The sequence below is a fragment of the Devosia submarina genome (genome assembly GCF_003056345.1).
Taxonomy (GTDB): domain Bacteria; phylum Pseudomonadota; class Alphaproteobacteria; order Rhizobiales; family Devosiaceae; genus Devosia; species Devosia submarina.
In genome coordinates this window covers 1-56,853 of record NZ_PYWB01000012.1, presented here as the reverse complement: position 1 = coordinate 56,853, position 56,853 = coordinate 1, and the positions used below count along the sequence as shown (strand labels likewise).

Here is a 56,853-nt window from a genome sequence, read left to right as displayed (position 1 = left end):
AGGGGTAGGACAGCTCCTTGTTACGCCCGTCCACCGAGTTGTTCGAGAGGCACGTTCCGGGGCTCTCCTCGACAATGCGGCGCAATGGCCAGGTCTTGCCGCCATCTTCCGAAACGCAAAGCGTCAGCGGCGCACGCGGCACGCCCCAGATGGGCGAGCATCCACCGGTCGCATCAGGACGATCATCGCCCGCTTCGATCTCGTCATAAAGCGATGCGCGGCGATCGGCCGAAAGTGCAGCCGAAACCGGATTGCACAGCATGGCCAGGCGCCCGTCACGCAGCCGGACAACGTTGATGGACGAATTATTGTTGGGCACATCGGTCGGCGCAGGCGCGGACCAAGTCAGGCCACCGTCAAGGCTTTCCGAGCGATGGACGAAATCGGACTGGCGCCGCCGGTAAAAGGCCACCATGTGCTCGCCATCAAGCGGCACAATGGTCATGTGCACCGACCCGATCGAGCCGGGCACTTCGTTCATGGACCAGCTTTGCCCTTCGTCGTGGCTGATGGCCACGGCGGCCGTATCATGGCTGCCGTTCCAGCGCTGGCCCGGGCGTGAAATGCAGCGGAACACCGGCATCATCCACGCGCCATCCTTGCGCCGCACAAAGCGCCCGCGGATAAAGCTGCCAAGCGGCAGGTCAAGGACGCGCGGTGCGCCGCCTAAAAGCTTGGCGCCGGCAATTTCCACCGGCCGCGCGCGCAGCAGGCACTCGTCCTGATTGCCCGCCGGCTGCGCGGTATGAAACAGCTGCCACTGCCCTTGCCCATTGCGCCACAGCACGGGGTTCTGCTCGGACCGATCCTGGTCGTTGCTGAGCTGGATGGCGTCGCTCCAATGCTCCGCGCCGGGAGCAAGGGTCGAGCCATAGATCGAGATATCGGACTTGCCCTCAAGCGTGCCGCCAAACCAGAGGCATGCGAGCGTGCCATCATCGAGCCGCTCGATAAAGGCGGCGTGGTTCTGCACCATCGGAGAGGGCAGGAAAGCCTCCAGGCACCCGTCCTGCACATCGGCAAGAACACCGTTCATCCGAGCTGCGATTTCATCTGGCGACATGCCCAACCCTCCAATTCGCTGCTGCAAACTTTACATCGAACCGGCTGTTGTCAAGCTAGTGAATTCGATTTTTGCCAACTTACAATCGCAATAAACCACTGAAAACACAAAAGTAGCAGTTAGTTAGCAGGATACAACTTTCAAGTTGTCCGGTTATCCGCTTTTTTGTTTGACAACAATCTGCCGTTTAAGAATAGTGCCTTGGCACGGGAAAGCCGCCTCGGCGCGCGCTCCCGGAGGAGAATTGCATGAGCGCAACGCAGCGCCGCTCCTGCCGCCGCACAGCTGCAATGGGAGGTTACCCTTGATCCTAAAGCCGATTCTGGTCGGCGCCTTGTTGGCGTCCACAACAATTGCCCCTGCCTTGGCGCAGGAAAACACTGACATCACCGTGGTGTTGAGCGAAGAGCTCGACCTGGTCGACCCCTGCATGGCCACCCGCTCCAATATTGGCCGCGTGGTTTTGCAGAACATCAGCGAAACGCTGACCGAGCTTGATGTACGCGGCGATGAAGGCCTCAAGCCACGCCTGGCCACCAGCTGGGAAGACAAGGGCGACGGCACCTGGCAGTTCAAGCTGCGCGAGGGCGTCAAGTTCTCCGATGGCAGCGATTTCGACGCCAACGACGTCAAGCACTCGTTTGACCGCGTCTTCTCCGATCAGATCACCTGCGAAAGCAAGCGCTACTTCGCCGACACCGCGCTGACCATCAACGTGGTCGATGGCTTCACCATCGACGTCAAGGCCGAGCCGGCCCAGCCCATCCTGCCGCTCCTGATGAGCCTCGTCACCATCGTGCCATCCGAAACACCGATGGAATTTGTGCGTGACCCGATCGGCACAGGGCCCTATTCCATGACCGAATGGACCGCCGGCCAGCAGATCGTCCTGACCCGCCGCGATGATTACTGGGGCGAGCAGCCCGAGGTGAGCAAGGCCACCTATTTGTTCCGCTCCGAGCCCGCCGTTCGCGCCGGCATGGTTGCTGCAGGCGAAGCCGACATTGCCCCGCAGATCACCCAGGAAGTTGCAGACAACAAGGCGACCGATTTCTCCTATCTCAATTCGGAAACGGTTTATCTGCGGATCGACAGCCAGGACGCACCGACCGACGACATCCGCGTTCGCCAGGCGCTGAATGCCGCCATCGAGCGCGAAGCCTTTATCGGCACCGTTCTGCCCGAAGGAACCGAACTGGCGGTCGCCATGGTCCCGCCGACGACGCTGGGCTGGAACGCCGACCTCACCCCGCACGCCTATGATCCCGACCGTGCTCGTGAACTCCTTGCCGAAGCCCAGGCTGATGGCGTCGACACGAGCCTGCCGATCGAGATCATTGCCCGCACCGAAAACTTCCCCAATGTGACGGAAGTGGCCGAAGCGATCACGCAGATGCTGACCGATGTGGGCTTCAATGCCACCCTGCGCATGGTGGAAGTGGCCGAGCACGAGCAGTACTATTCCAAGCCTTATCCGGAAAGCGAAGGCACCCGCCTCGTCCTGGCCCAGCACGACAATTCCCGCGGCGACCCGGCCTTCTCCATGTTCTTCAAATATGCCAGCGAAGGCACCCAGTCCGGCGTCAACGACCCAAAGGTTGACGATCTGATCGCCCGCGCCTCTGCTGCCACTGGTGACGAACGTGCGGCCCTCTGGTCGGAAGTGTTCGCCTACGTTCACGACGAGATTGTCGCCGACGTTCTGCTGTTCCACATGGTTGGCCTCAGCCGCGTCAGCGAACGCCTCGACTTCACGCCCACCATTGCCACCAACCAGCAGCTTCAGCTGAGCGAAATCAGCTTCAAATAAGCCGCTAACTCAAGCAAAACAGAAGGTGCCGGGACCACCCCGGCACCTTCCGCACTTCCCACCGGACCCGAGTGAATCCATGACCAAAATGATCGGACAACGCGCAATAGCGAGCCTTTTGTCCCTCCTGGGGCTCATGGTCCTGGTGTTCTTCCTGTCCCGCCTCACCGGCGACCCTGCGGTGTTATTCCTGCCGATCGACGCCACCGAGCAGATGAAGCAGGAATTCCGTGCCCTGCACGGCCTTGACCTGCCCCTGATCGAGCAGTTCGGCCGCTATCTCCTTGATCTTTTGCAGCTCGATTTCGGTGAATCGTTGCGCAAGGCTCGCCCCGCCATCGACGTGGTGCTTGAAGCCTATGCCTGGACCCTGCCGCTCGCGCTGATCACCATGAGCCTTGTAGTGGTCTTTGCCATCATCCTGGGCTCGCTAGCTGCCTTCAATGTCGGCGGCTTCTTTGATCGCCTGATTTCGGTTGTTTCCCTGGTCGGCGCTTCCGCCCCCGATTTCTGGATCGCCATTGTCGCCATCGTGGTCTTTGCCATTGGCCTGGGCTGGGTCCCGACCTCCGGCGTTGGCACGCCGCTCCACTGGGTCTTGCCCGTCGCCGTCCTCTTCATCCGCCCCTTCGGCCTTGTGGTGCAAATTGTACGCGGCTCCATGCTGTCGGCGCTTTCGGCCCCCTATGTCAAAACCGCCCGCGCCAAGGGCGTCAAGAACCTGCCGCTGATCTTCGTCCACACACTGCGCAATGGCATGCTGCCCGTCATCACCGTGATTGGCGACCAGGCCGCCGCCATGCTCAATGGCGCGGTGATCGTCGAGACGATTTTTGGCTTTCCCGGCATTGGCAAGCTGATGATCGACTCCATCTTGCAGCGCGACTTCAACGTGGTGCTCGCCGCCATCATGGTCACGGCCATTGCTATCTTTATCATGAACATCCTGATCGACCTGGCCTACGGCCTGCTCGATCCGCGGATCCGGCACTAGGAGCCGCCCATGGCCGACCTCTCGCTCGCCAAGCCTGCCCAGACCAGCGCCGCCAGTCGCGGCTCGTCCCTTCTTTCCATGCTCTGGCGCGACAAGCTTGCCTTCGTCTCTGCCCTTGTCTTGTTGCTCATCATCCTTTGTGCGCTGCTGGGTCCAACCCTGCTCGATGATCTTGCAACGCGGCAAAATCTGCGCGGCCGCAACTTCCCGCCCTTCAGCCTTGATCGTGGCTGGGCGTTTATTCTGGGCGGTGACTCGCTGGGCCGCCCCATGCTGGCGCGCCTGATCGTTGCCGCCAACAGCACCATCCTGATTGCTGCCGGCACCGTGCTTTCGGCAATGATTGTCGGGGCCGGGCTGGGCCTTGTTGCCGGCTACATGGGCAAGAACATTTCGCAGGCCATCATGCGCCTGGCCGACGTCATCATGTCCTTCCCCTCGCTCCTTCTGGCCGTGGTCGTCCTTTACGTACTCGGCCCCTCCATCCCCAACATGATCCTGGTTCTGGCGATCACCCGCATCCCTATCTACCTGCGTACCACCCGCGCCGAAGTGCTCGAAGTGCGCGAGCGCATGTTCGTCCAGGCTGCCATCGTCATGGGCGCGGGCCATTGGCGCATCATCCTCAAGCATATCCTGCCGGTGGTTGCGCCTACTCTGGTCACCATCGCAACCCTGGACTTTGCCTTTGTGATGCTCGCCGAATCCTCCCTGTCGTTCCTGGGCATCGGTGTGCAACCACCTGACATCACCTGGGGCCTGATGGTTAGCCAGGGCCGTCCTTATCTCAACACCGCCTGGTGGCTGGCGTTCTGGCCGGGCCTGATGATCGTCATCACTGCGCTTGCGCTGAACCTTCTTTCCAATTGGATGCGTGTCGCCCTTGATCCAGCCCAGCGCTGGCGCCTTGAAGCAAGAAAGACCAAAAATGTCTGAAGCGCTGCTGACGGTCAAAAACCTCTCGGTGGACTTTCACACCGCAGGCGGCACAGTTCACGCGGTGAAAAACGTCAACTGGTCAATCGCCCCGGGCGAGACGCTTGCCATTCTGGGCGAGAGTGGCTCGGGCAAGTCGGTTTCCGCCAATGCCGTCATGAACCTGCTCGATAGGCCGCCGGCCGAGATCGTTTCGGGGGAAATCCTTTTTGAAGGCCGCGACCTTCTCAAGATCAGCGACGAGGATCATCGCGCTCTTAACGGCAAGAAGATCGCCATGATCTTCCAGGATCCGCTTGGCCATCTGAACCCCGTCTATACCGTTGGCTGGCAGATCATGGAGATGATGACCGCCCATGGCCGTCCCGCAAGCGCGGCACGCGCCCGGGCTCTGGAGCTGATCACGCGCGTCGGCATCCCTGAGCCCGAAAAGGCCATGGGCAAATATCCGCACCAATTCTCCGGCGGGCAACGGCAGCGCCTGATGATCGCCATGGCGCTGATGCTCAAGCCCGACATCCTGATTGCGGACGAGCCGACCACCGCGCTTGATGTCACCATCCAGGCCGAAGTGCTCTCGCTCCTCAAGGAATTGCAGCGCGAAACCGGCATGGCGCTGGTCCTGATCACCCATGATCTTGGCGTCGTCGCCGAAATCGCCGACCGCGTCGTGGTCATGAACAGCGGCGAGATCGTTGAAGCGGGAACCGCACGCGACGTTTATCACAATCCCCGACACGCCTATACGCAAAAGCTGATCGCCGCTGCGCCCGGCAAGGGCGACATCAAGCTTTTGGATGATGCGGCGCCGCTTCTGCTTGAAGCCAAGAAGCTCAACAAGACCTATGGCGAGTTCGCTGCCCTCAAGGACGTATCGCTGACCTTGGCGCGCGGGCAAAGCCTGGCGGTCGTCGGGGAAAGCGGCTCGGGCAAGTCGACCCTGGCTCGCACGCTCCTGCGGCTTGAAACGGCTGACAGTGGCGAGGCCTTCTGGAAAGGGCGCGACCTCATCAGCATGAATGCGCGCGACCTGCTCGGCTGCCGGCGCGAAATCCAGATGGTGTTCCAGGACCCCACCCAATCGCTCAACCCGCGCATGTCGGTCTATCAGCTGATCGCCGAAGGCTGGGACATTCACAAGCTGATGCCCAACCGCAGCGAGCGCCGTGCGCGCGTACTGGAACTGCTTGAACAGGTTGGCCTCTCCCCCGAGCACGCCGATCGCTATGCCCACCAATTCTCCGGCGGCCAGCGCCAGCGCATCGCCATTGCCCGCGCCTTGGCGCTTGAACCAGAGCTAATCATTTGCGACGAGGCCGTTTCGGCGCTCGACGTTTCGATCCAGGCGCAGGTGATCGCCCTGCTTGATAGCCTGCGCCAGCGCTTGGGCATTTCCTTCCTGTTTATCGCCCACGATCTTGGCGTCGTGCGCGACTTCGCCGACACGGTGATCGTGATGAAATCAGGCGAGATCGTCGAGCGCGGGCCAACGCGGCAGATTTTCGAAACGCCCGAGCACCCCTATACGCAGCGCCTCCTCGCCGCTAATCTGGACCCCGATCCCGATGTGCAGGCGCAGCGCCGGATCATCCTCAGCAATGGCTGAACTCGCGATCATCGCGGATGATTTGACCGGAGCGCTCGACGCCGCCGCGCCCTTCGCCATGCGCGGCATCAGCACATGCGTGGCTCTCAGCGCCACCGGCCTGCACCAAGCTTTGGCCAGCGGCGCGCGCGTCATCGGCGTTTCCACCGATAGCCGTGAGATTTCCCCCGCCGCAGCAAGGGAGGCAGTCCGCCAGGCCCTTGCCGCCCTCCCCCCCGGCATCAGGCTCTTTAAAAAGGTCGACTCGCGCCTCAAGGGCAATATCGCCGCCGAACTCGACGCCCTGCCGCATGCTCGGAGCCTCGTCGTCCCCGCCATTCCCCCGTTTGGCCGCTGGATGCGCAACGGGTGCCTCGGCGGCTTTGGTGTTTCAACACCCATCGACATCGCCGAACGTCTCGGGCGCCATGCGGGCACGGCGATGATCCCCGACGTCGAAACCGACACCGATATCGAACAAGCCCTCAATGCCGACATCGATCTTCCAATAGGCGCCCGCAGCCTTGCCGAAGCTCTTGCAAAACGCATGGCCCCGCCTGCAGAGGTCACCATCACCCTGCCGCCCACCCGCGCCTATTGCGTCATCGGCTCCACCGACCCCATCACCACGGGGCAGGTCACGAGCCTCCTTGCAGCCGACCCATCGGCCTTCCACATCCCAGCCCCCAATGGTGTCGCCAAGGCCGCGCCATTGGATAAAAACCTGGTCGTCCTTCAGGCCGTTCCCGGTGCAACCACGGCTGACGGCAAAGCCGTCGCCACGGCCCTCGCCCAATCACTCGTGCAGATGGAGCCGCCCGATGGATCGCTCCTTGTGCTCTCGGGTGGCGCCACGGCGCAGGTCATTCTCCAGCATCTGGGCATCAGCACGCTCGATCTCCTGGGCGAAATCCAGCCGGGGCTGCCTCTTGCCCGAGCAGGTGGCTTGACTGTGGCCACAAAATCCGGCGGTTTTGGCGACCCGGAAACCCTGCTTCGCCTTCTCGCCCCCTATTCAACCCTCGGAAACCAAGATCACACCCATGTCGGATAGTCTTGTCGGGCGCCGCAGCCTCGCAGATACGGTTTTCGAGCGCATCCAGCGATCCATCAAATCAGGCGCCTATGCCGTGGACGAGCGCCTGCCGACCGAGCACGCCCTTGCCGCCGAGTTTGGCGTTTCGCGCCCCATTATCCGCGAGGCGCTGCAGCGCCTGCGCGACCAGGGCTTCATCTATTCCCGTCGCGGCGCCGGTAGCTTCGTGCGCGAACAGGGCATCCGCGAACCACTCGGCTTTGGGCAGATGGAGAACCTCTCCGATCTCCAGCATTGCTACGATTTCCGCCTCACCATCGAGCCGGAAGCCGCCGCCATGGCCGCCAATCGGCGCTCCGAAGAAGCCCTGCAAAAAATCAAGCGCGAGCTCGCCCTCCTGCGCGACGCCACCAATCGCCAGGCCCACCGCGCCGACGCCGATTTCATGTTCCACCTCAGCATCGCCCAGGCTGCCGGCAATCCTTACTTCGTAACCGCCATGCAGGCCCTTGAAGAACATATCGCCGTGGGCATGCGGCTGCACGGCTTGTCCCTCAAAAGCACGCAGGACGGCCTCCGCCACGTTTTCGTCGAGCACACGGCCATCTATGAAGCCATCCGCGACGGCGACTCAGCCCGCGCCCGCCAACTCATGCACGCCCACCTCACCGGCTCGCGCAGCCGCCTGTTCTCGACCGAACCCGGCCGCTGAAGCCAGGCGATCAGCCTCCTCCTCGCAGCCGAGCTTTGTTTCAGATGCTCTCTGCATCGTGATGTTATTTTCACCGCAGACCAGAACCATCTTCCCGATGCGACATTCTCCCGACTTGCCGTGGGCAACCAGCATGAGGATTCAACCATGAAGAAGATTATGGCCGGCGCCTGCGCCGTTATGATGGCCGTCACAAGTTTTGGGGCCGTCACTGTGCCAGCAGCCGCGGCTCCCCTGCAGCTGACCTCCGAAGCACAGTTCATCACTGTTCAGGATCGCGGCCGCGATCGCGACCGGGATCGTCGTTGGGATCGCGAGCGCCGCTGGGATGGTAACCGCGACAATCGCCGCGGCTTTGAGCGTCGTGGAGGCTACAGCTACTACAATGGCCACCGCGGTTCGCGCGATCGTCGCGCCGGCTGGCGCCAGCACAATGGCTATTGGTTCCCGCCAGCCGCATTTATCGCGGGCGCCATTATCGGCGGCGCCATTTCCAGCCAGAACAACAACAGCAATTCCAACGTGGTCCGCATCACCCGCGAACACATCCGCTATTGCGAAAACCGCTACCGCTCCTACCGAGCTTCGGACAACACGTTCCAGCCCTATAACGGCCCGCGCCAGCAGTGCGTATCGCCCTATCTGTAACGGGGCAAGTCACCCCATCAGGCGGTCCTCCGGGGCCGCCTTTTTTTTCTACCCGCGATCTAGCCTGCCCTGGCCGGCGGAGCGATCATGCCGGGCACAATATCGGTGTTCTGCGCCACTCGGATTCGCCACCCCTCCTGTTCGGCGCATAGAACCAAAAGCAAAATACCCTCGCGCGTCCCAGCCGCAACATTGTCCGTCGCCAATGCACCCGTCAGGGTCCAGGTGACATGGACCGCCACAACGCCCGGCGCTATGGCCTGAACGGATGACGCCTCCCCTTGCAGGGTGCTGTGCCGGAAGATCGTCGCATGGGTCGCCACATGGGCCGCTTCGATCTCGTCCCGGCTTTTCCACCAGACGCCAACCACGTTCACGAACTGGGCCTCCGGCGAGAACAGGGCGGCGAAAGCCTTCATGTCATGCTGGTTCCACGCGTCGACAAACCCGCGTGCCACATCCTCCGGGCTGTTCTTCAATCTCACCCCCCGCCGTTCAACCGGCAAAAAGCCCGGGGCCATGCCCCGGGACAAGTTCTGTCAGGAGTGACGCTTGCCCGGCATTCACGAGGTCGATGAGCGCCGGCCAACACGTCGCAATGGGATTCTAGGAGCCCATGGCGGCCGCCACATCATCCATTTGCATTAGAACAGGGGCCAAACTGCGCTGCTGGGCACAACACAGAAGGTAGGGCCCTCTTCCGAGCTATTGCCCGGCTCGGGGCAAAGCGTTCTGATGCGCCCCCGATCCAGCCGGTTCCACAACCGTTCTGGACGATCCAGAGGCCAAAACAGATTGCCAGAGCAAACCCGCTTTTCTTGTGTTCGGGCAAGATCACGACCAAGCTCTGCCCGGATCGATGGCCGATGCGGCGGAAACAAACCCCATGCTTGATCGCTTCCCCCACGAGCTGGTCACCGACCTGATCGGCCTGCTCTATGACAGCGCGCTCACTCCCTCGGTCTGGCCTGAAGCCCTGGGCCAGATCTACAAGGCGCTTGGCTTTTCCAACATTGCCCTTTCGATCAACAGCCTTACGAACGGGGCCATGAACAACCAGGTGGTTCTGGGCATCGAGCCCCATTGGCTCGAACGCATGCCGCTATACGGGCAAGATTTGATTGACCTTTGGGGTGGCCCTGCCCGCATTGCAGCCCTGCCGCTCTACGAGCCCATGCTCACCACCCAGATCGCCGATCCCCAAATCTTTGCCAGCAATCCCTATGTAACGGACTGGAGCGCACCGCAAGGATTGGTGGACGCCCTTGGGCTAGGCCTGCACCGCGATACCAAAATGGTGGCGACCTTGGGCATGGGCATTCACCGGGACCGCGGAGAGGTCGGTCCGATTGAGATGGACGTCGTGCGCACATTGGCGCCCCACCTCAGGCGCTCCATCGTCTTGGGTGAACTCCTGGAGCGCCGGGTGCTTGAGGTCATCACCTTCGAGGCGCTGCTCGATACCATTGCCGTTCCAATTCTCCTGCTGGCCGAGAACGCCTTTCTCGTTCACGCCAATCTTGCAGCGCGCCAGCTGTTGCAAGCAGGCAGCCTGATGGTCAGCGTGCGCGGCATTCTGCGCCTGACCGATCCCGAGGCCGAGCGCCGCCTGCTCCATTGCCTCGACATAGCGGCACACCAGGAAACGGCCCTTGGGCGCAAGGGCATAACGGTGCCAGTCCATGGGCTGGAGGGCGAAGCCGCCGCCGCAACGGTGCTGCCGCTTGCGACTGGCCCTGTACGCTCTGCCCTGGTCCCGACGGCTATAGCTGCCGTTTTTCTGTCCCCACACAATCAAACTGAAACCCCGCTCGATGCTTTTGCCGCGCTCCATGACCTCACCCCCGCCGAGGCCCGCATAGCCGAATTGATCGCAAGCGGCCTGACGCCCAACGAGATCAGTGCCGAGATCGGCATTGCCCGAACAACGGTTCGAACCCACCTTCAAAGTGCGCTGGAGAAAACCAATAGCCGCAGGCAACTCGAACTCGCCCTGCTGCTGCGCTCCTTCCGCCCACCTGTTTGATGCCGATGGGCTCAGCCAGGCAAATGCCCGGTCGCTCCAAAAAGCGTCAAGACAGCCAGCATCACCAGGATCACAGCCGATCCGGCCCTGGTGGCGCCCTGCCGCTTCAGCAAAACAAAGCGAACCGCCGGCCGTGACACGAAAGCAGCCAATGCGCCGTACCAGCACAGATTTGCCGCAGCAACCAGGAGCGCCGCCAACAGGATTGCGATGGGCGCCCGCGAACTCGCCAGGGGGCCCGAAAACATGGTGGTCGTGAATACGGCGGTGAGGGGCGAGGTTAGTGCCGCAACCATGCCGGTACCCGCCAGCGCCAATGATGTTGCGGGGCTGATTGGCCGCTGGGCAGCAGCCGGCGTGCGCAGCATCATCGCGGCCGCCAGCAACAGAACGGAAGCTCCAGCCGCCTGCACGACAAGAGCCGGCACAATGCGAAGAAAGACATCTGCCGCCAGCCCCGCGCAAGCCGTTACTGCACCTGCCCCCGCCGCAACGCCGGCAATAAAGTTCGCGGCCCGTCCAAGCCCCTCGAAGGCTGCTATGCTCCCCGCCGTCACCATGATGGTGCCCGGAACCACCAGCACGAGGCTATAGGCGGCAACGAAATGAAAGAGGCCGATCAACAGATCACCGGACATGGCTCCCCCCGACACTCCCAAGCTATCTGCTGACAGCTTGCGAGCGGGGGATCATCTGCCCCGGTGAATCCCTCGGCATCCTCCGTTTAGAGGAGGAGGCAAAGATGTGAATAACGGATGTGCCGGATGATTTTAGTGCGCCTCGCCTGAGGTCCAATCTGAACAAGTCACCCCAAGGCCGTTCGCGGAAGGGCTGTCACGCTAGTTCTGGCCGCCTATGGTTTTTGTGGTATGGAACTGGCTTAGCCCGATTTGGCCAAACAAGCCTTGCCGGTTCCGCGCGGAGAACGCCTTTGCCGCCGACCACCAGATCCACTCACCAAAGGCAGGACGCGCTGATGACGAACCGCAACCCGCCCTCGGTGACCATTATCGGCGGTGGCGCGAGCGGTGTGTTGCTCGCCGCGCATCTCCTGCGCAATCCCCAGAGCGATGTTCACGTCACCCTGCTGGAGCGCCGGGGTCAATATGGGCAGGGCCTTGCCTATTCCGCCAGCCAGCGCGATCACAAGGTCAATGTGCCGGCGCGCGGCATGAGCGCCTTTGCCGATGATCCCGAGCATTTCTGGCGCTGGCTGCAGGCCCGGAATTATCCGGCAGAGAGTTCCTGGGTCTTTGTGCCACGCCGGCTCTATGGCGTTTATCTCGAACACGTGCTGAGCGAAGCCGGCCGGCTGCGTCCGGGCCGGCTGACGGTACTTGCCGAGGAAGCGCTTGCCGTGCGGGAGGCCGATGGGGAAATCGAGACGTCCCTGGCTAACGGCACGAGCCTCACCAGCCAGCATGCCATTCTGGCGGTGGGGCACGAAACCCAGCCCGCCCGCGGCCGTGGTATTGCTGTCCGGGTCGGCTCGGAGAACGACACCCCGCTCGACCTCGACGCGCCTGTTATAATCCTTGGATCAGGTCTCAGCATGGTGGACGCCTGGCTGTCCCTGGCGCAAGCCGATCATCGCGGCCGCATCATCGTTGTTTCGCGCAATGGCTTCCTGCCCAAGGGCCACCGCGACGTACCGGCCCTCCCCATCGACGCCGCCGATGTGCCCTTTGGCACCGATCTGCCCCAGTTCCTGCGCTGGTTCCGTGCTCGTATTGCCCAGGTGGAAGCCGGCGGCGGAGACTGGCGCTCCGTGATCGATGGCTTGCGGCCGTTTAACCAGCGGCTGTGGCAAAGCTGGAGCGAGCGCACCAAGCGCCAGGCCCTGCGCCATCTGCGCCCCTGGTGGAACATCCACCGCCACCGCCTGCCCCCCGATCTGCATGAGCGCTTGAGCGCAGCCGTCCAGAACGGGCAAGTAGAGCTGATTGCCGCCGAGTTCCTGGGCGTCGAGCGGCATGGCGAGGGCGTGCGCGCCACCATCCGCCCCCGGGGCACAACCGAGCGGCAAACCCTGGACGTTGCCCGCCTTTATGACTGCGGTGGGGTGACCGTCGATGTGGCCACCAGTTCCAACCCGGTGATCCGCGATCTGATCGCCACCGGCAAGGGCCGGCCCGATGCCCTGCATATCGGGCTCGATGTGGACGAGCATTGCCACATCATCGATAACGCAGGCCAAGCCTGCCAACACCTGCTCGCCGTAGGCCCCCTGACGCGCGGACGCTTCTTTGAAATCGAAGCCGTCCCCGACATTCGCCAGCAATGCGCCGACATCGCCAAGCGTATTCTCGCCGATCGCGAATAATCCTGGGCCAAGGCACAGCCCAAATCCCTGCCTTGCCCGGCAAATTGGACCTAGCGCCTAAGGACCTGAAGGCTCGACACGCAAGCCCTCTTCGTCAAACAGGTGCCATTCCCCTGCGGCGGGTGAAACATGGAGAATGTCCCCGCTACGCAACCGGCTTTGCCCGGGTTCATGCACAAGGATCGGCGTTCCATTCGGCGTCATGCAATGGAGATAGCTGCTGGCCCCGTGCTGCTCGGCAAGCGTCACCTTGAGCGGCCAGCCATCCGCGGAGGGAACGAGATGCTCGGGCCTGATGCCCAGGGTCGCGGCTGCCCCCGCTGGCAGGGGCAGGCCTTGCACCGGCAAGGTCAGGTTCGGCAGGCCTTCCCCAGATAGGGTAATGCCTGCTTCGGAATTCTCGACCACTTTTGTTTGCACGAAATTCATGCGCGGCGAGCCGATGAAGCCGGCCACGAAAGTGTTGAGCGGCTTGTTGTAGAGCTCGAGCGGCGCGCCAACCTGTTCGATCCTGCCGCCGCGCAGGACGACGATCTTGTCGGCCATGGTCATCGCCTCGATCTGGTCATGGGTGACATAGATCATGGTATTGCCCAGCCTCTGGTGCAGGCTGGTGATCTCGACGCGCATCAGCACGCGCAGCTCGGCATCCAGATTGGACAGCGGTTCGTCGAACAGGAAAATCTTGGGATCGCGCGTAATCGCCCGCCCGATCGCCACGCGCTGGCGCTGCCCGCCCGACAATTGCTTGGGCCGGCGTTCCAGCAATTGCTCGATCTGCAGCAGCGCCGCAGCCTTGCTAACGCGCTGCTCGATCTCCCCTTTCGGCATGCGGATGTTTTCAAGCCCGAAGCTGAGGTTTTCCCGCACGGTCATATGCGGATAAAGCGCATAGGATTGGAATACCATCGCGACGCCCCGATCGGCCGCCGGAACGTTGATCACGCTCTCCCCATCGATCCGGATATCGCCCGAGCTGGCATCCTCCAGCCCTGCAATCAACCGCAGGAGCGTTGATTTCCCGCATCCCGAGGGGCCGACAAACACCACGAACTCCCCGTCCGTGATTTCGAGATTGATGCTGGGAATGACCTCGACCAGCCCGAAGGATTTGGTGATGTTTTCAAGAACGAGATTGGCCATGGCTGGACCTCACTTGATGCCGGTTGAGGCGATGCCGCTCGTGATATAGCGCTGCAGGAAAATAAAGGCGAAGGCCAGCGGCAGCGCCGTCAGCGTCGTCATCGCCAGGAGCTGCTCGTAGCGCACCACGTTCTCGTCCTGATACGATGCAAGCGCGAGCTGCAGCGTGAACACTTCGCGCCGGTTCAGCACGACCAGCGGCAGAAGGAAGTCGTTCCAGCGCGACAGGATGGAAAAAATCGCGACCACGGCCAGCGCAGGGGAGGATAGCGGCAGGATGATGCGCCAGAAGATGCGCCATTCGCTCGCATGATCCATCCGGGCGGCTTCGATCAACTCATCGGGGATGGTCAGCATATACTGCCGCAGCAGGAACACCCCGGTGGGTGTTGCAACCGTGGGCAGGATCACGCCCCACAAATTGTTCACCAGCCCCAGCTGCGCCACGATCAGATAGGTCGGAACAAGCACAACGGTCGCGGGGATCATCAGCGTCGACAAAATAGCAACGAGAGCCAGGCTGTCGCCCCTGAACCTGTATTTCGAGAGGGCAAAAGCGGCCATCGAGTTCATGATCAACGTGATGATCGTTGCAGCGACCGTGATGAAAAGGCTGTTGAACACAAAGCGCCAGATCTCGCTGCCTGAACTCGCCAGCAGCTGCACATAGTTCTCGACCGCGAAATGGATCTCACGCACCGGCGTCGCATTGGCCACCGGCACAACGATCCGCCCCGCCTCAGGATCGGTCGGATCAACCATCTGCGCATTGAGCCCCACCCGCCGGATCTGCGCCAGCTGCACCACGTCACCACTTTCCGTGATGACATCGAAAAGCGGCAGCGTCCCCTCATAGCCCTCCACGACAACCTGCTCGGTGGAATAGGGCAGCAGCGTCGGTGGAAATTCCTGCAACGCCGCGGAGGTCTTGAACGAGGACAACACCACCCAGATCACCGGCGCGAACATAACAAGGACGCCCAGCAGCAGATAGCCATAGGTCAGCACGTCCGAGATGTGGAGCCTCCCCCGTCCCCGCCGGCCAAGGAGCATGTTGCGCACACCGCCTGTGGAACTCGCCAAGCTTAGGTCAGCCATTGCTTGAACCTCGCGAAATGCGCAGTTGAACCAGGGTGAAGATGAGGAGCACGATGCCAAGCAGCAGCGAGGCCGCCGCCGCCAGCCCGAAATTGCGTGGCTGCACGGCAAACCCGATCTCGTAGATATACTGCACCATCAGCAAGGTCGCTGACCCCGGCCCCCCGCCCGTCAGCACATAAAGCTCATCAAACGTCTGCACCGAGCGGATCACCGCAAGGATAAACACCACCAAAAGGACCGGCTTGAGCAGCGGCAGGGTAATGCGGGTAAAGGCACGCCAATGGCTGGCGGAATCCATCTTGGCCGCTTCATAGACATCGCGCGGGATGGCTTGCAGGCCGGCCAGCAGGATAATGGTGTAGAACCCCATATGGGCCCAGACCGTGACGAACACCGACCAGAAGAATGCCGAATTGGCATAAACCAGCCAGTTGACGGGTTCAAAGCCCAGATTGGTGAGGATCCCGTTCAGCACCCCCGTTCGTTGCAATATCCATTGCCAGGTGAGGGCCACCACCACGGGCGAGAGCATGACAGGGAAAAAGAACACACCCCGGAAAAAGCCGCGGCCCCTGATATTGCCATTGAGGCATATGGCCGTCAGGAGCGCGATCCCGATCATGGCTGCCACCTGCGTCGGCACAAACACAAGGCTGTTGCCCAGCGCGCGCCAGAACAGGTCCCGCGAGCAGGTTGAGGGATCAAGGTAATTGCCGCAATCAAGCAGCGTTTCGTAATTATAGGTGCCGATAAACGGGCGTTGGGATGGATAAAGGCGGTCGCTGCCGGTGAACGAATAGAAGATGTTGACGAACACCGGCAGCAGGGAGAACAGGATCACTGCAAGCAGGTTTGGCAGCAAAAAGAACCAGGGCATCTTCTTGATGCCGATCGCCTTTTGCAGCCCTGCCATGAGAGGCTCGATGGCCCGCGCGGGCAAGGATGCCACCGCCCCTGTCGCGCGGGCAATGCGAAGTGAAGCACTCATTCTGCTCTCCCGCGTCTGGGGCGCTACTGAGCCTCGGCCGCCTCGATGGCCAGGTTCACATCCTGCTCGATGCGCTCCAGGGCGCCATCAACGTCCAGTTCCCCGTTGAGCACCTGGCTGATGCGGGTGGTCAGCGCGTTCATCATGGCGCGCTGGTAACGCCAGCCCTGGAAGCGATAGGCAGCCGGTGCCATCTTGGGGATCTGCGCAATAAAGGTCGCGAGAGCCTCCTGGGTGCGCTCCGATGCTCCGGGATATTCGATGCCGCTTTCGATCAGCGTCGAGGCAGCCGGGATCTCCACGGCCGCCGCCAGAACCTGGCTGAGGTTTTCGGGCTGGGCCAGGTAGTTGATGAACGCACCCACCAGTTCGGGCTGGTCGGTATGCTGGAACGCCACCAGCGCACCACCGCCCGGCATGACGGTACAGGAGGACGGACCGCACGGAGCGGGAATGACCTTCCAGTCAAACAGATCGCCCACTTCCTGGTCCATCTGGCTCAGCGTCCAGGAGCCACCGAAATAAAGCACCGTGTTCGCGTTGAGGAAGTCAGAGAACAGCTCCCGGTGCGTCGCACCACCCACGGCGCCCCAAAGATCCATCGGCATGGTGCCGTCCTGGTGCCACTCAACGAACTGCTCGATCGCGGCGCGCAGGCCGTCATCAACCACAGGCTTGCCGTCCTCGCTGACCAGTTCTGCGCCATGGCTGATCGCAAGGCTTGCAAAGCGATGCCCGGAGCGGTCCATCTCCATGGCAAATTCGGTGCCGGTGGCCTCCGCAACCTCGCGCGTGGCCGCAGCCCATTCCTGCCACGTCGCCCCTTCTGGGGGCACCTCGACACCGGCCTGCTCAAACAGCGTCAAATTCACATAGCCGCCGTTCACCGTCAGCGATGTCGGCATGCCATTGATGGCGGTGCTTTCAGCATCACCACCGCGCAGCCATTGCAGCGTTTGCTCGAAATTCTCGTTGAACGTAGCGGGATCGACGTAAGGGGTGAGGTCCAGATAATAGCGGCTCAGCCCGCCAAGATCGGTGACAATCGCCGCGTCCGGCCCTTCACCCGATGCCAGCTGCACCGGCAGGCTTTCCACCATCGACTGATAGGGCACGATCTCGAGGTTGACGGTCTTACCGGGATTTTCTTCCATGAATTTGTCGGCCACCGGCTGGATGGTGTTGCAGCCAAAACCCAGGTCGTCGCAGACGACAGTGATTTCCTGAGCAAGCGCCGGTGCACTGGCGAACATCAGGACGCCGAAAGCGCAAGATAGACGAAGACTAGAAAGCTTCATTCATTTCTCCTCCACATCCGCCCCGAGGTAACGGCTCCTCCCGACCCTGAAGCGCTCTGGTCTGGCCAAGTCCACTGGCCTGACCAGCAAGTTGCGGTTAACGCGCATTCTTGTCAATAGCGGCATTGCTGGGCTCGATGTCAGCTGAAGGCCGCTTGACAGAGCGCGATCCTTGATATGCACTGACCCCATTTGGTCTGACCAGATCGCGACTGCGCCGGCCAGATCAAGGACCTACCTTGATCCAGGGAATTCATGAATGCTGAGATTTGCCGCGATTGGCATCGACCACGGCCACATCTTCAACCATATCGACGGGCTGCTGGACGCCGGCGCAGAATTTGCCGGTTATTGCCCTGAAACAACCGTGCCCGCGCTGGTCGAAACGGTCGGGCAGAAATATCCCGAAGCCCCCCGAACCAACCGGCAGGCTCTGCTTGATGATCCCAGCATTGATGTCGTCTGCATTGCCGCAGTTCCGCGGGATCGCTCGGGCCTTGCTATTCAGGCGATGCGCGCCGGAAAGGACGTGATCGTCGACAAGCCGGGCGTCACCACATTCGACCAATTGGAGGAAGTCAGGCGCGCGGTGGCCGAAACTGGCCGCATGTTCTCCGTGTGCTTTTCGGAGCGCCTTTGCGTTCCCTCCGCGGTAAAGGCCGGCAAGCTCGTTAGGGATGGTGCCATAGGCAGCGTCGTTCAAACCATCGGCATGGGACCACACCGGCTTTCCCCGGCGAGCCGCCCCTCATGGTTCTTCGACCTGGACGCCTTTGGCGGCATTATCGTCGACATTGCCTCCCACCAGATCGATCAATTCCTGTTCTACACCGGCTCGGGCACGGCAGAAATCGTCGCCAGTTCGGTCGGCAATTTCAACACCCCTCAAAGCGCCGACTTCCAGGATTTCGGCGAAGTGCTGCTGCGTAGCGAGCAAGGAGCTGGCTATATTCGCGTCGACTGGTTCACCCCCGATGGCCTGCCCACATGGGGCGATGGACGCCTCACGATCCTGGGGACCGAAGGCTATATCGAGCTGCGCAAATATGTCGATATCGCCGGACGGGAAGGCAAGGATCACCTCTTTATCGTCGACAAATCCGGCGTCCAGCACATCGATTGCAGCAACGAGCCACTCGACTACTTCACCAGCTTTGTCGCCGACGTGCAGAACCGCACCGACACGGCAATGAGCCAGGAACACGTGTTCGAAGTGTGCAGGCTCTCGCTCGAGGCACAGCAAAAGGCGACGCATATCTCTGGAGGAAAGCAGTCATGAGCAGGAAGTTGCGGGTCGCGGTGATCGGTGCGGGTATCGCCGAACGACACCTCATGGGCTACCAGTGGAACAAGGCGCTTTTTGACGTGCCCGTGCTCTGCTCCCTGGATGAAGACCGTGGGCGAAACCTCTGCCAGAAATTCGGCATCCCTGAGTATACGCAGGATGTGGAGACGCTTTTCGGGCGGGACGACATCGACGTCATCGACGTTTGCACCCCCCCGCACAACCATTTCGAGCTGTCGCGTCGCGCCATCGAAGCGGGCAAGCACGTGATCTGCGAAAAGCCCCTGTTCGGCTCCATTGCCGATGTGGATGCCATGAGCGAGATCGTGCAGAGATCGGACCGCAAGCTCATGCCCATCTTCCAGTATCGCTATGGCACGGGGCTGCAAAAGCTCAAGCTGCTTATCGAGGAAGGGCTCACCGGCAAGCCCTTTATGACCACCATCGAGACCCATTGGTGGCGCGGCCCGGCCTATTATGAAGTGCCATGGCGCGGCAAATGGGCCACTGAACTCGGCGGGGGCCTGCTTGGCCATGCCATCCACGCCCATGACATGCTGAACTATGTGCATGGTCCTTGCGCAGAGCTCTTCGCCTATGGCGCGACCCTGGTAAACAAGATCGAGGTCGAGGATACGATGGCGCTCGCCGTCAAGATGCAGAACGGCTCCCTTGCGACCCTGTCGATGACCCTGGGATCCCGCAAGGAAATCTCGCGCCTGCGCTTTTGCTTCCATGATCTGGTCGCCGAAAGCATTCTTGAGCCCTACACAATGGGGCGCGACCCCTGGCAATTCACCGCCGGCACGCCCGAGCACCAAAAGCGCGTTGACGAGGCCCTGAGCACTTACGAGAACAAGGAAGACGGCTACACCAGGCAGTTCGAGCTTTTCCACGAGGCGATCATGGCCGATGCAGAGCCACCGGTGACCCTCCAGGATGCCCGCAATTCCCTGGAGCTGGTAACGGCAGCCTACCATTCCCAGCGAACCGGCCAGCCAACACCAATGCCGATCGAGGCCGATCATCCTCTCTACAAATCCTGGCTGCCCGACACCGAGGCTGCAGCTTAGGGCATCGGAGATGAGCAGCGCGGAAAAGGACAGAATAGACCGCGCATTGGAGGTGCGGCCCGGCAGCACGCCGCGCCTTTACCAAACAGTAGCCCAAAAGATCGCCGCCATGATCCAGTCTAATGGGCACATGGCGGATTGGCGCATCCCATCCGAGCGGGAATTGGCTGACCAGCTGGGCGTCAGCCGCCCGGTGATCCGCGAGGCGATCATAGCGCTTGAAATGCTGGGCCTGGTGGAGGTTCGCGGCCGCACAGGCATTGTCGTGCTGGAGCAACCCACAAGGCCCATCAGCTTCGATACCTTTAATGCCGATATCGGCCCCGGACCATTCGAGTTGCTCGAAGCGCGCCTGGCCATTGAAGCCAGTGCCGCCGCCATGGCTGCCGAACGCGCGACAACCGCCGACCACGCCATCCTTGAAGCCTGCATCGAGCAGATGCAGCTGGAACGCGAAGTGGTCTTGCTGAACGAAAAGGGCGACCGCGACTTCCACCTCAACATCGCCCGGATCAGCGGCAACGCCATCATCCTGTCCATGACCGAAGCCCTATGGGTCCAGCGGGACCACTCGGTCATGTGGAAGAAATTGCACGAGCATATCCATGCTCCCGATGTCCGCCCGCTCTGGATTGGCGATCATCATGCGGTCCTTTCGGCCATTCGCCTGCGCAACCCAGATGCCGCCTACAAGGCCATGGCCCGGCACATTCGCAATGTGATCGACGAACTGCTCGAAGCCGACGAAAAGGCGCGCCTCAACGGTTCAGGGTCGATCAGCGCTCGATCAGCTCTATCATGATCCCATCGGGGTCCCGGCAAAAGGCGAGCCGGCGCGCTATGTCGCGGTTGTGGGCGTCGCGTGGTGGCTCGACCATGTCGACGCCTGCATCGAGCAATTTGCGGTAGGTTTCATCCACGCTCTCGAAGTTGAAAGTGAGGTGGCGCACCCCGGCGCGTCCCACGGCAACATCCTCGGCCGTCAGCGCGCCCGTCGCCGGGCAGATCATCTCGATCATCGGCCCCTTGGCATCAAGAAACGCCATCTCGTCCCCGTTTTGACCCGGGCGGCGCACCAGCAATTTCAGCCCCAGCAGATCCACATAGAACGCCAGGCTCTTGTCGATGTTCTTAACCGTAATACCCACATGCTCGAACCCCTTCAGCATGCCATCCCCTCCCTAATCTTTTTGCGCGGCAAGCCGGCTGCGCTCGTCCGCCTGCAGCAATTCCTCTGATACATTGTTGATGTGACGGGCCATCGCCTTGAAGGCGGCGTCCCCATTGCGCAGCTTCATGGCCGACAGAATGGCATGGTGATCGCCCACCCAGAGCGGACGAACCGCTTCGGCGTGAATATGCTCCTGGATCTTTTTCCACATCCGGGAGGCATCCCGCTGCGCCCAAAGCGCCTCCATGATGGAAACGATGATCGCATTGCCCGTCATATGGGCAATGGTCATGTGGAATTCCCGGTCGTTCTTTTCGTTGTGAAGGAGCGATGCGCCTTCCGCGTGCATGCGCGAAATACTGTCCTCGAGTCGCATCAGATCATAGCTGTTCGCCCGCTGCGCCGCGATCGCAGCAGCACCGGACTCCACGGCAAGCCGCGCTTGCAGCAGTTCAAACGGCCCCGGCCCGATATCGGTATTGATGGCATCGAAGCTGATCTGGTTGGAACGCTGCGGCAGGATCTCGATCCCGGCGCGCCCCCGCACCTCAACCAGCCCACGCATCTCGAGCGCAATAACAGCCTCGCGGATGGATGGCCGGCTGACCTGAAGTTCCTCGGCCAGCTCCCGCTCGGACGGCAATCGCCAGGACGGATCATTGGCATGGGCCTCGATCATGCGGGCGATGCGCAGCGCCACCACCTGATAGAGCCGCTTCTTGCCGAGTTCGGCATTTACACTGTCGTCCCGGTCCAAATACCCGTCCTTTTCCGCTCGATCACCCGATCGAGGATTGCCGCGACAGCACAACGCGCCAGCGATCATCCCGATCGGTCTGTAGCCTCGCGGCCGCCAGAGCGCCATCGGCATCAAGCACACGAACATCGATCACAGCCAATTGCCGCCGAACCGTCTCAAGGATCAGGGGATGCAGCCCCAAGGCCCCTCCAATCAACCCCACCGGCCGCTTTCCTGCCCTGGCAACAAGCGCCAGCGCAAGCTCTGCCAACTCCTCCCCGGCCCGCTCCAATACCCCCTGCGCAACCGCGTCGCCCTCTGCCGCAGCCCTTGCCACCGCAACGGCCAGGGTCCCGATCCGGCCACGATCGGCTGAATACACAAACTGCCGCACATCGTGCCAGCTGACCCCGCCTATGGCCGCAAACAGCTGATCCGCCAGCCTTTCGCAGCCCGCAAACGAGCCTTGCCGGTCCAGCGTGCGAAACACCCGATCAAGCGCCCGCAACGCGATCCAGCCGCCCGATCCCGCATCATCGATCAGAATTCCCCTGCCCCCGACGCGAACCAATTCGCCCCCGGCACCAATGAAAACACCAATCGACCCTGTTCCCGCCGACACCAGATGCCCCTCACCCGGCGCAAAATTCGCCGCATAGGCCATGACGATATCATCGGTGACCACAAGGCGCCCCGAATCGACGGAAAACAGCGGCACCAAGAGTCCCTGCAACTCCCCAAGCACCGCGGCACCAAAGCCGGTAATTCCGGCCGTCACCGATTGCGCCGCCAGCCCTCCATCCGCCAGCCCCGCGACAACCGCCCGCAAAGCCGTTTCAAGCCGCACCCGCTCGGCCGGATTAAACAAATGCCCGGTCGCCCCCGGTCCCCGTCCCCGGGCGATCTCGACCCCCTCGTCATCACACGCCACCCAGCGGGTCGCCGTGCCGCCAATGTCGATGCCGAGGTGAACCATTCTGCTCACACCGGCACGCCCTGCCTGATGAACATGCGGGTAATCTCGCGCGGATTGGTGATCATCGTCCCCACCACCACGGCGAATGCCCCCGCCTCAAAGCCCTGCCGCACGAGTTCGGGCGAATTGAACCGCCCCTCGGCCACAACAGGCACGGACACCCGCTTGGCCAAGCCTTCCAGCAGTGCCAAATCCGGAAATTCCGGCCGCGGTTCGGTTTCTGCCGTGTACCCCGACAGCGTTGTCGCGATGTAATGGGCGCCCCAATCGGCCGCCTTCAGCCCCTCATCCAGCGTTGAAATATCGGCGAAAACCTCCGCCCCCAATTCCTCGCGAATGCGCCGCACCAGAACGGCGGGCGCCTCGCCATGCCGTGGCCGATCGGTGCAATCAAGGGCCACCACATCGGCCCCTGCCGCCACCACTTCGGCTGCTGCCTCAAAGCTTGGCGTAATGTAAACCGGCCGATCCGCCGCAAACACTTTGTTGATGCCGATCACCGGCAGGCCCGCCGCCTTCACCGCCGCAATATCAGCCGCCCCATTGGCCCGGATCGCCACGGCCCCGCCATCCCGCGCCGCCAGCGCCATCGCCCCCATGAACTGCGGCCCATGGAGGGGATTGTCGGCCCTGGCCTGGCACGAAACGATCAGCCCATGCGCAAGCCTCATTTCACCGCCCCCGAAGTCATGCCGGCAATGAACTGCTTGGAAAGCAGGATATAGATCACGATAATCGGCGCCGCCGACAGCGTCAGCCCGGCAAACAGCACGCCCCAATCGGTGGTGTATTCGCCCATAAACGTCGTCAAGCCCTGCGGCAGGGTCTTGAGGCTATCGTTCTGGATGAAAACCAGCGGAAAAAAGAAGTCGTTCCAGATCGGCACGACATTCTGGATCCCGGCAATCACCATGGCGGGCCTCACCAGCGGCAGCATGATCGACCACATGATCCGCGCTTCGCTGGCCCCATCCATGCGCGCCGCATCCTCCAGCTCGCTGGGCAGTGTCCTGATGAAGCCCGTCATGATGAAGACGGTCGTGGGCAGGCCCATCGCCGTATAAACAAAAATCAGCGAGAGCTGGTTGTTGAGGATCGAAAGGTCCCGCATCAGCATGAACAGCGGAATGATGGCGAGCTTGAGCGGCAGCGTCAGCCCGGCCAAGAAAAACATCAGGATGAAGCTTGCGCCGGTAAACTGATACCGCCCGATCGCATAGGCCGCCATGGTTCCCAGCGTCAGGATCAGCACCATGGAGGTGCCGGTGACGAAAAAGGAATTCAGCAGATAGCGCAGGAAATTGGTCTCGCTCCAGATCTTGGCAAAGTTCGCCACCTGAGTGAAATCAGGAATACCGAAGGGCGATTGGAAGATCTGCGGCGTCGTTTTGAACGCCGAAAAAACCATGATCACGATGGGCGCCAGCATGATAACCGTATTGGCCACCAGGATGACCTGCAGCAGCCCGTCGCGCCCCAGCGCGCCCAGGATGCCGCGGCGATCGCCATAGGTGCTCGCCCCCGCACTCATAGCTGGATCTCCCGCGCCCGCAGCCGCACCGTGATCACCGTGGCAACCAGCGCGATGAAGATAAAGATTAGGACGGCCAGCGCGCTGCCCAGCCCGAAATTCTGTTGGCCCGCGGACACATTGCCAAAGGCCGTGCGATAGAAATAAAGCCCCAGCACGTCGGTCGACCCGAAGGGCGAGCCATCAAGCCCGGCCATGATATAGGGCAGCTCGAACCAGTTGAACGCGCCCACGAACAGCAGGGTAAAAACAATGGTGGCGCTGGGCGCCACAAGCGGCCAGACGATCTTGGTGATCTTGACCCATTCGCTCTGGGTTTCCATGCGCACGGCATCCAGCATTTCGCTGGGGATTCGCTGCATGCCCGCGAGAAACACCAGCGTGGGAAAACCCACCATGTGCCAGGCCTGCGCCACGATCAGCGACCACAGCGCCGTATTGCTCTGCCCCAGCCAGGGCTGCGCCAGCTCGCCCAGCCCAAGCCCGCGCAGGCTGATGTTCACGACACCGAACAGGGGGTGCAAAAACAGCTTGAAGAGATAGGCAACAATGATGGTCGAAAGCACCACCGGCAGGAACACCGCAATGCGATGAAAACGCGCGCCCGGCAGTTCGCGCCACAGCGCATAGGCCAGAACAAATCCCAGCCCGTTCTGCAGCACCATCAGCGCAAAGAACACCAGGACGTTGTTCTTGAAGGCGTTCAGCGTCCAGCTGCGATAGGGTTCCACAAACAGCACGGTGTGGAAATTCTCGAGGCCCACAAACGCGCCGCGCCGCAATCCCTGCCAATCGAAAAAGGCATAGGCGAAGGCGGAAATGATTGGATAAACGATAAACAGCGCCACAAAGGCCAGCGGCGGCACAATCAGCACGGTGATCCAGAGGCCGCGGCCGGTCATCCGAAGTTGGGGCATGAAAATTCGCTTCGCTCTGGCGCTGGAAGATGGCGGCCCCTCGCGCATGGGAGGGACCGCCGGAGTTCTTAGTTCTGGAAGGGCTCGTACCAGGCAGCAAGGCCGGTGGTCAGCGCTTCACCGATCGCCTCGGGCGTCGTTTCCCCGGCAAACAGCTTCTGCATTTCACCCTGGATCAGCACCGAACCCGATGGCTCGCCATAACGGAAATGGGCCAGCATGAGATAGGGGATGGAAGACTGGTTGAGCTCGTTCACCTCGGCCAGCAGCGGGTCCTGGAAGGTAACGCCCGGCACAGTCGAAATATTGCTCAGCGTGTCGGCGAACGCCTGGCCGAATTCCTGGCTGGCGAGGTAGTTGAGGAAGGTCAGGGCTGCTTCCTTGTTGGCGCCCGCCGCATTGGCGGCGTAACCACCGTCAAAGTAGAGGCCAACGAGCTTTTCGTCCTCGGCCGTCTGGCCCGGAGCGGCGAAAACACCCACTTCGATATCGGGGTTCATGTTCTTGAAGGTGGCGATTTCATAGGAGCCGCCCACAAACATGCCCGCCATACCCGAGCCGAACAATTGCTGGGCAGAGGGGTAGTCGAGGCCGATAAAGCCATCGGGGAAGTACTTGGCCGCAAGATCGGCGATCTCGGCCAGCGCGCCGGTGAAACGCTCATCGGTGAAATCGGCAGTGCCGGCCATCAGCTCGTCATAGAAGTCCTTGCCCATGAGCGAGGAGCCCAGGCCAAAGGTCACGGTTTCATTCTGCCAGGCCGTTGCGGTACCATTGGCAAAGGGGATGACGCCCGCATCAAGCAGCTTCTGGCTGGCGGCTTCCAGTTCTTCCCAGCTTTCCGGCTCGCTAATGCCATGCTGGTCGAACAAGGCCTTGTTGTAGATCACCAGCTGCGTCTGGCTTGCGAACGGCACGGCATAGATCGTGCCATCCGAGCGCATGCTTTCAGCCGCAAGCGAGGCTTCGCTGAAGTCGGCCAGCGCCGGGATCGTCTCTGTGCTCAGCGGCTCGAGATAGCCGGCGCTCGCAACATTCTCGAGCCCGCCATAGGCGCGCACCATCATCACGTCGGGACCGGTACCACCGGCCAGGGCCGTTGAGAGAATGGTGTTGTAATTGGTGGCTTCAAAGGTCTCGAAGTTCACCGTAATGCCAGGGTTTGCGGCCTCGAACGTCTCGATGAACTGCTCATAGGCCGCGCGGTCTTCCTGGCGCCAGCTCCAGAACGTCAGATCCTGCGCCAGTGCGGGCGCCGCAACAAGCATCGCTGCCAGGGCAGATCCGATGCGCAAAATATTGGTTTTCATGTGTTCCCTCTCTCCATTGAATATCAAGGCACTTCCCTCCGCGCCTATGGCACCAATCGTCGGCCATCCCCTGCGGAAAACAGATGCACCGACCCTGGCTCCACCGAAATGGTCACCATGTGATCGGGCTCGAAAAGGTCATCAGGGCCTGTGCGCGCCGCGACCAGCGTTCCGTCAGCCAGCCGGACATAAACATAGGCATTGTCGCCCAGATATTCGGTGTAGACGACCTGGCCGGCAAATCCATCGCCCCCCGCTGTCCGGCTGAGCCTGACCGCATCGGACCGCAGGCCCAGCTTGAGCTCGCCCACATCAGGCAAGGCGCCGACATGCACCGAGCCGCCATTGGGCAGCACCAGCCGCTCGCCTTCGCATCGGACATCCACCAGCGTCATGCGCGGCGAGCCGATAAAGGTCGCAACAAAAGTGTTGGCCGGTGTCTCATAAAGATCGCGCGGCGAGCCGACCTGCTCGATCCGCCCCGCATTCATCACCACGATCTTGTCGGCCAGCGTCATCGCCTCGACTTGGTCGTGAGTGACATAGATCATGGTGCCGCCGATCTGGCGGTGGAGGCGCGCAATTTCCAGCCGCACCTCGGACCGCAACGCGGCGTCCAGATTGGAAAGCGGTTCATCCAGCAAAAACACCTGCGGCTTGCGCACCAGCGCGCGGCCAATCGCAACGCGCTGCCTTTGCCCGCCAGAAAGCTCGCGCGGCTTGCGCTGCAACAAGGGCTCGAGCCGCAACATGCGCGCCGCTTCCGCGATCCGCGCTTCCACTTCGCCCTTGTCGAGCCCCATCAGCCGCGCACCGAACGCCATGTTCTCATAGACATCCATATGCGGGTAAAGTGCATAGGACTGGAACACCATGGCGATGCCCCGGCGCGAGGGCGGCACGTCGTTCATGCGCTTGCCATTGAGCAGGAACTCGCCCCCGCTCATCGGGTCGAGTCCAGCAATCAGCCGCAGCAAGGTCGATTTTCCGCAACCCGAAGGGCCAACAAACACCACGAATTCGCGGTCGCCTATTTCCAGGTCGATGCCGTGGAGCACGTCGACATTGCGGAAGCTCTTCTTGATGCCGCGCAGCGAAAGTTGAGCCAAATGGCGTCTCCGACTGTTCCGTCGCCTACGACGGTCCCTCTCACCGGTAGCCTCTCCAGCACACCAGCTTGAGGAATAGTAAATTCCTGAACACCCAGAGTGTCAAGAATAGAAAATTACGTCAATCGCTTGGCCGCACGCTAAACGACCTTGAGCACCTTCACCGCCGTTTCGCTGTTATGGATATAATCATGGGCATCCGATTGGCGGCGCAGCAGCAGAATGAACAGCATGTCGGTCAGCATCAGCTGGGCGTCCCGTGCGGTAATCGCCGAGGAGCGCACCCGGTCCTCATCCCCCACCGTAAAGAGGCTGATATCGGCCAGCTCGAGCAGCGGATTGGGCTGCAATCCGGTAATGGAGATGATCGTGGCACCGCGCTTCTTGGCCAGTTCGGCGATGCGCAAGGTCTCCATGCTGCGCCCCGAATGGGACAGCGCCACTAGCACATCCGAGCCATTCAGCGCCGAAGCATTGGACAGCTGGATATGCGTATCGCTGTCCAGCAGCACCACACGCCCGAGCTTGAGCAGCTTGAACGAAAAATCCTTGGCGACGAGCGAGGAAGCCCCCACCCCCGCCAGTTGGATACGCCGTGCGTCACTCAGTGCCCCAAGCGCCAGATCGATCGTCGCTTCCGTGTTGGCCGCCGAGGTTTCCCGCATGGAGAGAAGCTTACTGCCGATCAGCTTCTGCAAAATCGTCATATAGCTATCATTGGCTTCGATCGTGCCGTGGATCACCCCGCCGGGCGTCTGCCACTCGATGGCCTTGGCCTTGTTCACCGCCAGCTTGAGCTGCTGATAGCCGGAATAACCCAGTTTCTGGCTGAACTTGACCACACTGGATTGGCTGCGCCCCGTTGCCTCCGCGAGGCCCGCCGAAGACAGCGCCAGCATTTTTTCAGGGTGATCGATAATGAATTCAGCAATTTGCCGGTCAGCCTGGGTAAGGCTATCGAGTTGCGCCGCTAGAACCTTCAGAACCGACATGGCTTCCCCCCGAACACCTTCCCCAACAGGAATACATAATTCCAGGTTTCGTTGACAGCTGGAATAATCGCTCCTAGCATTTAGCGGGAATAAAGGTGAAGGCACGATGGCAAAAACGACCCTGATCGCGGAACTGGGTAATCTGGTATCGGAAGCCCGAAACCCGCGGACTATGCAGATCGACCTGATGACAACGCCGGAAATCCTGGCCGCCATGAATGCCGAGGATGCCCGCGTAGCCGACGCCGTCAAGGCCGAACTGCCGGCCATCGCAAGGGCCGTTGACCGCATTGTCCAAGCCTTTCGCGAGGGCGGGCGCCTGATCTATATGGGCGCCGGCACCAGCGGTCGCCTGGGCGTCCTCGACGCCTCGGAATGCCCGCCCACCTTTGGCGTGCCCAACACCATGGTCGTCGGCATCATCGCAGGCGGCGACTCGGCCCTGCGCAATCCCATCGAAGGAGCCGAAGACGATCCCGACCAAGGCCGGCGTGATCTGGAACGCATCGAGGCATCAGCCAAGGATGTCATCGTCGGCATCGCAGTCAGCGGCCGCACCCCCTATGTGATCGGCGCCCTCGACTATGCCAAGGGCATCGGCGCCACCACGATCGCCCTGTCCTGCAACCCCGACTCAACCATTGCCCGGCTGGCGGGCATCGCCATCTCGCCCCTGGTCGGCCCCGAAGCCCTCACCGGCTCCACGCGCCTTAAATCCGGCACCGCCCAAAAACTGGTCCTCAACATGCTGACCACCGCCAGCATGATCCGCATGGGCAAGACCTACGAAAACCTCATGGTCGACCTTTCCGTCAGCAACGAAAAGCTCGCCGCCCGCGCCATCCGCATCCTTGTTGAAGCGACCGGCTGCTCGGCCGACGAAGCTGAGCGCCACCTCGCGGCCGCCCGCAACAATGTAAAGCTTGCGATCCTCATGGCGCTGACCGGTCTTGACGCCGCCGACGCCCAGTCTGCCCTCCAGCACGCCGATGGCTTCCTGCGCCGCGCCGCCGGGCAATCCGGTGCGGCCGGCTGACCATTAACCTATTGGCTCACCAAATCCCCCACCGCGCGCCGCAATGGTAGAATGCCGCTGTCGAAATGCCTGGTGGGATGAACGCGATTGGTTAAAAGCGTCCAGGCCCGGCCCCGGGCAAAGTCGATCCACAAGCCGGTTCCGGTGAAACCGGTATGCCCGATCGTCTCCTCCGAGCACCCATCCCCGCCCGACCATCCGGAATGGCGACGTTCCCACCCATGGGTGCGCCGCTCGCTTAGCTTTTCGCGCATAAGCGACACTGTCGCGGGTAACAATGTGCTAACGTTTAGGACGTCAAAGGCATAGTTCAACACGGCCGATGCGGTGCCAAAGAGCCCTGCATGCCCCGCACCCTGCAGCGCCGCGCAATTCTCGTCATGCACCTCCCCAACCAGCACCCGCCCCCGCCACGGGCAGCGTTCCGTCGCCGCCGCCTCCTCCGGCTTCGCCCCCCAGGCAAAGCCCGGGCCCGGATCCATCTCGCGAATGGCCTTCCCCTCCAGCCGCTCCAGCACGATCCCAAGAAGAATGAAGTTGATGTCGGAATAAACCGGAGGACCTTCCCGCCAGTGGCGATGCAGCACGAATTGCCGCAATAAATCAGGATCTTGCCCATAGGTATAAAGCGGGAAAACGCCGGGAAAACCGGTCTGGTGCCCCAGGCATTGCCGGAACGTCACGCGCTGCAACCAGCTCTCCGGATAGTGCTGCGCAAAGTCCGGAACCACGCTCCGCAACGGCGCATCGAGATCAAGAACGCCCTCCCCCGCCAGCTGCAATATCCGCGTCGTCGTAAAGATCACCTTGGTCAGCGACGCAAGATCGAACCAGGACCCTTCCTCCATCCCTCGCTCAACCGGCAGCACCTGCGCCCGCCCAAACGCCCGCATCGCCTGCTCCCCGGATGCATCAGCCACCCCCAATACCCCACCCGGCACCCGCCTTTCAGCCACCGCGTCCGCCAGTGGACGAGACGCACGATTCAAAAGCTCTCGCATGGAAAATCCTTTAGCTGCCCCGGGTCAGTGCCTCGGCAGCAGCATTGAAAACGACTGCCCGTGCTGCCGCAACCAAGCTGTTCAATGGCAATGTCTTTTTGGAGGTATGGCCGACCCTTAAGCCGGCCATGCTGATGGCCCTTAGGCCGATACAGCAATTGAGCCGGTCAGGTCGTTGTTTGAACGAATCGGCATTCCAGTCACGCTCAAGCTGTTCCGCCTGGAAGAAGCCAAGCTGGGCTGGACGGGCGAACAGGCGCTGACCGCCGACCTCCAGCTCGCATCCTGATCTCGAAAGAAACGGCCATGACCCTCGCTTCCGTCTTGCCGCCGACCGCCAAATTCCTCGACTGCTCCCGCCACGCCCAGGGCCTTTATATTGGCGGGCAATGGGTGGGTGGCTCAGGCATTCCGGTGATTGATCCCTCCACCTAAGAGGTCCTTGCCGAAGTTCCTGACGCAGGCGAAGCCCAGGCGAGGCTGGCAGTCGACGCCGCTGCGGCCGCAGCGCCGGGTTGGCGCAAAACCCCGCCCCGGCAACGGGCCGAGATCCTTCTTCGCTGCCACAAGCTCATGCTCGAGCGCATCGAGGAGCTGGCAATTTTGATCTCGCTCGAGAACGGCAAGGCACTGAGCGATGCACGCGGCGAGGTTACATATGCCGCCGAATTCTTCCGCTGGTATGCTGAGGAAGCCGTGCGCATCAGTGGGTAATATCGCGTTGCGCCCTCAGGCAGCAATCGCATCCTCGTCGATATGGAGCCCAAATATATTGCGACCGCGTTCTGATGGATGATCTGTTCCGCACACGCAGACACGTGCAGAGCGCAGTGCAGCCACCACAGAGCCGTTTCAGACCCAGGCGCAGCAGCTTGCCCAAATGACCAAAACGCAGCTCACCTCAGTCAGTGGCGGCAATCACATGAGCGTCGCGCTTGATTTGGGCGACCCAGGCACGCAGGCCGGAAAGGCACTCCTCACCATCTGTTCCTGACGCCAGCTTTTGCTATTGTGTCCTAAAGGCGATGAGCTTCAACCACGCCGTGCTAATGCTTGGCCGGAACTGCTCTGGCTCAGCCAGGTGCTCGGAAGAAACAAACATGACTACGGGTGACGCGTGACAAACACCAAGGCAAACATCGTTGGTGGCGGCCCCAAAAAGGTGCTCTACACCTTGGCAACAATCGCCCGCATGGGGCCTGCCAAGGCCGGCAAGGCGCTCACGGCCAGGAATGCCTGCAAGGCCTGTGCCTATGGCATGGGCGGCCAGCGCGGCGGAATGACCAACGAGCTCGATGAATTCCCTTCGGTCTGCAACAAGAGCGTGCAAGCTCAATCCACCGACATCCAACCCGCCATACCCCATGCCATTTTCGATCACCCAATAGAGGAACTCGCGGAACTGACCGGCCGGGAAATGGAGCATCTTGGGCGGCTCGGCACGCCCATTTTCAAGGCCGCCGGCGACCATCGCTTCCGCCCGGTTAATTGGACCTTCGCCATCGCCCAGGCGGTGAAGCGGCTCGGTGAAAACGATCCCCAGCGAAGCTTTTTTTATTCCTCTGGACGCTCGTCCAACGAGGCGGGCTTCATCTTCCAGCTGCTCGCGCGTGCCTACGGCACCAACAACGTCAACAATTGCTCCTATTATTGCCACCAGGCCACCAGCGAAGGTCTTGCAACAACAATCGGCAAGGGTACGGCCACGGTCGAACTGGAAGATCTGACAGGCGCCGACCTCATCTTCGTGATTGGCGCCAATCCCTCGTCCAACCACCCGCGCTTCATCCACATGCTGAAGAACTGCCGCGGACGGGGCGGACAGGTGATCGTCATCAACCCCGCCAAGGAGCCGGGGCTGGTGAAGTTCGCCGTGCCGAAATCCCCCAGTTCCATGCTCAAGGGCGGCAGCGAGATCGCATCCGATTACGTGCAGCCACGCATCGGCTCGGACATCGCGCTGTTGAAGGGCATTGCCAAGGCCGTGCTTGAACTGGGGCTGGAAGATCGCGCCTTCATCGCATCGCATGCTTGGGGATACGAGAGCTTTGCTTCCGATCTCGGACAGCTCGGCTGGGATGATATTGTGGAAGCTTGCGGCGTTTCTCGCCCGGACATCGAACATATTGCCCGCCAGTACGGACGATCAAACAACGCCGTGTTCGCCTGGGGCATGGGCATGACGCACCACATTCATGGTGTGGCCAATGTCGAAGCGATCGCCAATCTCGCTATACTGCGCGGAATGGTAGGGAAGCGATTTGCCGGCCTACTGCCCTTGCGCGGCCATTCCAATGTCCAGGGCATAGGCACGATCGGCGTCAAGCCGGTGCTTGCCAAGGATGTGCTCGACAAGATGGAAAGGGCGTTTGGCATATCGTTCCCCCGCGAGCGGGGCTTCGACACCATGGCTTGCCTTGAGGCAGCTGAAGCTGGAAAGATCGACAGCGCCGTTATCATGGGCGGCAATCTCTGGGGCGCAACGCCCGATACAGCCTTTGCCACCCGCGCCATGGAAGCGATCGGGTTTAAGCTGTTTTTGACCACCACGCTCAACATGGGCCATGTGCATGGTCTGGGCGATGGCGAAGTGCTGATCCTGCCTGTAACTGCGCGTGACGAGGAATGGGAGCCCACCACCCAAGAATCGATGTTCAACTATGTCCGGCTCAGCGATGGAGGGATCAAGCGGCTGGACAATGTGCGCCCTGAAAGCTGGATCCTGGGAGAAATCGGCCAGGGCCTGCTGCCATCGTCGCCTATCCAGTTCAAGAGCTTCAGCGCCCACGCAAAAGTGCGGGACGCTATTGCTGCCATTGTACCTGGAATGGAGCAATTGGCTGACATCGGCGTGGCCAAGCAGGAATTCCATATCAAGCACCGGGTGATGCATACGCCCCAGTTTGGCACGCCGGACGGGCGCGCGCATTTTGTTGTGACACCCCTGCCCGAGCCGAAAAGGCAGCAACTCAGCCTTGCCACTGTGCGCTCCGAAGGGCAGTTCAACACCATCATCTATGAGGAGAAGGACAGCTATCGCGGCGGCGCTGGGCGCAACGCAGTGTTCCTGAACCAGCAAGACATGGCTGCCCTGGGCATCAGCGAAGGTCAATCGGTGACGCTGGCCTCCGATGCTGGCCGCATGCAGGCGGTCGCCACGCCGTTCGATCTGCCTCGCGGCAGTGCAATGGCCTATTACCCCGAAGCAAATGTGCTCGTGGGCACGGCCGTCGATCCGCGCAGCAAGACCCCAGCCTTTAAATCCGTGCCCATCTGGGTTGAACAACCAAGTGCCTGATCACAAAGCAGGCAGATCGGCCCTATTCATCGGGCAAGACGCAGGAGCAACCAAATGGCGCTGATGAATTATCTTACCCGCATTCAATTCGACGCGGGCGCCATCTCCCTGCTCGCCGATGAACTTAAGCTTCTTGGTGTGTCGCGGCCCCTGATCGTAACCGACAAGGGGATCGTTGCCGCCGGTCTGCTCGCCAATGTTCTGGCCAAGTCCGGCCTTCCGCAAGACACCACCATTTTCGACAACACGCCCGAAAATCCCACGGAAGCTGCCGCCGATGAAGCAGTCGCGCTTTTCAAAAGCGCCAATTGCGACAGCATCGTGGCTCTCGGCGGCGGCTCGCCTATTGATCTGGGCAAGGCCGTGTCGCTGCTGGCGACCCACCCTGGGCCGCTGGATCAATATGCGGCCATTCTGGGTGGCATGGACCGGATCACCGGCAACAAGCCCCCCGTTGTTGCCATACCAACCACGGCCGGCACCGGCAGCGAGGTGGGGCGGGCGGCCTTGGTGACGCTTGAGGATGGCCGCAAGCTGGGCTTTATTTCTTCCTACATGATCCCGAACCTTGCCTTGTGTGATCCCGAGCTCACCCTTGGCTTGCCGCCCTACCTCACGGCGGCAACCGGCATGGATGCCATTACCCATTGCATCGAGACCTTTCTCAGCCCCCGGTTCAATCCGGTGGCCGATGCAATTGCCCTCGACGGGCTGGCGCGCGCGGCAAGATGGATCGAGACGGCTACGGGCAATGGCTCCGACCCAGTTGCGCGACATGAAATGATGATGGCGGCCCTGCAGGGCGGCCTGACCTTCCAGAAAGGGTTGGGTGCGGTCCATTCGCTCTCCCACCCGCTGGGCGGGCTGAAATCGCTCAGGCTCCACCATGGCACGCTTAATGCCGTGCTGTTGCCGGCGGTGCTGCGCTACAACGCAGAGGGCAACGGGGAAAAATATGCACGCATCAAAGCTGTTCTAGGCCTTTCGGAGCACGCCGATCTTGCCGAACATATCGCAGCGCTGTCCCGGCGGCTCGGTCTGCCGGCAACGCTGAGCCAAATGGGTGTATCCGCCGAGCACTTTCAACAGATCGCTGAATATGCGGTCAAGGATCACTCGACCGCGTCCAACCCTCGTCCCGTCACAGCACAGGACTTCGTTCGGCTCTTGAACGAAAGCCTCTAGAAGCAGCCAGCTGGGCAGCAATTGCCCTTAATTGTCGCTCAGCCGTACGCCCGTTTCCGCGTCAAAGACATAGACCTGCTGGGGAGATGTATAGAGCGTGAGGCTGGATTCCACCTCCACCAGATCGTCCCCACTGACCGTCACAATTGTTGGCTGGCCCGCAAGGTCCACAGTGATAAAGGTTTGCCCGCCCGTCGGCTCGACGATGCTAACCGCTCCCGTCAGCCCCGGACCTTCCCCGCTGCGCTGGAAATGCTCGGGACGGACGCCCACGATTACGGGGCGCCCCTCTTGCACCTGCGCAGCAGGCCGGAACTCGAACGTTGCGCCCGAGGCCGTTCGTGCAGAATTGCCCGCAATGGTTGCTTCAAAGAAGTTCATCGCTGGCGAGCCGATAAAGCCAGCCACGAAGGTATTGGCCGGCTGGCGATAAAGCTCCATTGGCGAGCCGGCTTGCTGGATGATGCCCTTGTTGAGGACCACAACCCGGTCCGCCAATGTCATGGCCTCGACCTGGTCATGGGTCACGTAGACGGAGGTCACCCCGACCTTTTTGTGCAATTGCTTGATCTCGGAGCGCATCTGCACGCGCAGCTTTGCATCAAGGTTCGACAATGGCTCGTCGAACAAAAACACGGATGGATCGCGCACAACAGCACGACCCATGGCAACGCGCTGGCGTTGTCCCCCCGAGAGCTGACTGGGCTTGCGGTCGAGCAAGGGCTCCAGCTCCAGCATGGTCGCAGCCGCGCGAACACGCTGGTCGATTTCCGCCTTGGGCTTGCCGGCCAGTTCCAGGTTGAAAGCCATGTTGCGATAAACATTCATGTGCGGGTAGAGCGCATAGCTCTGGAACACCATGGCGATGTTGCGCTCCTTGGGCGTGAGATCGTTGACGATCTCGCCCCCAATGGAGATATCTCCGTCCGTGATATCCTCCAGCCCGGCGATCATGCGCAGAATGGTGGATTTCCCACATCCAGAGGGGCCCACCAGCGCCACGAACTCACCATCGGTGACCTCGAGGTTGATCCCCTCGATCACGGACACGGACCCATAGCTTTTGGAGATGTTGCGTAGCTCAAGACCGGCCATGGCCAACTCCGACTATTTGACGGCACCGGCGGTCAGGCCGGCAATAATGTGTTTCTGTGCGGCAAAGAACACCACGATGGTGGGCGTGATGGTCAGGGTGATAAAGGCCAGGATCAATTGCCAGTCGGTGCTGAACTCGCCCCGATACACCATGATGCCCAGCGGCCATGGATATTTGGATTCCGAGTTGAGCATGATCAGGGGCAGGATGTAGCTATTCCAGCTGCCCACAAAGGAGATGATCCCCACCGTTGCGATGATAGGACGGCTGAGCGGCAAGGTGATGTGCCAGAAGAAGCGGAAATAGCCTGCGCCATCCACAAAGGCTGCATCAAACAGCTCTGAAGGCATGCCGCGGAAATAGTTACGAAACAGCAGGATACTCATGCCCAGCCCGAACGCTGTCTGCGGCAGCACAACGCCCCAATAGGTATCGAGCAGGCCCAGATCGCGGATGCGGATAAACAGCGGCAAGATGGCGGTGGCTGCCGGGAACATCAGCCCGATCAGGAAATAGTTGAGCAGGTGCTCGGAGCCGAAAAACCGGACATGGGCAAAAACAAAGGCTGCCATCGCCGCCAGGGTGAGCACCAAAAACACGGTCAGCCCGGCGATCAGGAGCGAATTGCCCATCTGCAGCCAATAGCGTTGGCTGACCAGGATATCGGTGTAGTTGGAGACCATCCAGGTTTGCGGCAGGCCAAAGGCGTTGCCGCGCAGATCGCCTAGTGTCTTGAAGCCGCCAAGGGCCGTGGTGATCAGCGGCACCAGTACTACGGCAGCAACGATCAGGAGCGCGGCATAAAGATAGGTTTTGGTGCGAACACCCAGGCTGCGTCCGCTTGTGGGCGCCGAGGCGGCGTTGATGGGGGGTGCGGTGTCAGTCATTGCGCATGAAAATCCGCTTGTAGCTGAAGGCAAGGCTGACGCAGATCACGAACAGCACGACGCCAACCGCCGAGCCGAAGCCTACCTGCATGCGCATCACGCCAAAGCTGTAAAGGAAGGTAACCAATGTCTGGGTCGAGTTCGAAGGCCCGCCGCCTGTGAGCGGCATGATCATGTCGAACAGCTGGAGCGATCCGACCACGGCAAAAAACACCGACAGGCGCACGGTGGAACCCAGCAATGGCAGGGTAACCTTCATGAACTTCTGCCAGCCCGTGGCGCCATCGATATCGGCCGCCTCCAGCACGCTTTTGTCGATCGCCTGCAGCCCCGCAATAAACAGCATCATGTGGAAGCCGAAATACTTCCAGACGATCACCGCAAGGACCGCATAGAACGCCACATCCTTGTCAGCGAGCCAGAAGGGCGACGCCTGCCCGAAGAACTTGGCGATGTTGGCAACAAGGCCGAACTCACCGTCATAAACGAAGCGCCAGATCATGCCGGCAGCCACGTCGGCGAGCACGTAGGGTAAAAAGAAGATCAGCCGGAAGACCAAGGCGCCCTTGATGTGCTTGGTGACCATGGTGGCCAGCCACAGCGCCAGCGGGATCTGGATGCAGATCGAGGCAACAATGATCAGGCCATTATTGACCAGGGCGTTGCGGAACGCTCCCTGCCTGAAGATCAGCTCGTAATTCTTCCAGCCGACCCATTGGGTGGGAAGGCCATAACCGTTCCAGTTGAAGAACGAGTACCAGGCAGCCTCCCCCATCGGCAGAATGACGAACAGGGTGAACAGCACAAGCGCCGGGGGCAGGAAAAGAATGATCACCGGCCACTTGCCGCGTGCGCCGGAACGGCGGGCACGGGTGCGCGTGGGCGATGCAGGCACGCTCAAGCTAGGCGCAGGCGCAATCTGGCTCATGGGAAACTTTCCTTCGGGCCGAAGAAAAATGGAGGCGGCCCAGGGAGAAGGCCGCCTCCAAAGCTTACATTTCCATGGAGAAAGCGTCTTGGATCTGCTGCAGCGCTTCTTCTGGTGTAACCCCACCAGAAGCCAGTTCCACGGACATGTCGTTGACGACGCGGCCAACATTGGGCCCGAGATCCTGGTCTAGGTAGTTCTGGTGCCAGGTGGCCTTGGCCATCTGCGCCGCACTATCGGCAAGGCTTGGATCTTTCACGCTGGTGTCCGATCCAAGGGCAGTCGGCAGAACGTTGTTGCGTTCAGCCAGCTTGGCGGCGTTTTCAACCGAGAAATAATGGATGAAATCCTCGGTTTCCGGAGGTGCATTGGTGGTCACAACCCATCCATTGAGGCCACCCAGATCATCGGTGATGACACCCGCGCCACCCTCCACCAGTGGAAAGGCAAAGCGCCCGATCTGATCCTGCGCCAATCCCTCGCCATCGGTTGCAGAATTGGCCTGGTTGGAAGCGGTTGCCGTGTTTTCAAAGCCAAGGATCATAGCGGCCCGGCCATCGGCGAATACGGCCTGCGTATCGGGCCAGGTGGCGCCGAGATAGCCTTCCTGGAACGGCTCAAGCGCGCCAAGATCAGCCAGGTGCTGGCTGGCCCTTACAAAGCCTTCGCCCTGGAAGCCCTCGCCCGCCTTTGCGGCTTCGAAGCCCTCCTTGCCCACCTCGCGCATGGCAAGATAGCTCCAGTAGAAGTGGATCGGCCATTTATCGCCACCGCCTCCGGCAATCGGGGTTACACCGGCATCCTTGAGCTGTTGCACGGCCGCAAGAAAATCGTCCCAGGTCTGGATGGACGCAGCGTCCACGCCGGCCTGCTCAAACAGCGCCTTGTTGTAGAAAAAGGACACAAGGCCCGATTGTACGGGCGCCGCCCAAACCTTCCCATCGAAGCTCAAGCCATCAACAGCCGCAGGGCTGACGGCATTGCGCCAGGCGCCGCCATCGGCATCCAGCGCAGCCGTGATGTCGCGAATGGCACCCGTCTGGGACTGCGCCTTCAGCACGCCACCGCCCCAGGTATAAAACATGGACGGCGCTTCATTGGACTGCAGCAAGGTGGGAAGCTTGGCCTTGAAGGCCTCGTTTTCCAGAAACTGAAATTCGATATCGACCCCCGGATTGGCCTCCTCATATGAAGCCGCAACCTCCTCCCAGGTGGCAAGGCGATCCGGATTGGCTTCAAGGTGGAGCCATTTGATGGTGGTTTGAGCGTGTGCCGGCACACTCGCGGCGAGCAAGGCCAGGGCGCTGAGGGCAAAAAGCCCCCGCTGCCGCGCAAGGCGGCCAAATTCAACGAACATGAGCATTCTCCTCCCAGGGTCTTTGCCCTGTACTTCAGGAGCCTGCTTCCATGAGGCACGTAAGTCAAGACTAATTCAGACCTATAAACAGAGCGTGTTTATTACCATGCGCACTTCATCTGCGCGCCGAGAAATGGCCCTTGTTTGCCGCACCTTCACATAAACCTTGGGAGCACCAGACTCCCCTCGCCAATCATACCTGCGCATCCACACTTGAGGCATGACAAGGCCATCGATCGGGGCGCAAGGTCCCCTTTCCCACTGTTTGCTGTCTCAGCCTAATCGGATCGCAATGGCGCTCAGCACGCTATTTGGTTCTGCGCATCGCCTCAGCCAGCCTGTCACCCAGGGAGCCGGTGCTTCGAGGGGCTTGCTGAACTGGCCGCTGCTTGGCGTGGGAGGGCTGATCGCGAGGGCGTTCACGCGGGGCGGAGGCGTCGATGTCCTTGCGCATGGAGAGCCCGATGCGCATGCGCGGGACGTCCACTTCCACCACCCGCACCTTGACCACGTCTCCGGCCTTTACGACTTCGTGCGGGTCCTTGACGAATTTATCGGCCAATTGGGACACGTGCACCAACCCATCCTGATGCACGCCGATATCAACAAAAGCACCAAAGGCAGCCACATTGGTCACGGTGCCTTCCAGCATCATCCCGGGCTTGAGGTGCTTGATGTCGTCCACCCCTTCGGCAAACGTGGCTGTCTTGAAGGCCGGGCGCGGGTCGCGGCCGGGCTTTTCCAGTTCGGCCAGAATGTCGCGCACCGTGGGCAAGCCAAAACGGTCATCAACGAAGCTCCTGGGGTCAAGTCCCGACAGGGCCGACTTGTCGCCCATGATGGTCCGGAGGTCCCGCCCGCAGGCAGCAACGATCTTGCGCGCCACCCCATAGGCTTCGGGGTGCACCGAGGATGCATCGAGCGGCTCGATGCCATCGGTGATGCGCAGGAATCCGGCGCTTTGCTCAAAGGTGCGCTGGCCCAGCCGCGGCACCTGAAGCAAGTCTTTCCGCGAGCGGAATGGGCCATTGGCGTTGCGGTGCACGATGATCGCTTCGGCAACGGAGGGCCCCAGGCCCGAGACCCGGGCCAGCAGCGGCGCGGAGGCGGTGTTGAGATCGACCCCCACTGCGTTCACGGCGTCTTCCACCACAGCGTCCAGCGAGCGGCTAAGACGATACTGATCCACATCGTGCTGATATTGCCCCACTCCGATCGCCTTTGGCTCGATCTTGACCAGTTCGGCGAGCGGATCCTGCAAGCGCCGGGCGATCGACACGGCGCCACGGAGGGACACATCGAGTTCGGGAAATTCGGAAGCAGCTAGCGCCGACGCGGAATAAACCGAAGCCCCGGCTTCGGACACGATAACCTTGGTCGGCTTGGGCGCGGGCACAAGCTCTATGAGATCGGCCACCAGTTTCTCGGTCTCCCGACTGCCGGTGCCATTGCCGATGGCGATCAGTTCCACGCCATGCTTCTTGATCAAGCCACGAATGGTCGCCTGCGCACCGCTTACATCGTTGCGCGGCTGGAACGGGTAGATGGTGTCGGTATCGAGCACCTTCCCGGTTGTATCGATCACCGCGATCTTGCAGCCGGTGCGAATGCCCGGATCGATGCCCATCGTCTTGCGCGCCCCAGCCGGGGCAGCCAGCAAGAGATCCTTCAGATTGCGGGCGAAAACCCCGATTGCCTCGCTTTCCGCGCGCTCGAGCAGCTCCACCATCAGGTCGATGGCCAGGGTCACCCGCAGGCGTGTGCGCCAGGCCCAGCCTGCGACCTCCCGCAGCCAACGATCGCCCGCGCCATTTCCCTGCGCCTTGAGCGCCCCGACAACGAGACGCTCAACCGGCTTGATGGGGTCGGTAACATCTGCATCCACTTCGATATCAAGGGAAAGGAACCCCTCGTCGCGCCCCCGCATCATGGCCAGGGCACGATGGCCGGCCACTTTGCTTAAGCGTTCCGAATGGGCGAAATAGTCCAAAAACTTCGCCCCGGCCTCTTCCTTGCCCTTGACCACCTTGGCGCTGAGCATGGCCTTGTCGCGCATGTAATCGCGAAGCTGGCCAAGCAGGGCTGCATTCTCGGAAAGCCCCTCGACCACGATGTCGCGTGCACCTTCAAGCGCTTCCTTGGTGCCCAGGACGTCTGGGGAAAGATAGGCTTGCGCCAATGTCACGGGATCGGCACTACGATCGGCCAGGATTGCTTCGGCCAGCGGACCCAGGCCGCGTTCGCGAGCGATTTCCGCCTTGGTGCGGCGCTTGGGTTTAAAGGGCAGATAAAGGTCTTCAAGCTCGGCCTTGGTGGCGGCTCCCGTGATGGAGGCAGAGAGCGCGCTGGTGAGCTTGCCCTGCTCTTCAATGGATTTAAGGATCGCCGCGCGGCGCGATTCCAGCTCCCGCAAATAGGTCAGCCGTTCGGCCAGCAAGCGCAATTGCGTATCGTCGAGCCCCCCAGTCACCTCCTTGCGGTAGCGCGCTACGAACGGAACCGTCGCTCCGCCATCCAGCAGTTCCACGGCTGCGCGCACCTGCTTGGGGCGGGCAGTGATTTCAGTGGCGATCTGAGCGGCAATGCGGGTGTCGAGCTGGGACATGATCTACTCTTGGTTCGGCTGGCGCGACCATATACGGCTCGGTCCGCTACGCAATTGCCCCGTCGAAATCCTCCACATTCATCTCGGGCAATTGATCTCCCGCCTCACCTGCACAGCGTGCCGGGCAACGCATGAACGCTACGGAACGAAGGGAGCTCCGCGATATTCACTGGCCGCCAGCGCATCCAGTACAACCATGACATTACGCCCGTCCTGCAATGCCGATGCCGGCAAATCCGGTGTCTTCTGCTCCCCGAGCATGCGCCTGACGGCCACGGCCTTTACCTCACCCGTGGCAACAACAATGATCCGGCGCGCCTCAAGGATTGTTCCAATACCCATTGATATCGCCTTCCGCGGCGGCAACTCCCCCGCTCCAAAAAAGCGCTGGTTCGCGGCGATGGTTGATGGCGTGAGGTCCACGGCTCTGGTTCTGGACTGAAAGCTCGAGCCGGGCTCGTTGAAGCCGATATGGCCATTCTGACCAAGCCCAAGCAGCATCAAATCAATACCGCCGGCCGCAGCGATCTTGCCCTCATACTCGGCGGCCTCCCCGGCGGGATCTCCGGCAAGGCCATTGGGGATATGATGGTGTTCAGCCGGTCCATCGACATGGTCGAACAAGCGCTCCCGCATATAGGTGGCGTAGGAGCCTGGGTGGTCGGCACCCAGGCCGATATACTCGTCCAAATTGAACGTGGTGATGTCCTTCCACGACACCAGGCCCGATCTGTAGCTCTCGACCAGCCGCGCATAGATTGGCTCGGGCGTACCACCCGTGGGAAGTCCGAGTACCGAGGCAGGCGATAGCTTTATGTGCTCCAAGAGCTGTTCGTGCACAAAATCGGCGACAGCCTCTGCCGAGGCTTTCACGATAACGTCCATTAGGTTCGCTACTTCAAAAAAGGGAAAAGGGGATATCGACTAGAGCCCGTTCATGGGCGCCAAACCGTCAGATTTCCAGCATTGTTCTGACCTTATCAACCAGGCCGATGCCAATCGCGCGCGTGTTCGCCGCATCAAGGTGAACCCCGTCCACCGGGCTCGTCCTTGCAACGCTGCCTGCATCCCAAAATCGGCAAGTCTCAATCGCCGCGATCTCGCGGTATAGTGACGCCAGCTTGCGCGATTCTGGTCCGGCACCTGCGAAATGGTCCAGAGCCAGGGACTGCGCGGGCTGGCTGATAAAAGGGGGTGCAACAAGCATGATCTTCGGTTGCGGCTCGTTCGGCCCAAAAGGATAGTGCAGGATGATTTGGGCCAGCCGGCGCATGCCCAAGGCGGCACCGAGCGCCGTGCCACAGATATGGGCCTTTAGATCATTGGTGCCCAGCATGATGATCACGAGGTTAAGCGGCGTATGGGTGGCCAGGAGCATGGGCAGGGCCCGGACGGCGTTCAGATCGGCAAGGCTAGCGTGATCATCAAAGGATGTGGTGCGACCACTCAGACCCTCGGCAATCACGCGCGCCTTTCCGCCCAATTGCTGTTCCAGAACACTGGGCCAACGATCCTCGAAGGCATGCCGGCCGCCTGTTTGTGCATCGGCTCCCCAGGTCAGGCTGTCGCCGAAAGCCAATATCGTCTTCATGCATTGCGTCCCGTGCGAGAATGATCGTCAGGCGTTTTCCTGGCAATGGAGCAGCGCGCCGATAAGGCCGCTGTCACTACCCAATTGCGCCGGCGTGACGCGCGGGCGAAACAGCGCCGGCTCCCCTTCCAAATGCGTTACCACCTGCGGCAAATAGCCGGGTGCTAGCCCGATGCTGCCGCCGATGGCCACGGCATCCAGCCCAAGGATCACCGTCAAATCGGCAATGAGCCGGGCCACGGCCTGAGCCGAACGCCCGATGATCGGATCATAGGGCTCGCGAGCAAACACAGCCTTGGCATCGGCCAGCCCCGCTGCCGCAGCAATGGCGCGCCCGCCAGCGACGCTCTCCACTGTTCCCAAACGACCCGAGCCACAAGGCTCACCGCTTAGCGGGGAAGAGCTAAAACCGACATGCCCGGCAAGGCCGTTATTGCTGTCAACCAGCTTGCCCGCCAGCACCAGCCCGCCACCAACACCGGTGGATACGGTGAGATAGGCGAAATTATACGCGCCCTGCCCCGCGCCGAAACGGCTCTCGGCCAGGCCAGCGGCGGCCGCATCGTTGATCGCCGACACCCTGGCGCCAAAACGCTCGCGCAACATGGCGCCGAGCGGCGCGGCCTTGATCGCGCTCAGCGTCGCAGTGTTGACAGCATGCCAGCAGCCCTCCCGGTCGATCCGCCCGGCCACAGCCACCCCGAGCGGTTCACCCGCTTGGTAGCCGACCTCCTGGAGGAGAGCGGCCATTGCCTGCATTTGCCCGCCCAGATCAGCACCGCCGCTGGTGGCGCCCTGCGCCCGAGCCTGCACCGCTCCATCTGCGATGCGCGCAACGGCGATCTTGGTGCCCCCCAGATCAACGGCATAGCCCGAAACGCTCATCGGGCGCTCCGTACGGCTTCGGCGAACCAGCCCGTCACGTGCTCGAGCCGCGTCAGGGCGCTGCCAACCGTCACGGCATCGGCACCGGAGGCCATGGCACGCGCGGCAAGCTCGGGCGTGTTGATCCGGCCCTCGGCCATCACAAAGCCCGCCCCCAGGCGCTTGAACGCCGCGATCAGCTCAAGATCGGGACCATCGTTCAGCCCCTCTGTCTCATCCGTATAGCCAGACAAAGTCGTGCCCAAGATAGCCGCGCCCTCTCCCAGGGCCGTGCGACCATCTTCGAGGGTCGAGCTATCCGCCATGGCAAGGCACCCAGCATTCAGAATGGCGCGAAGCACATCCTCTCGCCGATCCGTGCGCGGCCGGCTGGTAGCGTCATAGGCGATGATGTCGGCGCCGGCATCTGCCAGGGCCAGGGCATCCGCAACAGAAACCGTGATGCGCACGGGGCTGTCAGGAAGGTCTGATTTGACAATGCCGATAATGGGCACGTCCACCACCGGGCGAACAGCCCGCAAGTTTTGCACGCCCTCGATGCGCACGCCCATGGCACCGCCCGCTACCGCAGCCCGCGCCATGGCAGCGACAATCGCCGGATCGTCCATCGGCCCATTGTCGACCGGCTGGCACGAAGCAACAAGCCCGCCTCTGAGGCGATCAAGAACAGCAACCATTTCCGGTCCTTTCGGGAAAAATTTGGCGACGGGCGTACCCGCCGCCAGTTTGGGAGATCAAGCCGCCTTGGGCGCTGCTTCCCGCACAATCTTGCCAATGGCTTCCAAAGTGGCTGCGTCCAGCGGCTTGAGCGGCGCAGTGAGCGAAGCCGAGCTTAAAAGCCCCTTGACCCCCATGGCCGCCTTGAATGCGCCCACGCCCGCGGCATCGCCCGATCGGCCCGTGGCAACAAAAACGATCTCGAACAGCCGGTTGAGATATTCCTGCTCCTCCATCGCTGTTTTCATGTCACCGGCTTTGGCGGCGTTCCAAAGGCGCACATAGGCGGCGGCATCCACATTGGCCAGGCCCGGCACAGCGCCATCGGCCCCGATCATGGCCATGGCATCGACCACCACTTCATGCCCGGTGAACAGCGCCAGCGGATAGCAGGCCTCGCGGTTCATCGCGATCAGGCGGCGGAAGCCGACATCGTCGCCCGAGGAATCCTTGACACCAACAATGACGCCCTCCCGGCCCAGCTGCACCAGCAGCTTTGGCGAGAGCTTTTTGTGCGCGCGCACCGGAATGTCATAGGCAAACAGCGGCGCATCGATGCCGGCGCGGATCATGCGGAAATGCTCAGCGATCTCGGCTTCATCATTGATGGTGTAGAGCGGCGCCGTCGTGACAATGGCGTCGGCACCCGCTTCGATCATGGCCCGAGCAGTGCGCACAACACCGGGGGCACTGACTTCCATGGCGCCTGCGATCACCGGCACGCGGCCAGCGGCCGTGGTGCTGATGGCCTTGACCACGGCAATGCGGGTTTCTTCCGAAAGATAGGCAACCTGGCCTGTGGAGCCCAGGGCAAAGATGCCATGAACGCCCGAGGTGATCAGATATTCAACAACGCTGGCGAGATCGTCGAAGTTGACGCTGCCGTCCTCGTTGATCGGCGTAATGACGGGCGGAATGATTCCGTGAAAAGACATGTGTTCTTGGTTCCGAACTCAGGGGATGGGAAGGGATGGGGCGGCCCCGGCCCGCAGGAGACTGGGCGCGGCTGCAAGAAGGGTGCGGGTATAATCCTGGCTGGGGCTGTCGAGGACCTTTGCGCCGGGGCCGAATTCAATGACCTTGCCGCGGTGCATCACCGCAATATCGTCCGAGATATGGCGCACGGTCTGGATGTCATGGGAGATAAAGACCATGCCCAGATTGAGCTCGCTCTTGAGGTCCTGCAGTAGATTGAGGATCTGCGCGCGCACCGACACATCGAGCGCCGAAGTGGGCTCATCGGCCACGATAACCTTGGGATCGAGCGCCAGGGCACGTGCAATGGCGACACGCTGGCGCTGACCACCCGAAAGCTGGGCCGGAATGGCGTCGAGCACCGAGCGGGGCAGCCCTACGAGGCTGACTAACTCGGCGACCCTTTTGCGGCGGCTCGTTTCATCGCCGATCTTGTGCACGCGCAGCGGATCAAGGAGCGCCTCTCGCACCATCATGCGGGCATTGAGTGCTGTGGCGGGGTCCTGGAAAACAACCGATACGACCCGTCCGATACGGCGACGCGTTGCCGGGTCGAACCGACGGACCTCTTCCCCGCCAAACCAGATTTGACCTGCGGTCGGCTCCTGCAGGCCAATCAGCACCTTGGCGGCGGTGGACTTGCCCGAGCCGGATTCGCCCACAACACCAAGCGTCCGCCCGGCATAAACGGCAAGTGAAACGTCCTGCAGGGCATGCAGCAGGATCGGTTTGATACCCGCCGCACGGATGCGGAAATCGACCGAAACCTTGCGCAATTCGATAACGGGAGCCGCAGCCTGGGCAAGATTGGACATCATGTTCATGAGTGCTCCTTGATGGGTTGGACCACCGGATCATCGGGATGGGCGGCATAGAAATGCTCGGTCCCCGGAATTTGCCGGAACACCGGAGTGACCCCGCCATTGCGTGACGGATCCGACGAGCGGGGCGCAAAGCGGTCACCCCTTGGGAATTCACGCGGCGAAGGCACGGTGCCGCGGACCTGATGGAGGCGTGCAGCACTCGCCTCGATGCTAAGCACCGCACCCAGCAGCCCGCGCGTATATTCATGCACAGGCTGGGTGAGGATTTCCGAAGTGCGCCCCTGCTCCACCATCTGCCCGGCATACATGACGGCAATCCGGTGAGAGATTTCGGCCACGAGCGCCAGATCGTGCGACACGAACAGCATAGCAAAGCCCAACTCCTCGCGCAGACTATTGAGCAATTCCACCACCTGCTTTTGCACCGTTACGTCCAGCGCTGTAGTCGGCTCGTCGGCGATAACGAGGCGCGGATTTCGGGTGAGCGCCATGGCAATCAGCACGCGCTGGCGCTGGCCGCCCGAAAGTTCATGGGGATAGGCGTTGAGCGTGCGAGCAGGATCGAGCCCCACCATTTCCAGCAGATCCTCAGCCGTTCGCGTACCACCGCGCGAGGTCAGCTGCGCCATTTGCGAGCGGATCAGCATGGCCGGATTAAGCGAGGAAAGCGCATCCTGGTAGATCATGGCAATGCCCTTGCCGCGCAGCGAGCTGCGCTCCCGCTCGCTCATGGTGAGCAGGTTATTGCCCTCGAACAGGATTTCCCCGCCAATCTTTGCACGTGGGTCAAGCAGACCCATAATTGCAAGCGAGGTGATCGACTTGCCGCATCCCGATTCCCCCACCAGCGCCACGGTTTCACCCGGCCGCACGCTGAAGGAGATATCATCGACGACATTAACGTCCCCATGGCGCGGGAACCCAATGCTGAGATTGCGCACTTCAAGTAGGGGCGGCTTGCTCGTGTCGGCAACCAGCCGATCAGTCCGCGCCAACTCCACCCGGCGAAGCTCGGCTAGGCGCTCATCGAGCGACACAACCGGCTCGGCAGACTTAGCTTGGGTTTGCGGCGTCGAGAGCTGATCGATCGCAGCCTCAACGGCGCTGGCATCCACATGGGCCCAGGCCCGCGGCGCGGCCATGGCGTCGGTCATGCCCTCGGCCAGCACATTAAGCGCCAGAACCGTGACCGTGATCAAAATGCCCGCAAACAGCGTTGGCCACCATGCGCCCGACATCACCAATTGCCGCCCCGCGGCCATGACATTGCCCCATGAGGGCGCGGGATCGGGAACGCCGGCCTGGATAAAGGACAGCGAAGCCTCGAACACGATGGCGTCGGCAACAAGAATGGTGCCAAACACCAGAACCGGCGCAAGGCAATTGCGCGCAACATGGCGCAGCAGGATATGGGGCGTCGAGGCACCCATAACCCGCACAGCGGCGACATAGTCTTCCCCATACTGCCCAATGATGTTGGCGCGAATGACGCGGGTCAGCTGCGGTGTGTAGAGAAAGGCAATGGTCAGCACCAATGCCGGCAGGGACTGGCCGAACACGGTGACGAAAACAACTGCCAGCGCAATGCCGGGAAAGGACATCACCATGTCCAACACACGCATCAAAATTTCGGACACCCAGCGACCTGAAGTCGCTGCGATCGCCCCCAGGATGGAAGCGGCAATCAGCGCGACGCCCGTGGCAGCCAGACCGATAATCAGCGAGGAACCAGCGCCATGCACAAGGCGCGAGAAAATGTCCCGGCCCTGCCGGTCGGTGCCAAACCAGTGCGCCGCATCAGGGGCAACAGGTCCACGCGTCAAACCGGTCGCAAGCGGATCATAGGGCGCAATCAAGGGCGCCAGCAGCGCCAGGAGGCACACCAAGGCCAGAACACACAGCGCGACTTTGGAGGGCGCCGACAAATGACGCAGCCCCGACAGGCGCAGCCCGGGAATGGAGAGCTTTTGGGTAAGTTCGTTTCTGATCACGTCACACCGTCCTGATGCGTGGATTGACCAGCACGTAGAGCAGGTCGACGATGACATTGATCACCATGAAGGCCAGCGCCACGGTCAGCGTCACGCCCTGGATGAGATTGGGTTCATTGTTGCTGACGCCGTTCATGATCAGCATGCCCATCCCATTGATGTTGAAGATGATCTCGATAATAACGGCGCCGCCCAGAAGGTAACCCACGCGCAGCCCCAGCACGGTGATGGGGGTGATCAGCGCATTGCGCAGCACATTGCGGCCCACAACCACATGGCGGGGAATGCCGGCGCCAAGCGCCGTGCGGACATAATCCTTGTCCAGCTCCTCGACCACGGCGGTCCGCACCACGCGGGACAATTGCCCGATCACGGGAATGGCCAGAGCCACGGCCGGCAACAGCATGCGCAGGAACCAGCCACCGAAATTGTCCGTCATGGACGGCAGCCGCCCAGCCGTTGGGAGCAATGAAAATATGCCCACCTTCTGCCCCAGCAGCTGGATCAGGAGCACCGCCAGCCAAAACGAAGGTGTGGAGAGCGAGGCGATGGAGACGAGGCGGATCACCTGGTCCGGCCACCGATCGCGATAGATGGCGGCGAGCACGCCCAGCAGCAGCGAGAAGGTGATGGCGATCACCAGACCCAGAAAGGTCAGTTGCAGCGTGATCGGAAAGGCTTTCGCCACTTCGTCGATCACCGGCAGTTCGCGCGCCGAATAGGTGCCCAAATCTAGCCGGATCAGCCCGCCCAGGAAGTGGAAATAGCGGGTGAGCAATGGCTCATCGAGCCCATGCTCGGCCCGATATTGCTGCCGCGCCTCGATCGATGCGCCTTCGCCCAGGGCGGTCAGCGCCGGATCGACCTTGGAAAAGGACATGATGAAAAAGACGAGAAATGTAATCCCGAGGATCATGATCGGCAGTTGCAGCAGGCGGCGCCAGATCAGGTTGAGCACGTTCAGCATGGCCAGTCGGCTCGCTTTGCATGGACGGGGTTGTGAAGGGGCCCCGGAAAGCCGGGACCCACAATGTTAGGCCTGCAGAAAGGCCGCGGCCTACTTCTTGACGCCGACGTCGAGGAAGGAGAGGCCGGTGGTGGGAACGGGGCGGAAGTTCTCGAGCTCCTCCTCGCTCCAGGCGGTCGGCAACTGCCGATGCAGCAACGGATAAAGCGGAACCTGTTCGGAGATCAGGTCAAACGCCTCATTCCACTTGGCCTGCTGCTCGTCTCCGGAAAGACGCACGGCCTCGTCGAGGATCTGGGTCAACTCGGCGTATTCGGCGCTCTCGGCCCAACGATAGCGGTCGGTTGGCCAGATATTGTCGCCGAACCACCACTGCATGAGCAGGTCAGCATCATTGCCAAACACGGAAGGGTCGCCGGGGGCGATCATGGCCTGCATTTCGTTGGCGTCGACCTTGACATATTGCCCGCCGGACTGGCCGATATCCAAAGTGACGTTGAAGCCAACGGCATCAAGCGATTCCTTGACGATCGGCGCAACGTCCTTGACCCAGCCATGGTCGGTGCTGAGCAGCGTGATATCGAGCTGGGGAACGCCGGCCTCTTCGAGCAGGGCACGGGCCTTGTCCGGATCATGGGAATAAACGGTCGATGCTTCGTGGAAGTTCGGATGCGTTTCGGGCAGGAAGGACTTGGCGGCGCTGGCATTGTCGAGCATGCCGGTGCCGATGATTTTGTCCATGTCCAGAGCATAAAGGAAGGCTTGGCGGACACGGACGTCATCGAACGGCGGCGCTGAGGTGTTGAACATGGCAAACAGCAGGCCGAAGGACTGCGCCTTTTCCACCGTAGCCACGGCCGAGACCTGGTCGATGTCGATATAGGGAACGTCTTCGATCGCCATCACTGTGCCAGAGCTGAGCGCGTTGACGCGAGCGGTCGGGTCGGCAATCAAATCCCAGACGATCTCCTTGGCCAGCGCCGGGCGCGGGCCAGTATAATCGTCATTGCGCTCGAAAACGATCTGCGCTTCGGGAACAGCGGAAACAAGGCGATAGGGCCCCGTGCCGATCGGCAGATTGCCGAAGGCTGCGGGATCGGCTTCCACCGCGGCGCGCGGCACGATCTTGATCGAGCCGATCCGCTCGTTGAACAGCGAGAACGGATATTTGTTGGTGAACTTCACCGTTGTTTCGTCAACGGCTTCCACCTTGTCGATAAACGACACAAAGGAGCGGAACAGCGAATTGGATGCAGGATCCAGCACGCGCTCGGCCGAAAATACCACATCGTCCGCCGTCACCGGCGTGCCGTCGTGAAACACTGCGCCCTCACGCAGCTTGATGATGTATTCAAGGCCGTCTGCACTGGTCGGCATTTCGGCGGCCAGCGCGGCATAGGGCTCGCGGGTGACGGGATCAAGGTCAACCAGGCCTTCCATCGTGTGCCAATTGGCGGCTACCGTGACGGCGCCCGAGGCGCTCATGGGATCAAACGTGCCGGACAGGCCATAGGCGATGCCCGCCTGGATGGTCGCATCGAGATCGATATTGTCCAGCACAGGCTGCGCCATGGCGGCAGAACCCAGCATCGAGAGCGAGGCGAAAACGCCGGCAGCCAGCACCAGCGCACGGCGGGATATCCCCTTGGGATGGTAACGCATGAAAACTCCTCCATTGACATCAGACGTCAGATGTCATCTAGACAATTGTGCGCGAGCCCGCAAGCCATGTATCGAGTAATCTCGATTGAATCGTATCTGGCGATCTCCATAACCCGCAGCTCCCGGTGATCGGCGCACAAGAACTGAGTGGACGAATGAACGATCTGGTAGAGGTGCCAAACAGCGAGTTGAGGATGCGCCGAAGCACCACGGCCGAGCAGATCAAGCGCTTGATCCTCACCTCCGGCTTGCGTGCCGGCGATCCGATTCCGACCGAAACCGAGCTTTGCCAGGAGCTGGGGGTTTCCCGCTCCTCGGTGCGTGAGGCGATCCGCCGGCTGGCCACTCTCGATATTGTCGAGGTACGCCACGGCCATGGCACGGTGGTTGGCCAGATGAGCCTTGCGCCCCTGGTGGAAACCCTGGTTTTTCGCGGCGTCCTGTCGCCAGGGGACGACCTTGCGGCCCTGCGCGAAGTGGTGGATATGCGCTGCGCGCTCGACATGGCCCTAAGCGATCGCGTGGTAAGCGTTCACAAGGGCAAGAACAATCCAACGCTGCTCGACCTGGTTGACCGCATGCTTGCTCATGCTGAGGCGGAACGGCCTTTCCTGATCGAAGACCGGCAGTTTCACAACGAGCTGCTGCTTCCCGTGGGCAACCAGCTCGCGGTGCAGCTGGTCACCGCCTTCTGGGATATCCACACCGCCGTCCTGCCCAAGCTCGACCTGGCCCTGCCCTCGGATTTGCGCCAGACCGCCAAGGCGCATGGCGATCTTTATCGTTCCGCCCAGCAGGGCGACGCCGAAGCATACCGGCGTGCCGTTGTCGACCACTACGAGCCTTTGCTGCGCATGCTGCGCGTGAAGTCCCGCCCGTAAATTCTATAAAGGACCCCTCGTGACACTCCCATTGACCGACATGCTGGTGGCCCAGCGGGCTCACCGCATACAGATCGACACGCTGCCCCCCGAACTCGTGCCCGCCAATGCCGGGACCGCCTACCAGGTGCAGACCGAAACAGTGCGCGCGCTTGGCCGCGTGGGTGCCTGGAAGGTCCAACCCTATCCCGAGAACGGCGAACCCTTCGCGGCACCCATCCTCGAGGGCACCATCTTCCCCGGCAAAGCCGTGCTCGAAGCATCGCGATTTCCCAGAACCGCCATCGAGGCTGAAGTGGCGGTCAAGCTCGATCGCGGCTTTCCTCAGCGTAGGGAGGCTTACACCACGCAGGATTTGGCCGAAGCGATCGGCAGCACCCATCTTGCCATCTAGGTTTTGTCCTCCCGCTTCACCGACCCATCAAAGCTCCGCCCCTGGCGGGCATCGCCGACCTGCAAAGCAATGCAGCGGTGATCCTCGGGCCGGCCCACCCATCGCGCGACTTGCCCGATCTTTCCCACCAGGCAATGACCATGTCCGTGGACGGAGCCGAGATTGGCCGCGCTGCGGCAGGCGCAGCAACACAAGCCGTCCTGCGCTCCCTCGCCTGGCTCGCCAACCACGCTTCCGCACGAAGCCTGCCCCTCAAGCAGGGCGACGTAATCATCACAGGCGCCCGCATCGGCGCCCTGCCGCTGAACGGCAAGACCGTCCTGGTCGAAGCCGAGGGTTTCGAGCCGGTATCAGCCCGCTTCGAGTAACCAGCCCTGCGAAAAATCGCCAATAATTCGGGAGTGTCGAGCGCTCACTCAAGGAGGTGGCGGAAATCGCTTTTGCCGCTGCTTGGCTGGAACGCGCTGTGCCTGGCGGTGCCGCTCTGGTTTTATCTGCAGCCATCGCTGGAGCCATCTTTGGCGCGAGCAGTGGTACTTCTTTTCGCTGGACCAGCTATCTTTTTAGCCATGATCGGTAATGTGGCATCGTTTCTTTTCGCCCGCTCGAGACTGGGCGCCATTTTGGTTGTGGTTACTGCAGTACTGTTCCTGATCTGGCTTACCGCAGTGCTGATTTCGTAGTGGCGAGGCCACTCGGAGCGCACTGGGACCCTAGCGGTCAACCACTCGGCCTGTTGAACTCAGGGGGCCGATCCACGTCTTCTGCATTGCCACGATCGACCTCGCCGATGAAGTCCATGATTGCGGCGGCAAGCGCTATTGGAGCTTCCATGGCGATGTAGTGGCCAGTGCCTGGAATGCTGTGCGTCTTCAGCTCGCCGGCAATCGCCGCCCCGAAGGATCGGGCGGTGAAATCTGAACCGGCCTGGTCAATGGCTAGCACGGGCATGGCCAGTGGCTTGGCCGCAACCATGGCCTTGTAGTCCTCCACCTCATCCAGATTGCTGGCATAGATTACCTGTGCACCATTCCATCCGCCGGCACGCGCATACCCGCGGCCGAATTCGGCGATGTCACCTGCTTCAATGGCAGTCAAGCTTGCGAAGATAAACGCGCTCAGCAGCGCCGTTTCACGTTCCTTGAAGAAGCACTCCGCTGCCCCCAGCTTTGCAAGCGTTCCCCAATACCAGGCTATTGCTGGGTTAGCGAGGATCTCAAGACCAAAGCCAGGAAGCCCGGTTTCAATGGCGATGAAGCTTTGAACGTCTTGCGGATAGGTGCTGGCAAGCCGAAAAGCCAATGGGCCTGAAAAGTCCTGCGCCACCAAGTGCACTGGACCGAGCCCTATATGGCCGATCAGCGCGCGAAAATCTTCGGCCATGGTGGCGCTGCTGTCCCTGGGCTGAGCGATGTCCGAGGCGCCGAAGCCGCGAAGATCAACAGCAAACACCTTGTGGGATCTTGCCAGGCGAGGGATCACCTTGTGGAAGGCCCACCAAGTCTCGGGCCAGCCATGTAACAATAGAATTGGACTGCCCTCTGCACCGGCAGCAACATAGTGCAAGGTGGTGCCGTTCACCGCGGCGCGATGGTGGGTGACTTCCGGAATCGTTGCTGACGTCATGTTTCCCTCAATAGGCAACTTGGTTGACTTAATAACCAAGTAGACATCCAGGTTGTCTATGTCAACGACAATGGACACTCTGGTTGTCTTTTTTCGCCGTTTGTTCTAGCAAATGAACATGAGCAGAAACGGCGCCGATCTTGCATTGCTTCTTCTGGGCGGGTTCCGGCAGTTGGCAGACCGCGCCGGGAGCGAGCTGCTGCGGCGGGGTTATCCGGAGCTTCGCCCAGCCCAGGAATTTGCCTTGCGAGCCATTGCAGGTGGCGCCGATAGCGCATCCGAACTCGGCCGCCGCTTATCAGTCTCCAAACAAGCGGCCGCCAAGGTCATCAGCGTGCTTGAGGAGCGCGGCTATGTGGCCCGCCTCAACGATGTGAGCGACTCCCGGCGCAAGCTCCTCTCGGTTACCCCGCTCGGCCATGAGGCCATGGCTCAGGGCGAAGCCATTTTCGACGAGCTGCGCGCCGACTGGGCCCACAAGATTGGCCCGGCAGAGCTGGATCGCCTGCAGCGCAATCTCTCGATCCTGTTGGGAGACGCCGCCATCGATTTGGATGCCTCGGGTATCACCGGGCTGGCTGACGAGTAGCCGCCATGACCATCAGCTTATTGGAAAAGCTCAGGGGCCAATGTCCTACACAGATCGCTAAGCGCCCTCCGCACAATCAGCTTCGCAGGACCCGACCAGCAGCCGCTTACTACGCTGCACTCGCCAGCCACAAACGCTTGCGCAATTGAACTGGTGCCATGGCACACCTATCTGGGGCGGCTAGGACGGTCTCCTTCAGCTCGGAGAGGCCCAGACATGTTTTCCTTTAGCCAAGGCATTTCAGGGTGATCCCACTTTCCATTCTCGAACTGGGTCGTGTGCGCGAAGGCGCAGACCGGCGCACGGCACTTGATGAGGCGCGGGCCCTGGGCCAACATGCCGAAAAGCTGGGATATCGCCGGATCTGGGTTGCCGAGCACCACAACATGGCCGGCGGCCACCTCGCTGGTGATCGCCCATATCGCCGCAGGAACCAGCACGATCCGCGTGGGCGCCGGCGGTATCATGCTGCCCAATCACGCGCCCTATGTCATCGCTGAACAGTTCGGAACCCTGGAAACGCTGTTTCCCGGGCGCATCGATCTGGGCCTGGGACGCGCTCCGGGCACCGATCAGCTGACATTGCGCGCTTTGCGGCGCGATCCGGCCAATGCCGAAAATTTCCCGCAGGACGTCCTGGAGCTGCAGGCGTTTCTCGCGCCCGCCGCCCCCAACCAGCGGATCGAAGCCGTTCCGGGCTCGGGCAGCAACGTGCCGCTGTGGATCTTGGGATCAAGCCTTTTCGGTGCGCATCTGGCGGCCGAACTGGGCCTGCCCTATGGTTTTGCTTCCCATTTCGCGCCCCAGGCGCTTGATCAAGCCTTGGCGGTCTATCGCGATCGCTTCAAGCCGTCCGAACAGGCTGCACGACCCTACGCGCTGGTCGGCGTCAATGTGATCGCGGCAGAAACGGACGAGGAGGCGCGTTTCCTTGCCACGTCACAGCAGATGTCCTTTGCAGATATCTTCCGCGGACAGCGCCGCCTAATGCAGCCTCCGATCGAGGATATCGACACCTATTGGACACCGATGGAAAAGGCCCAGGCCGGGCAGATGCTCGATTTCAGCGTCATCGGCAGCAAGCAAACCGTCCGCCGCCGCCTGCAGCAGATCATCGAGCGCACCCAAGCCGATGAACTGATGATCGTCTCGGACATGTATGACCCGCAAGAGCGCCTGCGCAGCCTTGAACTGACCATGGACGCAACAAGCTAAGGCCCACCGGCAACCTCACCGGCCTGCGGGTCCAGACGCTTGTTATCAATGAAAACTGGCGGAGAGAGAGAGGGACAGGCCGATCCCCAGATCCAGTGCAACGACTTCAGCTACTTAGCAGACAGGCATTTTTTGCTGTGTACCACCTGCAGCGTCTACTGCCAAGGCAACGATTGTGCCTCGCAGGTGAGCATAGGCCGAGTTAACGCACCTGATGGTAATGGCAATGATGGCGTGGAAAGCGGACAGACAGCTTCTCTATCGCGGTTTGTGTCAAGGGCCGTACGGCGTCATCTGCCGCCGAGAGGCGGCATGCCGGACTTGCGAAGACGCCAACGAGCGGCATGCGTTGAGGGTCAGCCTTTGCTGCTCGGCCT

52 protein-coding genes and 2 pseudogenes (1 of these 54 only partly in view) are annotated in these 56,853 nt (G+C 61.4%); 22 read left to right on the top strand and 32 right to left on the bottom strand.

Annotation, left to right across the window (positions count from 1 at the left end; translation table 11 throughout):
* Positions 1-1,063: the 5' portion of a sialidase family protein gene (locus DDE77_RS16810; RefSeq protein WP_108398637.1), read on the bottom strand. It extends 110 nt beyond the left edge of the window; the window shows 1,063 of its 1,173 coding nt (coding positions 1-1,063); it begins with the start codon at positions 1,061-1,063; its stop codon lies beyond the left edge, outside the window.
* Between the two features lie 307 nt (positions 1,064-1,370).
* On the opposite strand from DDE77_RS16810, the gene DDE77_RS16805 reads away from it, so the two are divergent.
* The 7 genes from DDE77_RS16805 (at position 1,371) to DDE77_RS16775 (ending at position 8,784) form a co-directional block, all read left to right on the top strand.
* The gene (locus tag DDE77_RS16805) at positions 1,371-2,873 is read left to right on the top strand and encodes an ABC transporter substrate-binding protein (protein ID WP_108398692.1); all 1,503 of its coding nucleotides are present in this window, start codon (positions 1,371-1,373) and stop codon (positions 2,871-2,873) included.
* A 79-nt stretch (positions 2,874-2,952) separates the two neighbouring features.
* Entirely contained in the window at positions 2,953-3,867 is a 915-nt protein-coding gene (locus tag DDE77_RS16800) for an ABC transporter permease (RefSeq protein WP_108398636.1), read from the top strand.
* A gap of 78 nt (positions 3,868-3,945) precedes the next feature.
* The gene (locus tag DDE77_RS16795; RefSeq protein ID WP_245895359.1) at positions 3,946-4,803 is read left to right on the top strand and encodes an ABC transporter permease; all 858 of its coding nucleotides are present in this window, start codon (positions 3,946-3,948) and stop codon (positions 4,801-4,803) included.
* On the top strand, positions 4,796-6,409 hold the full coding sequence (locus DDE77_RS16790) for an ABC transporter ATP-binding protein (protein WP_108398634.1): 1,614 nt from the start codon (positions 4,796-4,798) through the stop codon (positions 6,407-6,409). Before DDE77_RS16795 ends, DDE77_RS16790 begins: the two co-directional genes overlap by 8 nt.
* Entirely contained in the window at positions 6,402-7,442 is a 1,041-nt protein-coding gene (locus DDE77_RS16785) for a four-carbon acid sugar kinase family protein (protein WP_108398633.1), read from the top strand. The genes DDE77_RS16790 and DDE77_RS16785 overlap by 8 nt, the downstream gene beginning before the upstream one ends.
* The gene (locus tag DDE77_RS16780) at positions 7,432-8,136 is read left to right on the top strand and encodes a FadR/GntR family transcriptional regulator (RefSeq protein ID WP_108398632.1); all 705 of its coding nucleotides are present in this window, start codon (positions 7,432-7,434) and stop codon (positions 8,134-8,136) included. The genes DDE77_RS16785 and DDE77_RS16780 overlap by 11 nt, the downstream gene beginning before the upstream one ends.
* A gap of 147 nt (positions 8,137-8,283) precedes the next feature.
* Positions 8,284-8,784: a BA14K family protein gene (locus DDE77_RS16775; RefSeq protein WP_108398691.1), complete on the top strand. Its 501-nt coding sequence runs from the start codon at positions 8,284-8,286 to the stop codon at positions 8,782-8,784.
* A gap of 59 nt (positions 8,785-8,843) precedes the next feature.
* Here the strand turns inward: DDE77_RS16775 and DDE77_RS16770 are convergent, their stop codons facing one another.
* Entirely contained in the window at positions 8,844-9,263 is a 420-nt protein-coding gene (locus DDE77_RS16770; RefSeq protein ID WP_245895344.1) for an SgcJ/EcaC family oxidoreductase, read from the bottom strand.
* Positions 9,264-9,670: 407 nt separating this feature from the next.
* On the opposite strand from DDE77_RS16770, the gene DDE77_RS16765 reads away from it, so the two are divergent.
* Entirely contained in the window at positions 9,671-10,810 is a 1,140-nt protein-coding gene (locus DDE77_RS16765) for a helix-turn-helix transcriptional regulator (RefSeq protein WP_157959898.1), read from the top strand.
* An 11-nt stretch (positions 10,811-10,821) separates the two neighbouring features.
* On the opposite strand, the gene DDE77_RS16760 is transcribed toward DDE77_RS16765, so the two are convergent.
* Positions 10,822-11,448, bottom strand: a complete 627-nt coding sequence (locus tag DDE77_RS16760) for a hypothetical protein (protein ID WP_108398629.1) — start codon at positions 11,446-11,448, stop codon at positions 10,822-10,824.
* Positions 11,449-11,786: 338 nt separating this feature from the next.
* On the opposite strand from DDE77_RS16760, the gene DDE77_RS16755 reads away from it, so the two are divergent.
* The gene (locus tag DDE77_RS16755) at positions 11,787-13,133 is read left to right on the top strand and encodes an FAD/NAD(P)-binding protein (RefSeq protein WP_108398628.1); all 1,347 of its coding nucleotides are present in this window, start codon (positions 11,787-11,789) and stop codon (positions 13,131-13,133) included.
* 57 nt (positions 13,134-13,190) lie between these two features.
* Here DDE77_RS16755 and DDE77_RS16750 read toward each other — a convergent pair whose 3' ends face one another.
* From DDE77_RS16750 to DDE77_RS16735, 4 genes are all read right to left on the bottom strand, one after another.
* A complete protein-coding gene (locus DDE77_RS16750; RefSeq protein ID WP_108398627.1) occupies positions 13,191-14,276 on the bottom strand; it encodes an ABC transporter ATP-binding protein in 1,086 nt (361 codons plus the stop codon).
* A 9-nt stretch (positions 14,277-14,285) separates the two neighbouring features.
* Complete coding sequence (locus DDE77_RS16745; RefSeq protein WP_108398626.1) at positions 14,286-15,374, bottom strand: carbohydrate ABC transporter permease; 1,089 nt, start codon at positions 15,372-15,374, stop codon at positions 14,286-14,288.
* Complete coding sequence (locus DDE77_RS16740; RefSeq protein WP_245895357.1) at positions 15,367-16,290, bottom strand: carbohydrate ABC transporter permease; 924 nt, start codon at positions 16,288-16,290, stop codon at positions 15,367-15,369. Before DDE77_RS16740 ends, DDE77_RS16745 begins: the two co-directional genes overlap by 8 nt.
* Positions 16,291-16,388: 98 nt before the next feature.
* On the bottom strand, positions 16,389-17,663 hold the full coding sequence (locus DDE77_RS16735) for an ABC transporter substrate-binding protein (protein ID WP_108398624.1): 1,275 nt from the start codon (positions 17,661-17,663) through the stop codon (positions 16,389-16,391).
* 259 nt (positions 17,664-17,922) lie between these two features.
* Here DDE77_RS16735 and DDE77_RS16725 point away from each other — a divergent pair, with 259 nt between their 5' ends.
* The 3 genes from DDE77_RS16725 to DDE77_RS16715 are packed head-to-tail and all read left to right on the top strand — an operon-like array spanning position 17,923 to position 20,823.
* Positions 17,923-18,942, top strand: coding sequence for a Gfo/Idh/MocA family protein (locus DDE77_RS16725; protein WP_108398622.1), 1,020 nt, complete (start codon positions 17,923-17,925; stop codon positions 18,940-18,942).
* Positions 18,939-20,021 carry a Gfo/Idh/MocA family protein gene (locus tag DDE77_RS16720; protein ID WP_108398621.1) on the top strand — a complete coding sequence of 361 codons (1,083 nt, stop codon included), beginning with the start codon at positions 18,939-18,941 and terminating at the stop codon, positions 20,019-20,021. Before DDE77_RS16725 ends, DDE77_RS16720 begins: the two co-directional genes overlap by 4 nt.
* 10 nt (positions 20,022-20,031) lie before the next feature.
* Positions 20,032-20,823, top strand: coding sequence for a FadR/GntR family transcriptional regulator (locus DDE77_RS16715; protein WP_108398620.1), 792 nt, complete (start codon positions 20,032-20,034; stop codon positions 20,821-20,823).
* On the opposite strand, the gene DDE77_RS16710 is transcribed toward DDE77_RS16715, so the two are convergent.
* From DDE77_RS16710 to DDE77_RS16670, 9 genes are all read right to left on the bottom strand, one after another.
* Positions 20,798-21,190 carry a VOC family protein gene (locus tag DDE77_RS16710; RefSeq protein WP_108398619.1) on the bottom strand — a complete coding sequence of 131 codons (393 nt, stop codon included), beginning with the start codon at positions 21,188-21,190 and terminating at the stop codon, positions 20,798-20,800. The genes DDE77_RS16715 and DDE77_RS16710 overlap by 26 nt on opposite strands.
* A 12-nt stretch (positions 21,191-21,202) precedes the next feature.
* Positions 21,203-21,949, bottom strand: coding sequence for a FadR/GntR family transcriptional regulator (locus DDE77_RS16705; RefSeq protein ID WP_281261310.1), 747 nt, complete (start codon positions 21,947-21,949; stop codon positions 21,203-21,205).
* A 22-nt stretch (positions 21,950-21,971) separates the two neighbouring features.
* Entirely contained in the window at positions 21,972-22,907 is a 936-nt protein-coding gene (locus DDE77_RS16700; protein ID WP_108398617.1) for an N-acetylglucosamine kinase, read from the bottom strand.
* 5 nt (positions 22,908-22,912) lie between these two features.
* Entirely contained in the window at positions 22,913-23,578 is a 666-nt protein-coding gene (locus DDE77_RS16695) for an N-acetylmannosamine-6-phosphate 2-epimerase (RefSeq protein WP_108398616.1), read from the bottom strand.
* The gene (locus DDE77_RS16690) at positions 23,575-24,438 is read right to left on the bottom strand and encodes a carbohydrate ABC transporter permease (protein ID WP_108398615.1); all 864 of its coding nucleotides are present in this window, start codon (positions 24,436-24,438) and stop codon (positions 23,575-23,577) included. Before DDE77_RS16690 ends, DDE77_RS16695 begins: the two co-directional genes overlap by 4 nt.
* Positions 24,435-25,355 carry a carbohydrate ABC transporter permease gene (locus DDE77_RS16685; RefSeq protein WP_108398614.1) on the bottom strand — a complete coding sequence of 307 codons (921 nt, stop codon included), beginning with the start codon at positions 25,353-25,355 and terminating at the stop codon, positions 24,435-24,437. The genes DDE77_RS16690 and DDE77_RS16685 overlap by 4 nt, the downstream gene beginning before the upstream one ends.
* Positions 25,356-25,423: 68 nt before the next feature.
* On the bottom strand, positions 25,424-26,665 hold the full coding sequence (locus DDE77_RS16680) for an extracellular solute-binding protein (RefSeq protein WP_108398613.1): 1,242 nt from the start codon (positions 26,663-26,665) through the stop codon (positions 25,424-25,426).
* Positions 26,666-26,709: 44 nt separating this feature from the next.
* Positions 26,710-27,774 carry an ABC transporter ATP-binding protein gene (locus tag DDE77_RS16675; RefSeq protein ID WP_108398612.1) on the bottom strand — a complete coding sequence of 355 codons (1,065 nt, stop codon included), beginning with the start codon at positions 27,772-27,774 and terminating at the stop codon, positions 26,710-26,712.
* Between the two features lie 140 nt (positions 27,775-27,914).
* Entirely contained in the window at positions 27,915-28,766 is an 852-nt protein-coding gene (locus tag DDE77_RS16670) for a MurR/RpiR family transcriptional regulator (RefSeq protein ID WP_108398611.1), read from the bottom strand.
* Positions 28,767-28,872: 106 nt separating this feature from the next.
* Between DDE77_RS16670 and murQ the strand changes: the two genes are divergently transcribed.
* Positions 28,873-29,802, top strand: coding sequence for an N-acetylmuramic acid 6-phosphate etherase (gene murQ, locus DDE77_RS16665; RefSeq protein WP_108398610.1), 930 nt, complete (start codon positions 28,873-28,875; stop codon positions 29,800-29,802).
* An 8-nt stretch (positions 29,803-29,810) separates the two neighbouring features.
* Here murQ and DDE77_RS16660 read toward each other — a convergent pair whose 3' ends face one another.
* Positions 29,811-30,803 carry a serine hydrolase domain-containing protein gene (locus DDE77_RS16660; protein ID WP_108398609.1) on the bottom strand — a complete coding sequence of 331 codons (993 nt, stop codon included), beginning with the start codon at positions 30,801-30,803 and terminating at the stop codon, positions 29,811-29,813.
* A 306-nt stretch (positions 30,804-31,109) separates the two neighbouring features.
* Between DDE77_RS16660 and DDE77_RS16655 the strand changes: the two are divergent.
* The 3 genes and pseudogenes from DDE77_RS16655 to DDE77_RS16645 all read left to right on the top strand — a co-directional run.
* A pseudogene (locus DDE77_RS16655) lies at positions 31,110-31,514 on the top strand (aldehyde dehydrogenase family protein); the annotation flags it as partial.
* A gap of 406 nt (positions 31,515-31,920) precedes the next feature.
* Positions 31,921-34,101 carry an FdhF/YdeP family oxidoreductase gene (locus tag DDE77_RS16650; RefSeq protein ID WP_245895342.1) on the top strand — a complete coding sequence of 727 codons (2,181 nt, stop codon included), beginning with the start codon at positions 31,921-31,923 and terminating at the stop codon, positions 34,099-34,101.
* Between the two features lie 54 nt (positions 34,102-34,155).
* Positions 34,156-35,286, top strand: coding sequence for an iron-containing alcohol dehydrogenase (locus tag DDE77_RS16645; RefSeq protein WP_108398608.1), 1,131 nt, complete (start codon positions 34,156-34,158; stop codon positions 35,284-35,286).
* Between the two features lie 27 nt (positions 35,287-35,313).
* On the opposite strand, the gene DDE77_RS16640 is transcribed toward DDE77_RS16645, so the two are convergent.
* From DDE77_RS16640 to DDE77_RS16575, 14 genes are all read right to left on the bottom strand, one after another.
* Positions 35,314-36,381 (bottom strand): ABC transporter ATP-binding protein, encoded by a 1,068-nt coding sequence (locus DDE77_RS16640; protein ID WP_108398607.1) that lies wholly within the window; start codon positions 36,379-36,381, stop codon positions 35,314-35,316.
* 12 nt (positions 36,382-36,393) lie between these two features.
* Complete coding sequence (locus tag DDE77_RS16635; protein WP_108398606.1) at positions 36,394-37,269, bottom strand: carbohydrate ABC transporter permease; 876 nt, start codon at positions 37,267-37,269, stop codon at positions 36,394-36,396.
* A complete protein-coding gene (locus DDE77_RS16630) occupies positions 37,262-38,197 on the bottom strand; it encodes a carbohydrate ABC transporter permease (RefSeq protein WP_108398605.1) in 936 nt (311 codons plus the stop codon). The genes DDE77_RS16635 and DDE77_RS16630 overlap by 8 nt, the downstream gene beginning before the upstream one ends.
* A gap of 64 nt (positions 38,198-38,261) precedes the next feature.
* Positions 38,262-39,554, bottom strand: coding sequence for an extracellular solute-binding protein (locus DDE77_RS16625; RefSeq protein ID WP_425430759.1), 1,293 nt, complete (start codon positions 39,552-39,554; stop codon positions 38,262-38,264).
* A 307-nt stretch (positions 39,555-39,861) separates the two neighbouring features.
* Positions 39,862-42,159, bottom strand: a complete 2,298-nt coding sequence (locus tag DDE77_RS16620; RefSeq protein WP_108398603.1) for a Tex family protein — start codon at positions 42,157-42,159, stop codon at positions 39,862-39,864.
* A 138-nt stretch (positions 42,160-42,297) separates the two neighbouring features.
* Positions 42,298-43,044: a glucosamine-6-phosphate deaminase gene (gene nagB, locus DDE77_RS16615; RefSeq protein ID WP_108398602.1), complete on the bottom strand. Its 747-nt coding sequence runs from the start codon at positions 43,042-43,044 to the stop codon at positions 42,298-42,300.
* 67 nt (positions 43,045-43,111) lie between these two features.
* Positions 43,112-43,750, bottom strand: coding sequence for an SGNH/GDSL hydrolase family protein (locus DDE77_RS16610; protein WP_108398601.1), 639 nt, complete (start codon positions 43,748-43,750; stop codon positions 43,112-43,114).
* Between the two features lie 27 nt (positions 43,751-43,777).
* Positions 43,778-44,635, bottom strand: a complete 858-nt coding sequence (locus DDE77_RS16605) for an ROK family protein (protein WP_108398600.1) — start codon at positions 44,633-44,635, stop codon at positions 43,778-43,780.
* Positions 44,632-45,312 carry a putative N-acetylmannosamine-6-phosphate 2-epimerase gene (locus tag DDE77_RS16600; protein ID WP_108398599.1) on the bottom strand — a complete coding sequence of 227 codons (681 nt, stop codon included), beginning with the start codon at positions 45,310-45,312 and terminating at the stop codon, positions 44,632-44,634. The genes DDE77_RS16605 and DDE77_RS16600 overlap by 4 nt, the downstream gene beginning before the upstream one ends.
* 57 nt (positions 45,313-45,369) lie before the next feature.
* Positions 45,370-46,287: a dihydrodipicolinate synthase family protein gene (locus DDE77_RS16595; RefSeq protein WP_108398598.1), complete on the bottom strand. Its 918-nt coding sequence runs from the start codon at positions 46,285-46,287 to the stop codon at positions 45,370-45,372.
* A gap of 18 nt (positions 46,288-46,305) precedes the next feature.
* Positions 46,306-47,151: an ABC transporter ATP-binding protein gene (locus tag DDE77_RS16590; RefSeq protein WP_108398597.1), complete on the bottom strand. Its 846-nt coding sequence runs from the start codon at positions 47,149-47,151 to the stop codon at positions 46,306-46,308.
* Positions 47,148-49,142 (bottom strand): dipeptide/oligopeptide/nickel ABC transporter permease/ATP-binding protein, encoded by a 1,995-nt coding sequence (locus DDE77_RS16585; RefSeq protein ID WP_210204419.1) that lies wholly within the window; start codon positions 49,140-49,142, stop codon positions 47,148-47,150. The genes DDE77_RS16590 and DDE77_RS16585 overlap by 4 nt, the downstream gene beginning before the upstream one ends.
* Position 49,143: 1 nt before the next feature.
* The gene (locus tag DDE77_RS16580; RefSeq protein ID WP_108398595.1) at positions 49,144-50,109 is read right to left on the bottom strand and encodes an ABC transporter permease; all 966 of its coding nucleotides are present in this window, start codon (positions 50,107-50,109) and stop codon (positions 49,144-49,146) included.
* Positions 50,110-50,199: 90 nt separating this feature from the next.
* Entirely contained in the window at positions 50,200-51,771 is a 1,572-nt protein-coding gene (locus DDE77_RS16575; RefSeq protein WP_108398594.1) for an ABC transporter substrate-binding protein, read from the bottom strand.
* A gap of 155 nt (positions 51,772-51,926) precedes the next feature.
* On the opposite strand from DDE77_RS16575, the gene DDE77_RS16570 reads away from it, so the two are divergent.
* From DDE77_RS16570 to DDE77_RS16555, 4 genes are all read left to right on the top strand, one after another.
* Positions 51,927-52,652, top strand: a complete 726-nt coding sequence (locus tag DDE77_RS16570) for a FadR/GntR family transcriptional regulator (RefSeq protein ID WP_210204418.1) — start codon at positions 51,927-51,929, stop codon at positions 52,650-52,652.
* Positions 52,653-52,671: 19 nt separating this feature from the next.
* A complete protein-coding gene (locus DDE77_RS16565) occupies positions 52,672-53,046 on the top strand; it encodes a hypothetical protein (protein ID WP_157959896.1) in 375 nt (124 codons plus the stop codon).
* A gap of 26 nt (positions 53,047-53,072) precedes the next feature.
* Positions 53,073-53,414 (top strand): fumarylacetoacetate hydrolase family protein, encoded by a 342-nt coding sequence (locus tag DDE77_RS16560; protein ID WP_108398592.1) that lies wholly within the window; start codon positions 53,073-53,075, stop codon positions 53,412-53,414.
* 72 nt (positions 53,415-53,486) lie between these two features.
* A complete protein-coding gene (locus DDE77_RS16555; protein ID WP_108398591.1) occupies positions 53,487-53,729 on the top strand; it encodes a hypothetical protein in 243 nt (80 codons plus the stop codon).
* Positions 53,730-53,766: 37 nt separating this feature from the next.
* Here the strand turns inward: DDE77_RS16555 and DDE77_RS16550 are convergent, their stop codons facing one another.
* On the bottom strand, positions 53,767-54,672 hold the full coding sequence (locus DDE77_RS16550; RefSeq protein WP_108398688.1) for an alpha/beta fold hydrolase: 906 nt from the start codon (positions 54,670-54,672) through the stop codon (positions 53,767-53,769).
* A 118-nt stretch (positions 54,673-54,790) separates the two neighbouring features.
* Between DDE77_RS16550 and DDE77_RS16545 the strand changes: the two genes are divergently transcribed.
* Both DDE77_RS16545 and DDE77_RS16540 read left to right on the top strand, forming a co-directional pair.
* Positions 54,791-55,261 (top strand): MarR family winged helix-turn-helix transcriptional regulator, encoded by a 471-nt coding sequence (locus DDE77_RS16545; protein WP_108398687.1) that lies wholly within the window; start codon positions 54,791-54,793, stop codon positions 55,259-55,261.
* A gap of 245 nt (positions 55,262-55,506) precedes the next feature.
* Positions 55,507-56,476: pseudogene (locus tag DDE77_RS16540) on the top strand (LLM class flavin-dependent oxidoreductase).
* The last annotated feature ends 377 nt before the right edge of the window (positions 56,477-56,853 follow it).

Excerpts from the sequence above, each read along its gene's own strand:
- DDE77_RS16800 (WP_108398636.1), top strand. The coding sequence starts at position 2,953 with ATGACCAAAATGATCGGACAACGCGCAATAGCGAGCCTTTTGTCCCTC.
- DDE77_RS16795 (WP_245895359.1), top strand. The coding sequence starts at position 3,946 with ATGCTCTGGCGCGACAAGCTTGCCTTCGTCTCTGCCCTTGTCTTGTTG.
- DDE77_RS16790 (WP_108398634.1), top strand. The coding sequence starts at position 4,796 with ATGTCTGAAGCGCTGCTGACGGTCAAAAACCTCTCGGTGGACTTTCAC.
- DDE77_RS16785 (WP_108398633.1), top strand. The coding sequence starts at position 6,402 with ATGGCTGAACTCGCGATCATCGCGGATGATTTGACCGGAGCGCTCGAC.
- DDE77_RS16780 (WP_108398632.1), top strand. The coding sequence starts at position 7,432 with ATGTCGGATAGTCTTGTCGGGCGCCGCAGCCTCGCAGATACGGTTTTC.
- DDE77_RS16775 (WP_108398691.1), top strand. The coding sequence starts at position 8,284 with ATGAAGAAGATTATGGCCGGCGCCTGCGCCGTTATGATGGCCGTCACA.
- DDE77_RS16765 (WP_157959898.1), top strand. The coding sequence starts at position 9,671 with ATGCTTGATCGCTTCCCCCACGAGCTGGTCACCGACCTGATCGGCCTG.
- DDE77_RS16760 (WP_108398629.1), bottom strand. The coding sequence starts at position 11,448 with ATGTCCGGTGATCTGTTGATCGGCCTCTTTCATTTCGTTGCCGCCTAT.
- DDE77_RS16755 (WP_108398628.1), top strand. The coding sequence starts at position 11,787 with ATGACGAACCGCAACCCGCCCTCGGTGACCATTATCGGCGGTGGCGCG.
- DDE77_RS16750 (WP_108398627.1), bottom strand. The coding sequence starts at position 14,276 with ATGGCCAATCTCGTTCTTGAAAACATCACCAAATCCTTCGGGCTGGTC.
- DDE77_RS16745 (WP_108398626.1), bottom strand. The coding sequence starts at position 15,374 with ATGGCTGACCTAAGCTTGGCGAGTTCCACAGGCGGTGTGCGCAACATG.
- DDE77_RS16740 (WP_245895357.1), bottom strand. The coding sequence starts at position 16,290 with ATGGCAGGGCTGCAAAAGGCGATCGGCATCAAGAAGATGCCCTGGTTC.
- DDE77_RS16735 (WP_108398624.1), bottom strand. The coding sequence starts at position 17,663 with ATGAAGCTTTCTAGTCTTCGTCTATCTTGCGCTTTCGGCGTCCTGATG.
- DDE77_RS16725 (WP_108398622.1), top strand. The coding sequence starts at position 17,923 with ATGCTGAGATTTGCCGCGATTGGCATCGACCACGGCCACATCTTCAAC.
- DDE77_RS16720 (WP_108398621.1), top strand. The coding sequence starts at position 18,939 with ATGAGCAGGAAGTTGCGGGTCGCGGTGATCGGTGCGGGTATCGCCGAA.
- DDE77_RS16715 (WP_108398620.1), top strand. The coding sequence starts at position 20,032 with ATGAGCAGCGCGGAAAAGGACAGAATAGACCGCGCATTGGAGGTGCGG.
- DDE77_RS16710 (WP_108398619.1), bottom strand. The coding sequence starts at position 21,190 with ATGCTGAAGGGGTTCGAGCATGTGGGTATTACGGTTAAGAACATCGAC.
- DDE77_RS16700 (WP_108398617.1), bottom strand. The coding sequence starts at position 22,907 with ATGGTTCACCTCGGCATCGACATTGGCGGCACGGCGACCCGCTGGGTG.
- DDE77_RS16695 (WP_108398616.1), bottom strand. The coding sequence starts at position 23,578 with ATGAGGCTTGCGCATGGGCTGATCGTTTCGTGCCAGGCCAGGGCCGAC.
- DDE77_RS16690 (WP_108398615.1), bottom strand. The coding sequence starts at position 24,438 with ATGAGTGCGGGGGCGAGCACCTATGGCGATCGCCGCGGCATCCTGGGC.
- DDE77_RS16685 (WP_108398614.1), bottom strand. The coding sequence starts at position 25,355 with ATGCCCCAACTTCGGATGACCGGCCGCGGCCTCTGGATCACCGTGCTG.
- DDE77_RS16680 (WP_108398613.1), bottom strand. The coding sequence starts at position 26,665 with ATGAAAACCAATATTTTGCGCATCGGATCTGCCCTGGCAGCGATGCTT.
- DDE77_RS16670 (WP_108398611.1), bottom strand. The coding sequence starts at position 28,766 with ATGTCGGTTCTGAAGGTTCTAGCGGCGCAACTCGATAGCCTTACCCAG.
- murQ (WP_108398610.1), top strand. The coding sequence starts at position 28,873 with ATGGCAAAAACGACCCTGATCGCGGAACTGGGTAATCTGGTATCGGAA.
- DDE77_RS16660 (WP_108398609.1), bottom strand. The coding sequence starts at position 30,803 with ATGCGAGAGCTTTTGAATCGTGCGTCTCGTCCACTGGCGGACGCGGTG.
- DDE77_RS16645 (WP_108398608.1), top strand. The coding sequence starts at position 34,156 with ATGGCGCTGATGAATTATCTTACCCGCATTCAATTCGACGCGGGCGCC.
- DDE77_RS16640 (WP_108398607.1), bottom strand. The coding sequence starts at position 36,381 with ATGGCCGGTCTTGAGCTACGCAACATCTCCAAAAGCTATGGGTCCGTG.
- DDE77_RS16635 (WP_108398606.1), bottom strand. The coding sequence starts at position 37,269 with ATGACTGACACCGCACCCCCCATCAACGCCGCCTCGGCGCCCACAAGC.
- DDE77_RS16630 (WP_108398605.1), bottom strand. The coding sequence starts at position 38,197 with ATGAGCCAGATTGCGCCTGCGCCTAGCTTGAGCGTGCCTGCATCGCCC.
- DDE77_RS16625 (WP_425430759.1), bottom strand. The coding sequence starts at position 39,554 with ATGTTCGTTGAATTTGGCCGCCTTGCGCGGCAGCGGGGGCTTTTTGCC.
- DDE77_RS16620 (WP_108398603.1), bottom strand. The coding sequence starts at position 42,159 with ATGTCCCAGCTCGACACCCGCATTGCCGCTCAGATCGCCACTGAAATC.
- nagB (WP_108398602.1), bottom strand. The coding sequence starts at position 43,044 with ATGGACGTTATCGTGAAAGCCTCGGCAGAGGCTGTCGCCGATTTTGTG.
- DDE77_RS16610 (WP_108398601.1), bottom strand. The coding sequence starts at position 43,750 with ATGAAGACGATATTGGCTTTCGGCGACAGCCTGACCTGGGGAGCCGAT.
- DDE77_RS16605 (WP_108398600.1), bottom strand. The coding sequence starts at position 44,635 with ATGAGCGTTTCGGGCTATGCCGTTGATCTGGGGGGCACCAAGATCGCC.
- DDE77_RS16600 (WP_108398599.1), bottom strand. The coding sequence starts at position 45,312 with ATGGTTGCTGTTCTTGATCGCCTCAGAGGCGGGCTTGTTGCTTCGTGC.
- DDE77_RS16595 (WP_108398598.1), bottom strand. The coding sequence starts at position 46,287 with ATGTCTTTTCACGGAATCATTCCGCCCGTCATTACGCCGATCAACGAG.
- DDE77_RS16590 (WP_108398597.1), bottom strand. The coding sequence starts at position 47,151 with ATGAACATGATGTCCAATCTTGCCCAGGCTGCGGCTCCCGTTATCGAA.
- DDE77_RS16580 (WP_108398595.1), bottom strand. The coding sequence starts at position 50,109 with ATGCTGAACGTGCTCAACCTGATCTGGCGCCGCCTGCTGCAACTGCCG.
- DDE77_RS16575 (WP_108398594.1), bottom strand. The coding sequence starts at position 51,771 with ATGCGTTACCATCCCAAGGGGATATCCCGCCGTGCGCTGGTGCTGGCT.
- DDE77_RS16570 (WP_210204418.1), top strand. The coding sequence starts at position 51,927 with ATGAACGATCTGGTAGAGGTGCCAAACAGCGAGTTGAGGATGCGCCGA.
- DDE77_RS16550 (WP_108398688.1), bottom strand. The coding sequence starts at position 54,672 with ATGACGTCAGCAACGATTCCGGAAGTCACCCACCATCGCGCCGCGGTG.
- DDE77_RS16545 (WP_108398687.1), top strand. The coding sequence starts at position 54,791 with ATGAGCAGAAACGGCGCCGATCTTGCATTGCTTCTTCTGGGCGGGTTC.